Consider the following 56254-nt stretch of genomic DNA (forward strand, 5'->3'; position numbering starts at 1 on the left):
CGACGGCCACCTCAACCCCGGCCCGCCCGACCCGGCGGGTGTGGGGGCGACGGCGATCCTGCCGCAGTTCTACGGCGAGGCCGGGCGTCAGAGCGCGGCGATCGCGGCGATCCGCGGGTGGACCGCGGAGCTGTTCACCGACGTGGCCGCGCAGGAGATCCGGATCGCGGCGGGGGAGCCGGCCAAGCTCGACGTCCCGGTCGACGTGGTGTTCGGGGCGGGCGACCCGTACTTCGACGACGGCGTCGCCGGGCACCTGTGGTCGCTGTTCACCGGCGCGCGGCGGCACAAGGTCGAGGGCGCCGCGCACTGGCCGCAGTGGGACCGGCCGGGCGCGGTCGCCGCCGTACTGAAGGATCGGTCATGACCGCCCGGACCAGCCCTTATCTGAGTTTCGGCGGCAACGCGCGCGAGGCCATGGAGTTCTACCGGTCGGTCTTCGGCGGCAACCTGCGGATCGTGGCCAACGCCGACATGGGCACGTCGCCGGACGACCTGGTCGCCCACGCGACGCTGATCGGCCCGACCGGCGTGGTGCTGTTCGGCGCGGACACGGCGGTGCCCGCGCCGGGTGCTGAGGTCGCGCTCGGTGGTGACGCGACCGAGCTCGGCGAGTACTGGGAGCGGCTGGCCGCCGGGGGCACGGTGACCACGCCGTTCGGCCGGTCGCCGTGGGGCGCGCTGTTCGGCCGCTGCGTCGACCGCTACGGCGTCGCCTGGCTGGTCAACGCGACCGGCTGACGCCGCGGTCAGGCCGGGCAGTCGCCGGTGTGCGGGGCGACCGAGAACTCCCCGGACCTGATCGGCCGCCCGCAGGCCTGGCAGCGCACCTCGGCGACGAACACCTCACCGCAGACGTCGTGGATGAAGTCGACCGTCGGCACGTCGTCGTCGCGGTACAGGTCGCCCCAGCGTTTGAGCACCAGGATCACCTGCCCGAGATCCCGGCCCTTCCGGGTCAGCTCGTACCCCGTGGCCGCGCCGTCCTGCGCGGCCCGGGGCTGCAGGATCCCCGACTCAGTCAGCTTGCGCAGCCGCGCCGACAGCACGTCCTTGGGTGCGCCGACGGCCCGGTGGATCTCGGTGAACCGTGCCGCGCCGAAGGCCAGCGCCCGCACGATGTGAAGCGACCACCGGTCGTCGATCGCGGCGAGTGCGACGGACAGCGCATCCGGCAGCGGTTTGATTTTCAAACCATCCGCGCTACTGTTCTTCTGGTTGGACATTCAAACCACTCTAGTCGAGGAATCCGACATGTCATCACCTGCCACGAGTCCCATACCGTCCCGGGACACTGAGCACGCGGCCTGGCTGGCCCTGGTCGTCACCGGTCTGATCATCGGCATTGCGTTCATCGCCGTGTATGTCGGCCTGCAACGCGACCCGAAGCCCCGGCACCTGCCGATCGCGGTCGTCGGCGCCCAGCTGAGCACCGCCCTGCGGACCGGCCTGGGGGAGTCCGTCGAGATCACCCAGGTCGCCGACGCGTCGGCCGGCGTCGAGGCCACCCGCGCCGGTGACGCCATCGGCGTGCTCGACGCGACCTCGCCGGCCGCCGTGCGCTTCCAGTACGCCGGCGCCGCCGGCTTCAGCGAGAGCGGCGCCGCCCGAGCCCTGGTCGCCGGTGCGGCCGCGCACGCCGGACTGACCGTGCAGGAGAGCGACATCGTGCCGCTGGCCCGCTACGACAGCCGCGGCCTGTCCGCAATCTACGTCGTCTTCGGCGTCACGCTGTCCTCGTTCGTCCTGGCTCAGGGCCTGACCGGCGCGGCCGCCAAGGTTCGGCTGCGCCACCGGCTGTACGCCATGGGCGGCTTCGCCGTCGCGATCGGCTTCGGCGCCGCGATCGTGGCCGGCCCGATCTACGGCTCGCTGGCCGCCCCGTTCCCGCTGCTCGCCCTCTCGCTGACGCTGCTCTCGGCGGCCAGCGCGTTCGCCACCAAGGCGCTGGGTGCGTGGCTCGGCCCGGCCGGCATCGGTCTGGCCGTGCTGCTGCTGACCACCGTCGGCAACGCCACCAGCGGCGCCACCATCGGGTACGACCTGCTGCCCGGCTGGGCCCAGGCGGTCTCGGCGATCCTGCCGCCGGGCGCCGCGGTCCGCGCCGTGAACGAGTACGGGTACTTCGACGGCTCGCACGCCGTATCGTCGCTGGTGGTGCTGGCCGCCTGGTTCGTGCTCGGGCTCGGCCTGGTCCTGCTCAAGCAGTACCGCACCGACCGCCCGGCCACCGCCGCCCCGGCGATCGCCGAGCCGCAGCTGACCGCGCAGGGGGCGTGATGAGCACCGTCGAGAACCTGATCGCGCGCAACGCCGGCTTCGCCGTTCAGCAGTTCGTTCCCGGACTGAAGATCAACCCCTCCGGCCGTACGATGGTGATCGGTTGTGTCGATCCTCGGGTCGACCCGCTGCTGGTCCTCGGCCTCGAGCCCGGCGAAGCGGCGATCATCCGTAACGTCGGCGGGCGGGTCACCCCGGCGTTGTTCAAGACGATGAAGATGCTCGGCCAGGTCGGCAAGGCCAACGGCGGCGCGCCGGGCGGCGACTGGAACCTGATCGTGCTGCACCACACCGACTGCGGGATGACCGACCTGGCGGCGTTCCCGGACCTGCTCGCCGAGTACTTCGAGATCCCCGCCGACCGGCTGCCGGACAAATCGGTCAGCGATCCTTTCGGCTCGGCCCGCCTCGATGCCTCCCTGCTCGCGTCGCCGGACTCGCCGGCGCACGGCTGGCACGTCACCGGCTTGGTCTACGACGTCGAGACCGGCTTGGTCCGCCGCACCGATGCCGATGCGTGAGCCCGGCGACCCGGGGCCGGCGGTGCCACCGCCGGCCCCGGCCGGCTGACGCCGAATGGCTGACACGGTGCTCAGGGCCAGCGGTGAACATGGATGTTCCGCCAACGGCTCGCGCCCGTAGGGCCTTGTCGGGCGCCGCTGGGCCGGGGTTCGGACGTGCGGGCGCAGGGCGCCCGGGCGCGGTGCCCGGCCGTCAGCTGCGGGCGTTGCGAAAACGCTCGACTATCGCGGCCAGCACGTCCATTTCGGCGGTCAGTGCCGCCCGCCCGGCCGGGGAGATCGCCGCCCAGGTGCGCGGCCGTTTCCCCTCGTGTCCCTTCTCGATCGCGATCAGCGACTGCCCGGCGAGGGTCTCCAGGTGCCGGCCGAGGTTGCCGTCGGTGAGGCCGAGCAACCGCTTGAGATAGGAGAAGTCGGCGCGGCCCGCCTCGTCAAGCACGGTGAGAAGAGCGAGCCGGGACTTCTGGTGCACCAGCTCATCCAGCTCAAGCGCAGGATGCGACGCCGGCCCGGAACCGGGAAGCAAGTCAGGAACAGGAAGCGCTCCGGACTCGGGATGTCGCATCGGAGCGGCAGGCGGCCCCGGCTCGAGCCGCGACGGGGGGCTGCTGAGCGTGCCCAGTCATCCGATGGTCCTCTCGCGTCCGCGCCACACGAGACCCAGCACGATCAGCGCTACCCCGCCGGCGCCCATCACCACGGGGTGCAACCAGCCGCCGGGCACCGGGCCGCCGAAGGCACACCCGGCGATCATCACGGTGCCGATGATGCCGGACCGGACCGCGAGCGGCCGGTTGCCCTGCCGCACGGCCAGGACGGTCAGCACTGTCGCGGGCCAGAGCAGTAACTTCGTGAACGGGAAGAACCACACGATATTTCCGGCGAGGACGACGGCCGCCAGAAGGACGGCCGCTTTCCCGTACGAGAAAGGACCCGCACCTACCCCCGTGCACCTGCGGCGCACCCGGTCGATACCAGTAAGCGCCAGAAGTGCAACCAGTATGCACAGCGGCATGTTGCGGCAATGGCTGTCGCCGACCGCAAGCCGAAGATCCGAGTCGAGGCCGTCGAGGGCCGGCTCCATGGCGATTCCATGGTCGGGGACTGGCCCTTTCCGGTCGGTGGTCCCGGCACCCTGCTCGGCCTGCCCAGGACTGCCCTGCCCCGGCTGTGAACCAGGTGAAGGGCAGGGTGACCGCGTGGGAGGCGGGTCTGCCGGTCGGCCCGCGGCGAGTAGGCTGATCGTTCGTCATCGGACGGGGGAGGCCGGCGTGGACTATGGCGACAAGCTCTTCTGGCTCTCGGTGGTGATTCAACGCAAGTACGCGCAGATCTGCGCCGAGCTCGACCTGACCCCCTCGCAGGCCACGCTGCTCTGCGCCGTCCGGAACGAGCCGCGGCAGATGGCTGACCTCGCCGCCGCGTTGGGCATGACCAAGAACGCATTGAGCCAGCTGGTCGATCGCACCGCGCGGCGCGAGTTGGTCGGCCGGGCAAGCTCGGCCCAGGACCGACGGGTCGTCATGCTCAGTGTGACGCCCACGGGGAAGGTGCTCGCCGAGGCCGTCTACGCCGAGGTCGCCAAGCGCCTGCCCGAGATCGCGAGCAACCTCGGCGCCGACGATCAGCGTGATTTCGAGCGCGTGGCCACCGCCATCGTGGACACCTCGGACCTCTCTCCGCCCACATCGAGCCAACCCCTCGCACCGTGAGGTCCCGCTGCACCCGCACCTTGACGATGTTCATGCCGTGAACTAGTTTCGTTCACGCCATGAACTAGTGAAGGGTGGCAGCGGTGAGCACACAGACGATCGGCACGATCGCCGTCTTCGGAGCGACGGGGCAACAGGGCGGGGCGGTGGTCGATGCGCTGCTGGACCACCGGGCGCGGGTGCGGGCTCTGGTCCGCAACCCGCAGTCCGGCCCGGCTCAGGCGCTGGCCGCCCGCGGCATCGAGCTGGCGGCCATCCGGATCGACGACCCGGCGTCGCTGGCCGCCGCGCTGGCGACGGTCGAGGCGTTCTACTTCATGACCCCGGAGGCGAACAGCCTCGACGAGGTCGAGGCGGAGATCCGCGTCGGCACCGCGCTCGTCGACGCGGCGGCCGCGGCGCGCGTCCCGCACGTCGTGTTCAACTCGGTCTTCGGAGCGGACCGGGAGACGGGTGTGCCGCACCACGACTCGAAGCGCCGGATCGAGCAGCACCTGGGGAAGTCCGGCCTGAGGGTCACGATGGTTCGCCCGACCGCGTTCATGGAGGGCTTCGCGAGCGTGATGGCACCGGGCCTGGAGCATGGGGAGATCGTGCTGAGGCTGCCGCTGCCGGCGGACGTCGCCCTGAAGATGATCTCGATCAGGGACATCGGCCGGGTCGCCACCGCGCTCCTGCTCGACACCGCGGCGGCGCCCGGCGGAGCCGTCGAGCTCGTCGGCGACGAGCTGACCGGCCCCCGGATCGCCGCGGCGTTCGGCGCGCGCGCCGGGCTCCCGGGACGCTACGAGGCCCTCCCGTTGAGCGTGCTTTCCAACGACCTCGACAGGGCGATGTTCCGTCAGTTCGCGGAGGCGACGGACTACCCTTCGGACCTCGCGGTGGTGCGCTCGATCGAGCCGGCCACCCTGGACCTGGTGGGGTGGATCCGAGCTACCGGCTGGACCGCACCCGCGAGCGTGGCTGGCTCCTGAGCCTCCGGCCGCGATGAACGCCCCGCTGCCCCTGTTCTAGGGCCTGCCCACGCCGGCACCCGCGGTGACGGTGGCCTTCACCGTGGCCGGGGCGTCCAGGGTGTAGGAGTAGTAGGTCGAGGGCTCCTGCACGGTGCCGCTGCAGACCGGGGTTCCGGACTCGCCGGTGAAGACGTTGTTGCGGGCCACGCACCGGCCGGCCGGTCCGGCGTAGGTGTTGGTCACCGGCTCCTCGACGTCTTCGAAATAGTTGCCCTCGACCAGGCAACCCGCGGTGTTCTGGCAGGCCACGCCGGTGTCGGTGTTGTAGAAGTAGTAGTTGTTGTAGACGTGCACCGGCTCGCCGAAGCGGACCCGCGGGTTGCGTTGCGGCGTCGCGTCGAACCAGTTGTGGTGGTAGGTGACCTTGAGCCGGCCGGTGTCCTGCGCGCCGTTGGCGTCGTCGTGGCCCAGCAGCATGTTCTTGGTGTGGTGGTGGGTGTGGTTCCACGACACGGTCACGTAGGACGAGCCGCGCTTGATGTCGATCAGCCCGTCGTAGCCCTGCGCCAGGTCGTTGTGATCGATCCACACATGATGCGAGAACATCTGTACGTTGATCGAGTCGTCACTGGCGTTGCGGAACGTCAGGTTTTGGATGATCACGTTGCGGACCGCGTCGGCGGGCGGGGTGGTCACCGCCGAGACCGGCAGGCCGATGTTCAGCCCGCCCCCGGTGATGCCCGCCGTCGAACCCACCCCGACGATCGACTTGTTGCTGGTCACGTCGTACATCCCGGCGGGCAGGGTGATCGTGCCGGTGACACAGATGGTGAGCGGCCCGACCCGCGCGAGGGCGGCCAGCAACTCGGCGGCGGTACCGACGGCGACGACCGGTCCGCCGGCGCCACCGGTCGTGCCGTTCTGGCCCCACGCGTCCACGGTGGCGAAACCGGCCGGCGCGCCGGTGACCGCGCACGTCCCGGGTGTCGGGGGCGGGGTGCTCTTCGGCGGCGTCGAGGAGCTGGGGCTCGGCGTGGGTACGCCGGTGTCCACGGTGACGTCGTCGTAGGTGGCACTCGCGTATGCGGCGACCAGCCCGATGCGCCCCGACCCGAACGTGCTGTCGGTGGCCTGCAGCAGCGGCGCGCCGTCGACCGTGCCGCGCAGTGTGGTGCCCTGCACGCTCAGGGCCAGGGTGTGCCAGGTGCCGGTGGCGGCGCCGGCCGCGGCGGTCGCCAGCACGGTCGCCGTGCCACCGGAGACCTTCTGCAGCTGGGCGGCGCCGCTGCCGGTCAGGACCAGGGCGTAGTACGCGGTCGAGGACTGGACGCGGGCCGCGACTCCGATCGTACGATCACCGGTGGTGAAAGCGATCGGTTTGACGCGGACCTGGAGCGTGTAATCGGTCCAGGTTGCGGTGCCGGCCAGGATTCTGGCGTTGGCGCTGGTGCTCGACTGGCGCAGGGCGGGGGAGCCGTCGGTGACCACCGACCAGGAGCCGCCGGACCGGCTCCAGCCGTTGGCGTCGCCGTCGTCGAACGTGTCACCGAAGACGGTCTCGGCGTGGGCCGGAGCGGTGAGCACCGAGCCGAGCAGCGCGGCGGACGCGGCCACCGCGACCCCGGCGACGATCCCTCGCATGCGTGTCATGGCTGATCCACCCTCGGGTAGGAAGCGCTTTCCCGCTGCTTAGCAAGCCGACCATAAATTCAGCCATCGGTGGAGGTCAATGCTTTGGGTTTGCAGGAATGTTGCAGCCCGGCCCGATCAGTACTTGGTGTAGCGGGCCCAGTCGTAGCCGGCGGTCAGGGTGTGGCCGGGGTAGGTGAAGGGCTGCAGCCAGCTGTCGACGCCGATGCCGGGCCAGAGGTTCATCATGATGCGCTGCGGGTGGGTGGGCAGCGGCCCGCGTGAGCCGTTCTCCTGGTGCACGAGCCGCCCGTCGACGAACCAGTTGATGGTGCCGCCGTTCCACCACTCGAAGGCGTAGTCGTGGTAGCCGGCCGCGGCGTCGAAGCCCAGATTGATGACGGTCTCGTGGCCGCCGACCCCGTTGGTGAAGTAGTTGAGCTGCAGCTGGGTGGTGTTCTTGCCGAGGATCTCGACGTCGATCTCGTCCCAGGGCTGGCCGTCGCTGGGACCGGTGTAGGTGAAGAACGAGGTCACGGTGCCCGGGTTCTTGACCGCTTTCAGGCGGGCTTCGAAGCGACCGTACGAGTACAGGTCGGTGGTGCGGTACTCGCCCGCGGCGTACGGCTTGCCGGAGCAGCCGCTGGGGCAGGAGCGGGTGTCGAGGCTGAGGTTCAGCAGGCCGCCGCCGACGGTGGCGTGGTCGGCGCGCCAGCCGGCGTTGAACATCGACCCGTTGCTGTAGCCGTCGGCCTTGTACCAGCGGCCGGTGTCGAAGGTGTCGAAGTTGTCGACGAAGCTGGGGCCGATGGCGGCGTGGGCGGGGGTGGCGCCGGGGCCGGTCAGGGTGGCGACGAGGCCGAGGACGAGGCCGGCCAGTGTCGTGGTTCGAGCGTTTCTCATCGACGTCTTCCGTTCTGCCGGGGGATGGGGGAGTCACCTGAATGGAAGCGCTTCCAGTTAATTACCTCAATGTAAATTTTGTAACCGCGCGGTTAACGCTTGTCAAGGAGTAGCTGGCTGCCCTCCTGCAGCCCTGACATCGGGTGGCGTCCGGAAACCTGGTCTTTACATCAATGACCGTCAGTCGTACCTTGGCACCGGAAGCGCTTCCAGAGCGTTCTCGGCGATCTTGAGGAGGCGGCATGCGCAGACGGGCAATGCTGGGCGCGGCGGCGGCCGCGGTGGCGGTGGTGGTGACCGAGGCCGGCGGCGCAGACGCCGCCGTGGCGGCGGGCCGGGAGACGACGACCCGGTATACCGGCGTGTTCCGTGAGGGTGATCCCACGACGACCGCCGCCGACGTCACCGCCGCCTACGGGATCACTCCCGCCAGCGTGATGTGGTTCGACAGCTGGGCGAGCGGCCGGCCCTTCCCGGTGCAGCAGGCCCGGGAACTCTGGCGGCGCGGCATCATGCCGCACTACACCTGGGAACCCTGGGACACCACGCTCGGGGCGAACGACCCCGCGCAGATCCACCTGGCGGACATCATCGGCGGCGCCTGGGACGACTACATCAGGGCCCGGGCCCGGGAGTTCGCCGCGGTGCGCCAGCCGATCCTGGTCCGCTGGGGTCACGAGTTCAACGGCAACTGGTACCCGTGGGGGATCGCGAACAACGGCGCGGACCCGTCGGCGTACGTGCGGGCCTACCGGCACGTCCACGACCTGGTCGAGGCGGCCGGGGCCGGCAACGTGCAGTGGGTGTGGGCGTTCAACAACGGCTCGTCACCGGCCGAGGCCTACAACGACCCGGCCGGCGCCTACCCCGGTGACGCGTACGTCGACTGGGTGGGCATCGACGGATACAACTGGGGATTCGGCCCGTCGTGGGATCCGGCCACCGACCACTGGACGAGCTTCGACGCCACGTTCGCGGCCGCCTACGCCACCGCCCGCGCGGTCGCGCCGCGCAGGCCGGTGATGCTCGGCGAGTTCGCGTCCACCGAGGACGGCGGCGACAAGGCCCGGTGGCTGCGGGAGATGGACACGACGCTGCGCTCGGGCGCGTACCCGGACCTCAAGCTGCTCACCTACTTCGACGTGATCAAGGAGGAGCCCTGGGCGCCGACGTCGTCGCCGGCCGCGCTCGCCGCGTTCACGGCCTGGGTCCACCGCCGCTACATGAGCGGGCACGGCCACGACCTGGCCCGCGTCGCCGCGCGGTACGCCCGGTCGCGGCACCCCGCAGCGAGGTAGTCCGGGCCCGCGGGGTCAGGCCGAGTCCCTGATGACCATCCGGGTCGGCAGGATGAACGGGTCCGGTTGCTCGCCGTCCAGCAGGTCGACGAGCATCCGGGCCGCCTCGCGGCCCAGCGCCTGCACCGGCTGATGCACGGTGGTGAGCTTCGGGTCGGTGTGCACCGCGACGGTCAGATCGTCGAAACCCACGACGGCCACGTCGCCGGGCACCGCGCGCCCGGCGTCGCGCAGCACCCGCAACGCCCCCGCCGCCATGTTGTCGTTGGCCGCGACCACGCCGTCGAGGTCCGGATGCACGCTCAGCAGGGCGCGCATGGCCGCGGCGCCGCCGCTCTCCAGGAAATCACCGGATTCGACAGCGTACGGACCGAGCCCGGCCAGCAGCAGCGCCTCGGTGTAACCCCGCCGCCGATCCCGGCCGACAGCCGTGTCGTCCGGTCCGGTGATCATGGCGATCCGGCGGCGGCCGTTGCGCAGCAGGTGCTCGGTCGCCAGCCGCGAGCCGCCGGCGTTGTCGACGTCGACGTAGAACGGCGGCGTCCCGTGCAGCGGCAACCCGACGAAGACCGTCGGCAGCCCGGACTGCGCGGCGATCTCGATCAGCGGGTCGTCACCGCGCATCGCCACCAGCATCACCCCGTCGGCGCTGCGGGTCTGCAGGAAGGCCCGCAGCCGGTCCCGGCCGCGCACCGGTGTCGCCAGGCTGAGCATCAGGTGCAGGTCGGTCTTCTCCAAGGCGGCCGAGGCCCCGACGATGATCTGCGCGAAGAACGGGTCCGCGAACACCTCGGGCCCCTCGCCGGAGACCACCAGCATCACCACCCCGGTCTGGCGGGTGACCAGCGTCCGGGCGGCCCGGTTGGGCGTGTACCCGAGCTCGCGGATCGCCTTCTCCACCGCGGTGCGCTTGGCCGGGCTCACGTGCGGGCCGTTGTTGACCACGCGGGAGACCACGGTGCGCGACACCTGCGCCCGGGCGGCGACCTCGTCGAGGGTGGGCGGTCGGGATGAAGCCGGCGACGGCATCCGGGGCACCCTCCGCTCGACCTGGCCTTCGGGAGATCCTAGGGAGCCGCGCGCCGCTGTGTAAAGACGCCGCGCTTCGCGCGCCACGAGCTGCCCGGGGGTGCCCGTCCTGGTGGACCGGTCACCGGGTGACCGTCACTGACAGCGTGCGGTGATGGCCGCACCCGTCATCGGGGCCGCGGGGAGTCCTCGAGGACGGCGATGAAGTCGCACTGCACGAGCGTGTCGCCGTCGAAGGTGGCGGCGAGCGCGTGCCGCGCTGGCCGGCTGTCCGGGTCCGGGAACATCGCGGTCCACTGCTCGTTGAGCGCGTCGCGATCGCGGAGGTCGCGCAGCCAGACCGTCATCTTCACGATGTCGTCCGTGCTGCCGCCGGCCGCCTCGACGATCTCACGGACGTGGCCGAACATGTTCGCGCACTGGCCGGCGAGGTCGGCCGGCATCGCCCGGGTTCGCGGGTCGCGGCCGGTGATCGCGCCCGAGAAGACGAAACGGTCGATGCGGCTGGCCGCCGGCACCGGGTTGACGTGGGCGAACCCGCCGACGTGGACGCTGCGTCGCCGCGTGGTCATGACGCGCCGGCCGCGACGACGCGGTTCTCGATCGCGCCGAGACCGTCGATCTCGGCGCGCACCACGTCGCCGGGGCGTAGCCAGGTACGGGTGGGTGCGCCGATGCCGGACGGGGTGCCGGTGGCCAGGATGTCGCCCGGCATCAGGGTCATCACGGTGGTGAGTTCGGCGATCTGCGACCAGATGTCGTGGATCATGTCGCCGGTGGTCCAGTGCTGGCGTTCCTCGCCGTTGACGGTGAGCCGCATGGTCAGGCCGTGCGGGTCGTCGATCTCGTCGTCGGTGGTCAGCCAGGGACCGATCGGGCCGTGGGTGTCGAAGGATTTGCCGAGGGTGAAGGTGGGGGATCGGGCCATCAGCCAGTCGCGGACCGACACGTCGTTGGCCACCAGGTAGCCGGCGACCACGCTCCGGGCGTTCTCCGCGGTGACGTGCCGGCAGCGGGCGCCGATCACCACGGCCAACTCGATCTCGTAGTCGAGCTGGTCGGAGACGGCCGGTTTGACGATGTCGTCGTACGGGCCGACGAGGCAGGACACCTGTTTGTTGAACCAGAGCTGGTTGACCGGGACCGGGATGCCGGCGGCCCGGGCCTCCTCGGCGTGCGCCCGGTAGTTCATCCCGATCGCCAGGTACTTCTGCGGGTTGTCGATCGGGGCTTCCAGGACGACGTCGGCGAGCCGGTGGCCCGGCCCGTCGGCGGCCTCGAGGGCGGGGCGCAGCTGGGCCAGCCGGGGGAGCAGGTCGCGCAGGGAGTCGCCGGCGGCGGGCAACTCCACCACGCGGTCCCCGACGACCTTGCCGAGGCGGGCCGGTGTGCCCGGCGTACGAAAACGGGCGATCTTCATGAGGTCTTCTCCTCCGAGGCCAGCGCGGGCCAGGCCTGCTCGCCGTAGGGCGTCATCTGGAAGCTGACGAACCGCCAGCCGTGCTCGTGGCGGTGCAGCACCTGGGTGGCGACACCGGCCAGGGTCCGTTCGCCGCCGCCGGCCGTACGCAAGCGGTTGGTGATCGGGCCGGTGATCACCGCGACGTCGCCGAACAGCCGGACGGTCAGCTCGCCGCGGGTGATCGCGAGGTAGGCGCGGCGGGTGCCGGTGTGTTCCAGCAGCTGCGCCTTGTCGTGGACGACGCCGGGGGCGTGGATGTGCACCAGCGACTCGTCGAACAGGGTGTCGAGGGTGGCGAGGTCGCCGTCGATGAGGGCCTGCTGGCGGCGTCGTTCGACGGCGTGCAGCGCGGCGACGGTCGTGTCATCCACGGGCGGTCCCGGCGTGGTGGCCAGCCGACGCGTAGTGCTGCCGGATCAGGTCCTTGCCGTAGTCGTTGCCGTTCGGGGTGCGCACCAGGGTGTGCACGTGGAAGCGGGCCGGTGCGGTGTTGGTGAGCCAGACCCCGGTGTGGTTGTCGAACTCGACGAGCACGACCGGGCTCTGCACGCGGTAGTAGAACGGTGAGACGCCGTCGGCGGGGCCGATCCAGCTGAACCAGGTCTCGTCGAGCGCGGCGTCGACCTGACGCATGCGGGCCTCGAACGGCCGCGGTGGCAGCAGGTCGAGGAAGCTCGCCACCACGTCGCGCAGCAACCCTTGCTGGGCGCCGGTCAGCGATCGGGCGCTGATCCCCTCGTACGGAATGATGCGGTTGTCCTGATAGGCGCCGCCGAGCTGGCGTTCGTCGGCGAAGTGCCACCGCCCGTCCGGCATCGCCGGGTCACGCATCTCGCGGTAGGTCCGGGCCTGGTCCTGCAGCGAGGCGGGCAGCGAGCGCATGAGCTCGATGCCGGTGAGGGCTTCGCGGCGGAACAACTCGAACTGCTCGCCGTCGCCGCGGTCGATGACGGTCGGTTCGGCGCCCAGGAACGTGGGCGAGACGACGATCTGGCCGCCGACGACCAGGCAGTTGAGGGCCAGGTGGTGGCCGTAGAGGTTCCAGCCCCACGGCTCGGTCTCGCTGGGCTCGCCGAAGAGCAGGAAGTGGTAGCTCCACTCGTTCATGATCCGGCGCAGGTCGTACAGTTCGCCGAGGAACAGGTTCGCCGAGCGGACCTGCGCGGTCTTGACGTAGCCGTCGTCGCTGAAACAGGCGCGCATCAGCGCGGTCACCGCGTCGCGGACCCGGTCGTCGGTCTCGTCGAGCCGGATGCCGTGCGCGTTCATCGGCCATTCCGGGTTGTACCAGTCGCGCCACTCGGGTGCGTCGATCGGGTAGCGGGTGCTCGCGCGTTCGCCCTCGGTCAGCGTGCCGAGCACCGCGGTCGCGGCGGCGACGGCGGCGCGCACGTCGAAACCCTCGTCGGCGAGCGCGAACCGGCCCTCGAGCAGGGTGCCGTCGGTGGTCACACCGCGGAACGGCTGCCGGTAGAGGTCCTGCCACCGGGCGATCAGGCCTTGAGCGCGCTCGGAGTCCCGGATCGGCTGCGCGTAGGTCCACGGGTCCAGCCCGCGGCCCTCGGCCAGCCGCGGCGAGTCGGGCGGGATGAGGAAGTCCTGGTAGTTCATGCGGATCGGAATCCGGTGGCCTGCCCGGCCGCCCAGCCGGGGCGTTCCTGGCCGACGAGCTTGTGGTACTTGCTGAAGATCTCGTCGGCCTCGGCGAGCGGGAGCACCGTCTCGATGTCGTCGAAGCGTTGCCCGCCGGTGCGTTCGGCGACCATCCGGCGGATCACCTCGTAGCCCTCACCGCGGTGGGCCATCACGATCCGGTTGACGGCTTCGCGACGATCATTTTCGTACGCCTGCAGCGCGGCGGCCGGGTCCTCGATCGTGGCGAGTTTCTCCGCGACCACCCGGGCGTCGACCAGGGCCTGGCAGGCGCCGTTGCCGCCGCGCGGGTACATCGCGTGTGCCGCGTCGCCGAGCAGAGTGACCCGCCCGTCGCACCACGAGTCGAGCGGTTCGTGCCGGATCAGCGGGAACAGGTAGACCTCGCGGGCGGTGCGCAGCATCTCCTGCACGTCCAGGAACGGGATCTCGCAGTCGTCGTAGTACGGCAGGATCTCCTCGACCGAGCCGCGCTGGTTCCAGTCCTCGACGGACTCCTCCCGGGTCGCCTCGACCACCCAGTTGACCAGGGTCAGTCCGGTGCCGTCGACATCGTCGCGCAGCGGGTACACGATCATGCTGGACAGCCGGGGATCGCCGATGTGCAGGATCGTGCCGCCGGTCTTGAACGGTTTCATCAGCGTGGTGCCGCGCCACATCGTGATGCCGGAGTAGGTCGGCTCGGCGCTGGCCGGGTGCATCGCGCGGCGGACGACCGACTTGATCCCGTCGGCGGCGATCAGGACGTCGGCGCGTGCCTCGGTCCTCGTACCGCCGTCCCGCTGCAGGGTGAGCGTGACACCGGCCGGGTCCTGGCGGTAGTCGACGAGCCGGGTGCCCAGCACCACCGCGTCGGGGCCCAGGCGTTCGAGGACCTTGGCGTACAGGAACATCTGGAAGTGGCCGCGGTGCACGAAGCGCTGTTCGTACCGGTAACCCATGTGCACGCCGCACAGCTCGGCGTAGATCTCCTGGCCGTAGCGGTTGAAGAACAGCGACTCCTGCGCGTCGACGGAGATCTCGCGGAACTCCTCGAGCAGGCCGAGCTCGTCGAGTTCCTTGGTGGCGTAGACCTTGACGTCGATGCCGACGCCGAGTGGCTTCAGCTCGGCGACCGACTCGTAGACGCGCGGGCGCAGGCCCTGCTGGTGCAGCCGTAACGCGGTCATGAGACCGCCGGGGCCGGCTCCGATGATGGCGATGTCGAGCATCGATGCTCCTTGGTGCTCCGGGTGGTGCTCCGGTACCGCCGGCGACTGCTCCGCAACGGGGGCGCCGGCAGCGACTGTGTCCGGGATCGTATGTGAAATCGTGCACGGCATCAACGATCAGATGTCGGCCATGTCAAATTTCGTATACGAAGACGTTGCAGGATTTCGTTGTGTGTCGCAGACGACATCGTATACGCTTCCGCCTCATCCGCTGGTTGAGCTGCGGATCGGACCACCTCACGGCCGCTGACGACCCTTCAGGGGGCGCAATGAACAGCCGCAGCAATCCCACACTTCATCCCGGCGCTCGTGTCGCCGAACCCCGTACCGCACCACCGGAGACCGTCCGCCGGTCTTACGGCCACCTCGGTTCCCGCTTCGCCGCGATCGGTTTCTGGCTGGCCCTGACGGTGCTCTACGCCGTCCTGACGCCGGACACCTTCCTGACCGCGGGCACCTTCCAGACCATCTTCGGCTCGCAGCAGGCGCTGGTCTTCCTCACCGCCGCTCTGCTGTGCACGATCATCGTCGGCGAGTTCGTCGACATGTCGGTGGCGTCCAACTTCGGCTTCGCCGCGGTGCTGGTCGCCGTCCTCAACGTCAACCACCACTGGAACGTCGGGCTCGCCACCGCGGCGGCGATCGCCGTGTCCACACTGGTGGGCCTGGTCAACGGCTGGCTCACGGTGCGCCTCGGCGTCAACACCATCGTGGTCACCCTGGGCATGGGCACGTTCCTGCTCGGCCTGGGCCTGTGGATCACCGACCTGACCCCGGTCTCCGGGCTGCCGGCCGGCTTCGCGCAGATCGCCCTGTTCACCGTCGGCGGGCTGCCGATCGGGTTCTACGAGGGCCTGGTCCTGATGCTCGCGTTCGCCTACGTCATGACGTTCACCCCGCTCGGGCGCAACATGCGCTTCGTCGGGGCCAACCGGGAAGTGAGCCGGCTCGCCGGGGTGCGGGTCAACCGGCTGCGGCTCGGCGCCTTCACCGTCGCCGGGCTGATCGCCGGGACCGGCGGCGTGATCTCGGCCGCGGCGACCGGCGGGTTCGACGCGACCGTCTCCCAGTCGTACCTGCTGCCGATCTTCGCGGCCACGTTCCTGGGCACGGCGATCCTCGAGCCGGGCCGGTTCAACCCGCTCGGCACGCTGATCGCGGTCTACTTCCTGGCCACCGGCATCCTCGGGCTGCAACTGCTCGGCGCGTCCGGCTGGGTCTCCTCCGTGTTCTACGGCGGCGTGCTGGTGATCGCCGTGACGATCTCGACGTTGCTGCACCGCAAGGTCCGCTGACGCCGTCCCGCTCCGTCCTCCCGTTGTCTCCCGACGCCAGGAAGGGTTCCCATGTCCATCCTCCGCCCCCGCCTCGCCCTCGCCGGTGCCACCGCTCTGCTGCTCGCCGCCTGTTCCAGCGGTTCCGGCGGCGACTCCGCCGGCACCGGCTCGTCCGCCGGATCGTCGCCACTGGCCGCCAAGGTCGCCGAACTGGAGCAGGCCGGCACCACCTACCCCGTACCGACTGGATCGATCTCCGGCGTCGACGCCGTCAAGGGCACGACGGTCTACTACATACCGATCACCCAGCAGGCCCCGCAGTTCGCGGTGACCCAGGCGGCGCTGACCGCCGCGTTCGGCAAGGCCGGCGTGCACCTGCAGGTCTGCAACGGCGACGCCAAGCCGACCGCCATCGCGGCCTGCCTGAGCCAGGCGACCACGGCCGGCGCCGGCGCGATCATCACCGACGCGATCCCGTACGTGCTGGCCGCCAACGCGTTCGACGCCGCGATCCAGGCCGGCATCCCGGTGCTCAACACCAACCAGATCGCCGACAGCACCCATCCGGCGGCGGCGAAGCTCGGCTACATCCACGCCGCGGGATCGGCCCAGATGGTCGCGGTCGCGGACTGGATCATCAACGACTCCGGCGGCACGGCGAACGTCGTCATCAACCAGAGCACCGACGGGCCCTCACCCGTCGCGTTCGTCGCCGCGGCCAAGGCCGAGTTCGCCGCGCAGTGCCCCGGCTGCACGGTCGCGATCAACGAGATCTCCTCGGCGAACTTCGCGCTGATCCCGTCGTCGACCAGCTCGGCGCTGCTGAAGAACCCGAACGCCACGTACGTCGTGTCCGAGTTCGATCAGTACCTGCAACCCACCCTGGGCGGGGTGCAGCAGGCCGGCAAGATCGCCTCGGTCAAGGGCCTCTCCGGCGCCGCCCAACTGTCCGGGCTCAAGATGATGGCGTCGAAGAATTTCCTGTACGCCTCGGTGGGGCAGGCCTCGGCGTACCAGGGCTGGGCCGACGCCGACGCGGTGCTGCGGATGATGACCGGTACCGCCGGTGACAAGCTGCCCGAGTACACCGTCCCGATCCGGCTGTTCACCCGCGACAACATCGGCAGCGTGGCGCTGACCGCGGAGGCGGAGGCCTCGGGCGAGTGGTTCGGCCCGAGCGACTACACCGGCACGTTCCTCGCACTCTGGGGTCTGCGGTGAGTTCCCGGCTGCGCATCGCCGGGGTGTCGGTCACGTTCGGGCGTCACCGGATCCTGCGCGACGTCGGGTTCGAGGTGGGCGCGGGGGAGATCCACGCGTTGATCGGGCAGAACGGCTCCGGCAAGTCGACACTCGTCAAGGTGCTGACCGGCCTCTACACCGCGGAGCCGGGTGCGCGGATCGAGGTCGACGGGGCCGGCCTGCGGCTGCCGGTCCGGCCGCTCGACGCCCGCCGGCACGGTGTGGCGGTCGTGCACCAGTCCCTGGGCCTGGTGCCCGAGATGAGCGTGCTGGAGAACATGCGGGTCGGCCGGCTCACGGCACGGCGGTTCACCCGGCGGATCCGGTGGGACGACGAGGCCGCGGCCGCCGCGCGGATGTTCGACCGGCTCGGCCGGCGCGTGCCGCTCGACGCGCCGGTGCACCGGCTCGGTGAGGAGGATCGAGCCACCGTCGCCATCGCCCGGGCGCTGCAGGACACCCCGGACGGCGGCGGGCTGATCATCTTCGACGAGTCCACCCGGGCCCTGAGCCGCCGGTCGCTCGAGCACTTCTACGACGTGCTGGACGGCGTGGTCGGCGCGGGCACCTCGGTCCTGTTGATCTCGCACAGCCTGGAGGAGGTCGCCGACGTCGCCGACCGGGTCTCGGTGCTGCGCGACGGCGCGCTCGTCTCGTCCGGCCGCCCCGCCGGTGCTGCCGGCTTGGCGAAGGTGATGCTCGGCCGGGTGCTCGACGAGATCAGCTCCGGCGGCGGGCACACCCGCCCGGACGGTGAACCGGCGGTGGAGCTCACCGATGTGGTCGGCGCCGGACTCGACGGTCTCGCCGTCCGGGTCTCGCCCGGCGAGATCGTCGGCCTGACCGGTCTGGCGGACTCCGGCTACGACCGGGTGCCCTACCTGCTCGCCGGCGTCGCACCCGTCACCGCCGGCCGGTTGTCGGTGGCCGGGGACCGGGTCGACCTGGACCGGCTCACCCCGGCGGCGGCGATCGGCGCGGGCATCGCGCTGGTGCCCGGCGACCGGGAGCGGGCCGGGCTGGCCATGGACCAGACCGTCGGGGAGAACGCCGCCCTGCCCCGCACCGGTGGCCGCGGCGCGGGGCTGATGCCGATCCGGCGCCGGTCCGAACTCGCCGGGCTGGTGCCGTGGCTCGACCGGCTGGATCTTCGCCCCCGCGATCCGCACGCGGTGGTGGGCACCTTGTCCGGTGGCAACCAGCAGAAGGTGGTGCTGGCCAAGTGGCTCTCGCGCGACCCGAAGCTGCTGGCGCTGCACGAGCCGACGCAGGCCGTCGACGTCGGCGCGCGAGAGATCATCGTCGCCGCGGTCAAGGACGCCGCCGCCACCGGCTGCGGGGTCCTGGTGGCCAGCGGCGACGAGAACGAGCTGTCCATGCTCTGCGACCGGATCCTCGTCTTCCGAGACGGCCGGGTCGAGCAGGAACTCCCCGGGCCGTGCCGGCCCGACGACATCGTCGCCGCGATCTTCGCCGCGACCGACCGCCGCCCACTCCGGGGCGGCCGTAGAGAAGGAGCACGCGCATGACCGTCGTCGACATCAACATCCACCACCTGCCCGAGGACCTGTTCACCAACCCGAAGATCCTCAACGGGTTCCTCGACTCGGCGCCGCGCGGCTTCGGCGAGATCGCCCGCGTCGCCACCATGGACAACGGCAAGAAGCAGCTCATCCTGGAGAAGCCCCAGGGCTACCCGAACCTCAACTACGTCGAGGGCGACTACTCCGCCGAGTCCAAGCTCGCCGCGATGGACGACGCGGGTGTCGACTACGGCATCATGCGGGTGCCGGTCTGGCAGGAGTGGCTGGACCTGGAGACCTGCAAGGCGGTCAACGACAACGCCTTCGACATCGCCAAGCGCTCCGACGGGCGGCTGTTCGCGACCGCCTGCGTCCCGCCGTGGGGCGGCAAGGAGAACATCTACGAGGTCGAGCGGTGTGTGAAGGAGTACGGCGCCGTCGGCGTGCAACTCGCCTGCCACTACGGCCAGCTCTACCTCGACGACGAGGTGTTCGAGCCGTACCTGAAGGTGCTCAACGAGCTGAACGTGCCGGTGATCGTGCACCACACGCCGCTGCCGGTCGAGTGGAAGTCGATCATCGACTACACCAACTTCCGGCGCGAGTACGGCCGGATCATGGATCAGGGCATCGCGGTGGGCCGGGAGCTGTTCAGCGGCATGTTCGAGAAGTTCCCGAACCTGCGCTTCGTCCATACCATGCTCGGTGGCAACTTCTTCGCCAACACCGCCCTGCTGACCCCGCACAAGTCGAACAAGTCCGAGGCGATGGCCCGGCTCGACCAGAGCGGCGGCGACAAGATCAAGGGCTACCTGGAGAACAACATCTTCTTCGACCTCACCCACCCGCACTCGTGGGGCAAGGACCAGATCGAGTGCGCGCTCAAGGTCAACGGGGCGGACCACTACCTGTTCGGCTCGTCGTTCCCGGTCTTCTACGGCTGGATGAGCCAGGGCGTCGAGTTCGTCCGCGACACCATCGAGATCAGCGACGCCGACCGTGAGCTGGTGCTGGCCGGCAACGCGATCCGGCTGTTCAACCTGCCGATCCCGGCCTGAGAAGGAGACGACGTGCTCGACCCGGCCGTACACCGACAGATCGCGGACGACCTCGCCCGTGCCGAGCACGAGCGCGGCGTGCTGCCGCTGCTGACCGCCCGCTACGCGGACATGACGGTCGACGACTCCTACGCGGTGCAGCGGATCTGGCACGAGAGCGGCCTGGCCGCCGGGCGCCGGCACGCCGGCCGCAAGATCGGCCTCACGTCGAAGGTGATGCAGGCCGCCACCGGGATCACCGAGCCCGACTACGGCGTGGTGTTCGCCGACCAGATCTACGAGTCCGGCGCGACCATCGACTTCGACAAATTCTCCAGCGTACGGGTGGAAGTCGAACTCGCGTTCGTCCTCGGCGAGAAGTTGAGCGGCCCGGGTGTCACGGTGTTCGACGTGCTGGACGCGACGAAGTACGTCGTACCGGCGCTGGAGATCCTGTCGTCGCGCATCGAGCTGGCCGGCCGGACCATCGTCGACACCATCAGCGACAACGCGGCGCTCGGCGGGGTGGTGCTCGGCGGTTCACCCGTCGCACCCTCGGCGGTGGACCTGCGGTGGGTGAGCGCCGTGCTCTTCCGCAACGAGACCATCGAGGAGTCGGGGGTCGCCGCCGCGGTCCTCGGCCACCCCGCGCTGGGTGTCGCCTGGCTCGCGAACAAACTCGCCCAGCACGGCGACAGTCTCGAGCGCGGCGAGATCGTGCTCGCCGGCAGCTTCACTCGGCCGATCGGGGTGGGCCGCGGCGACATCGTGCTCGGCGACTACCGCGACCTCGGGACGGTGTCATGCCGGTTCGTCTGAACCTGCCGCCGTCGTTCGCCGCGGTCCTGGCCGGCACGGATCGGGCCGCCGTCGGGATGTGGGTCTGCTCGGGCAGCGCCCTGGTCGCCGAGATCTGTGCCGGCAGCGGCCTCGACTGGCTGCTCATCGACATGGAACACGCCCCGAACGGCCTCGAGTCGGTCCTCGCGCAACTGCAGGCGGTCGCCGCGTACCCGGTCACCCCGCTGGTCCGGGTGCCGGTGAACGACCCGGTGGTGATCAAACAGGTGCTCGACCTGGGCGCGCAGAACCTGCTGGTGCCGATGGTCTCGTCGGCGGCCGAGGCGCTGGCCGCCGTCCGCGCGGTGACCTATCCGCCGCACGGGGTGCGCGGCGTCGGCAGCGCGCTGGGGCGTGCGGCGCGCTGGAACCGGGTGGACGGCTACCTCACCGGCGCCGCCGCGACGGTCTCGGTGATCGTGCAGATCGAGACGGCCGGCGCGGTCGAGCAGGCCGACGCCGTCGTGGCCAGCGGCGTGCACGGCATCCTGGTCGGCCCGAGCGACCTCGCCGCGTCCATGGACCTGATCGGGCAGCAGACGCATCCCGACGTGGTCGCCGCGGTCGAGTACTGCATCGCGGTCGGGCGCCGGGCCGGCGTACCGGTCGGGGTGAACGCGTTCGACCCGGTGACCGCGCAGCGGTACCTGGCCGCCGGGGCCTCGTTCATCCTGGTCGGGGCGGACGTCACGCTGCTCGCCCGCGGTTCCGAGGCCTTCGCGGACCACTTCATCGACGACAGGGGACGACCATGATCGAACGGCTGCGCGCGGTCGGCACCGCCGGGCTGTCCACCGCACTGCGCCGGCGTGGCTACCACGACGTGTTCCTCGACGGCGTGCGCCCGCTCGCGCCGGGCATGCGGCTCGCCGGCCCCGCCCGTACCCTCAGATTTGTTCCTTTCCGCCCGGACCTGTTCGCCGAGCGTGGCGGCGGTCTGAACCCGCAGAAGCGGGCCTTCGACACCGTCGGCGCCGGTGAGGTCCTGGTGATCGAGGCCCGCGGGCGGGCCGACGCCGGCACGCTCGGCGACATCCTCGCCCTGCGTGCCCGGTACGCCGGAGCGGCCGGCGTGGTCAGCGACGGCGGGGTCCGGGACACCGCAGCGGTCGTGGCCACCGGTCTGCCGGTGTTCGCGAGCGGGTCGCACCCGTCGGTGCTCGGCCGGCGGCACGTGCCCTGGGAGACCGACGTGGTGATCACGTGCGGCGGGGCCGCGGTGGTGCCGGGCGACATCGTGGTCGGTGACGCCGACGGGGTGCTCGTGGTGCCCGCCGCGCTCGCCGGCCAGGTGCTCGCCGACGCGGAGGGCGACGAGGCCCGGGACGCCTGGATTGCGGCCCGGGTCGCCGAGGGGGAATCGATCGACGGGCTGTTCCCGATGAACGAGGCCTGGCTGGCGCGCTACCAGGCCTCGCGGTGAGGTCAGGCACGATTCGCCGGCCGGCCCGCCGGATCGCATACGATAACCTGTGTCATTTGTGGTGAAGCTAGGGGACGGTGAAGGCGTGGCAACGCGTACCGAAGTCTGTTACGACCTGCTCAAGGGACGCATCCTGGACGGCACGTACGGCCCGGGGCACCGGCTCGTCATCGACCAGCTCGGGCGCGAGACCAACATCAGCACCATCCCGTGGCGCGAGTCGATGCGCCGCCTCGAAGCCGAGGGCTGGATCGAGATCATCCCGAACGTCGGCGCCCGCGTCGCCACCTTCGACGCGGGGGAGTGGACCCGGACCATGCGACTGCTCGCCCGGCTCGAAGGGCTCGCCACCGCCCTGGCCGCCGAGGAACTCACGGCGCAGGACCTGGCCGACGCCCGGCGGATCAACGGTGAGATGTCCGAGGCCCTGGCCGATTTTGATCCGCTGCGGTTCTCCCAGCTCAACCGCCAGTTCCACACCATGATCTTCCATCGGGCGCCGGACAAGCACCTCGTCGCGCTGCTCGACAACGAATGGGCCCGGCTCGACTTCATCCGCCGCTCCGCCTTCACCCACGCGCCCGGGCGCGCGGTCCAATCGGTCGCCGAGCACGCCGCGCTGCTGGACCTGCTCGAGGCCCGTGCCGACGCGGACACCATCGAGACCGCCGCGCGCCGGCACAAACTGAACACCCTCGACGCGGTCACCCGGCACGCGGTGGCCCTCGGCAACGCGCTCGCCTGAGGCTGATGATGGTGAATACTCCGCAGGACATGACCTACCGGGCGCCGGGCGCCATCCGTGACATGCTGTTCACGACGTGGTCGCTGCTCAACGGCTTCACCGCCGACCAGCGCGCCCGGGCCCACTTCGCGTTCGACGACCCGCGGCGCGTCGACTGGGACTTCATCCCGAAACCCGACCGCACCGGCGTCGCGCTCGCCGAACTCGACAGGCACCAGAAGACCCTCGCGCACACCCTGCTGCGCTCCGCGCTGAGCCTGCGCGGTTACAGCCAGGCGCTGGCGATCATGGCGACCGAGAACATCCTGCGCGAACTCGAAGTCGTGCAGCGCGGATTCGGTGCCTACGCCGCCGACTTCCGCGACCCCGAGGCGTACCTGTTCAGCTGGTTCGGCCGGCCGGGCTTCGAGGACACCTGGGGCTGGCGGATCATCGGCCACCACCTCGGGTTCTCCTGCACGGTCGTCGGCCAGGAGCAGCTGACCGTGACGCCGTTCGCGATGGGTGCGCAGCCGTTCCCGGCCGGGGTGCTCAACCCGCTCGGCGAGAGCCAGAGCCGGGGGTTCGCGCTGCTGCACCGGCTGAGCCCGCAGCAGCGCGAGGCCGCGCACATCCACCCGGTGGCGCCGGCCGACTTCACCACCCGCCAGGTCCCGTACGTGGGGGAGGTCGAACTGCCCGACCACGTGGACCTGGGGATCGAGTCGTACGCGATCACCGACGACGACCGCTGGGCCCTGCGCTTCGAGCGGGACGCACCGAGCGGGCTCAACGGCGCGCAGCTGAGCGCGGACGAGCTCGGACTCGCCCGCGAACTCCTGCTGCACTTCGTGGAGACCGGCCCCGACGAACTCGCCGCGCAGTACCGCGCGGTCGTCGAAGCGGAGCCGGCCGAGCTGCTCACCTTCGCGTGGGCCGGCGGGCTACGTCCGGACACCGCGTACTACTTCCGGGTCTCGACGCGGAGCCTGCTCGTCGAGTCGGACAACGCGGTCGCGGCCGGGCAGCACATCCACGCCGTCTGGCGCGACCTCGACAACGACCTGGGCCACGATCTGCTGCTCGACCACTACGCGAGCAACGACCACCGCCGGGGCAGCGCCCACCTGCACCGGCGCATCACGTCCAGCACCGAATCCGACGCCGACTTCATCGCGGCCCGGCGGCTGCGGTAGCCACCGGGCCGGCTGCCCGGCAGCTCAGCGATGCGACCGGAGCCACGCCCGGATGTCGGTGACGACCTGGTGGTCGGGGTTGCCGAACTCCGGGGTGAACTTCGGCGTGACGTTCATGGTGTGTGCCATGCCCGGGTAGATGACGATCCGGTGGTCGGGGTTGCCGGCCGCGGCGACGGCGGCGTCGGCGGCCAGGGCCGCCCGGGCCGGGGTCTGCAGGTCGTTCTCACCGTTGAGCAGCAGCGTCGGGCCGGCGAACCGGGGCAGGGCCGCGGTCACCGTGGGGAAGCGGGCGATGTCGGCGACGTAGTCCTGCAGCGTCTCCAGGCCCGGGACGTCCGGGTACGCGTCGATGCCGGTGGCGGCGCGCAGGACCCGCCCGGCCTCGGCGTCGATCGCGATCTGCCCGTCGTGGTCGGTGTCGGAGCTCGCCAGGACCTTGTCACCGTCGAGCAGGACCGAGCGGAACTGGTCGGCGGCCGCCTTCGGCTGGCCGATCAGCCCGTCGATCGCCTCGGCGGCCGTCAACCGGCCGTCGGCGTCCACGTCGAACTCGTCGTGCAGCTGCAGCAGGAGCCGGCCGTAGATCTGCAGGGTCAGCAGCTTCTTGATGTCCTGGCCGACGACACCCATCGCGATCACCCCGGCCGGAGTGGGGATGCCGAACGCCTTCGGGTCGGCGGCCAGGTTGGCGGCGACGTTCGTACCCTCGCTGTGGCCCAGCAGGACGATCCGGGACGGATCCAGCTTCGGTGACGCGGCAGCGAACCGGATCACCGACGCCGCGTCACGCTGGATCTGCGCGTACGGGTGCTTCGGGTTCAGCTGCGCGGGGTCGGTGCTCTCCACCGGCCCGATCCCGGTCACGCCGCGCTTGTTGAACCGCAGCGCCGCGTACCCTTCCCGGGCGGCGGCCTGCGCGAGCGGCACGAACGTCGCGCCCTTGCCCTCCGGCAGGGTCTGGTCCATGTCGTTGTGGCCGCTGCCGTGCAGCATGACGACCACCGGGAGCCGGCCCTTGGCCCGGCTCGGGTAGGTCAGCTCGGCCTGGGTGACCCAGCCCGTGCCGAGGTCGATGCGGACCTGCTCGCGGGTGATGCCCGTCCAGCCCGTCTGCATGGTCAGGGCGGTGGTCGGTGTGCTCGCCGCATGGGCGATGCCCACACCGCCGGCCAGCACGGTGACGGCGGTCAGGGCGACGGTCAGACTCCGATACTTCGTTGCCGTTGTCATGAGAACGACGCTATGGATCACGGACATCGGCATCGATCCCGCTGGCCACCCGATCCGGGTACAGCAGGCTGTACCCGGTGGGGGCAAGTTCGTTGGCGGCCACTCCGCGGCGCGCACCCGCTCCAGCGGCCGGTCCAGCCAGGTTTGGTGTCGCCGTCGGCCTGCTCGGGTGCGGTCAGCTTCGCAGGTAGGTCAGCACAGCGAGAACCCGGCGGTGGCCGTCGGCGTCGGGAAGCTCGAGTTTGGTGAAGATGTTGCCGATGTGTTTGGCCACCGCGGCGTCGCTGATGCCGAGCGCACGGGCGATGGACGGGTTGTTGTGGCCCTCGGCCATCTGCTCGAGCACCTCCCGTTCCCGCGTGGTCAACCGGTCGAGCGGGTTCGTCGTGCGCCGCCGGTTCAGCAGCTGCCGCACCACGTCGGGGTCGATGACGGTCTCACCGGCCGCGACCCGAGACACCGCGTCGGAGAAGTCGGCGATCTCGCCGACGCGGTCCTTGAGCAGGTAGCCGACTCCGGCCTGCCCGGACGGGCCGAGCAGTTCAGCGGCGTACGCGGTGGCCGCGTACTGCGACAGCACGAGAACCGCCGCGCCCGGGTCGCCGGCACGCAGTGCCACCGCGGCACGCAGCCCCTCGTCGGTGAAGCTGGGCGGCATGCGGACATCGGTGATGACCAGGTCGGGTCGGTGCGCACGGGCGGCCGCCGTCATCGCGTCGCCGTCGCCGACCGCTGCCACCACGGTGTGGCCCAGCCCTTCGAGCAAGCTGACCAGGCCGGCCCGCATGAGCGCGGCGTCTTCGGCGAGCACGATTCTCAGCGACACGGCAGGTCGATCCGCACGGTGGTGGGTCCTCCTTGTGGACTGGTGATCTCCAGGGTGCCGGCCACGACGGCCACGCGGTCGGCCAGCCCCCGCAGGCCCGAGCCCCGTGACGGTTCGGCGCCACCCGTGCCGTCATCGACGATGGCCAGCGTCAGTCGCTGCTCAACGCGTCCGCCGCTGATCCGGATGCGCGTGGCGGCAGCGTGTCGCACCGCGTTGGTCAGGGCCTCGGAAACCACGAAGTAGGCGGTGGACTCGATCTCGGGCGGCAGCCGGCCGGGCAGGTCGAGATCGACCTCGACCGGAATCGGACACCGTTCGGCGAGTTCGCGTATCGCCTCGGTCAGCCCGAGGTCGGTGAGGATCTGGGGATGGATGCCGCGGATCTGGTCGCGCAGGGTGATCAGTGCCAGCCGGGCCTGGTCGTGGGCCTCGCCGACGAGGTGCCTGGCGCGTGCGTCCGCGCTGGTCATCTGCCGCTCGGCCAGACCCAGCTTCATCGTCAGGAGTACCAGGTGTTGCTGTGCGCCATCGTGCAGATCTCGCTCGATCCGGCGGCGTTCGGCCTCGAAGGCGTTGACCAACCGGCTGCGGGACAGGGCCAGCTCCTCGACCTGACGGCTCGTCTCGATGCCGGTGGGCGCGAGCAACCACCTGGCGAAGGCGGCCTGGGCGCCGCCGAGCACGCTGATGCCGTACAGGGTGACGACCGTCGCTGGCACCCCGGCCACCGCGGCGACGGCGCAGGCCTGCCCGACGGTCTCGACCGTCCAGGTGCCCAGCGTGATGTGGATGTTCGCGCCCAACCCGAGCGACAGCGGCAGCGTCAGCAGCAGCAGGCAGACGAGTAGGACGATCACTGCGGCGAGGTCGAGGAGCGCCAGCACCGACAGCAGGCATGCGCCGTAGCCGAGTTCGCGCCAGGTCGCCGCCGCGGTCACCCGCTGGCGCACCCATGCCCAGCCGCCCGGGGGCGCGGGCGGGTGCGGGTCGGGGATCGCCACCGGATCCATCAAGGCGAGCCGGTGGCGCTCCAGCGCCCCGATCGGTGGGCCGGCGAGCAGCAGCAGCGGCGGGAACAGCAGCAGCGGCAGAACGGCCAGCCAGCCGATCGCGATCACCGGCAGGCTACTGACGACGTAGGCCAGGCTGCGCCAGGGCCATCGCGACCGAACGAAGCGGACGGGGTGGCCCGCCATCGCCTGCCACACGCTCGCCGCCACGGTCAGCCTGCTCCGAGGGCGTCGAGCAGCGCGGTGGCGGGTTGCAGCGCCGAGACGACACTGGCCGCTGTCATGAGGAGCAGCAGACATGCGGTCAGGATCATGATCACACCGAGTGTACGGCGCATGACTCCGACGCGGGTGGCGCCCGGGCCGCCGGTCGTCCGCCGCTTCCAGAACTGGGCGCCGGCCAGGCCGAGCGCCACCAGCAGCGTGGCGGACACCGCTGCCAGGACCCAGTGGTATCGCGCGACCTCGCTAAGCAGCACCGCCAGCGCGCCGGAACCGGCCTGCGGATCGGCTGAGGTCGTCAGCCTTTCGCGGATCTCACTCACCACCTGCGCGAGCCGGCCGTCGGCGGTGGTGCCGGACAGCAGCGGCAGCAGGGCGACCAACGGTACGGCCGTCGCCTGGATGTTCGCCATCAGCACTCCCACGGCGAGAACCGTCACCACCGTCGCGGCCGTGGCGGCCGTCGCGGACCCCCGGGCTCGCAGGTATCGGTGCCACAGCGCGGTGGCGAGCAGGGCGAGGACGATGACCGACGACGCGCTGATCGCCACCTTGATCGCATGCCAGGCGAACCAGTAGTCGACGAGCGTCGTCAGGCCGGCGGGCAACTCCGAGGTTCCGCTTCGCCAGTACTCGACGAGGGCACGTCCCACGGCGCCCTGCAGTTTCGCCTCGCTGTCGTAAGCCCCGAAGGCCGGCCGTAGCAGTGCGGCGGGAGCGAGCACGAATGTCGCCACCAACGCTGCGCCGGCGGCCAGCAGCCATCCGATCGCGGACCTCGAATGCAGTCGCCCAGTTCTGCGGTCGGAACCCGGTGTCGGTGCGGCGGCACCCGTCGTCGTGATCGCTCGAAATCGCATAGGACGACGCTAAAGTTCGGCCTCGCCGAGCGCGATGGCGCCTGTAATAGCACCGCCGGGTGGGGCTGCACTACCCCTGAGGTATACCTAGGTCTACCTCAGGGCGAGTAGCCGAGGGCGTCTCGCCTACCTCAAATTTGCGCTGGCGTGTGAACCTGGCCATGCGACCGGCGCGGCTGGCCTGATCGTCTCCGGCCCGGCCTGCGCGAGGGAGCAGGATGCCGGTTCGGCAGTCAATATGACCGTGGTCTTCGCATCGACGCTGGCCAGGTGGAACCTGTGCGAGATCAGCTGAGCGGCGGCACTCTCGGTGCCGGCTACGGACGACGAGAAACTCAAATTCGGCATGACGTTTCCTTGCCTCAAGTGTGGTTGTGGTTGCTTTTCTATCGGTCGAGAAAGTTGTCCGGTGGAGCATTTCGTGCTTTCCGCACGGACTCACGTCTCTGTGGATAACGGAGCCGCGCATTCTTGGATGACTATGGTCGGGGGCGGCTCGGCAGAATGGTGCGTACACGTTCTGTCAGGTCCGGCATGTGAATGGGTTTGTCCAGGAATCCGACGACTCCCAGGTGCTGCGCCAGGCAGAGGTCTATCTTCGCGACCTGATCGGTCAGGATGATGATCGGAGCGGCACAGACGGCGTGACTGCCACGCATACGTGCACAGACGGACAAGCAGTTGAGATCATCGAGGTCCTGGTCGAGCAAAATGAGGTCGGGGCGCTTGGCGCCGGCCGCATCCACCGCGCCGGCGGCGTTGGCGGCCTGCTCGGTGTCGAAGTCGAACGTGTGCAGGACGAAAGTGACCAAGTCCCGCGTCCAGTTGTCGCGCGCGGCCACCAGAATGCTGTTCTTCCGTATGCTGCCTGCCGGTTTTCCGCGCTCGTGGGCCAGGAGCGGATCGTCGGCTAAACATTCACTGCTCATGACTGCATCCCCGTTCGTCAATCGCGTTCTGGCGGAAGTGAAGAATCGGACAGGCGTGACCGGATGTCTGATGGTCAAGGATTTCTCCTCACGGCGGGTCCAGCCAAGTACATGTGCGCCCCGTCAAGTGGGGTGTCACCACCGGCTACGGCGTCGAATGTCCAGCGTTCAGCGACCTGCGAGGCGGCTGCGTCAGTGCGATCACCGCCTGGATCCGCGCAGTGGGTGCGCGTTGCCGTCATCTTCGGCGGAATATTTCTGCGCTGAAGCTTTCGGCGCTGATGTTGTCGGCAGCGGGTGGCGACGTTCTTCACAGGCAGCCGGGCGAGGGGGTGGTGCGCAGTGACCGTGTTCAGCCTCGCGGACCGAGTTGCTGCATTCCATCAGCGAGCAGCCGGGACAGCAGGCCATGCAGGGTGCAGCGGTCGTCTTCGTCGAAGATTTCGTAAAGTTCGGCGACGGATCGCTCGAGGTCCGCTCGGGCGTTGTCGACCAGCTCGACACCGGTGTCGGTGATGGCCACGAAGCTGGTGCGCCGGTTGTCCTTCGGCCGCCAGCGTCGCACCAGCCGGCGCTTCGCGAGTTGTTCGGTGGCGATCGTGGCCGACGAGGCGGCCAGCCCGCTGCGCCGGGCATGCTCGCCGATGGTCGCCAGGTCCCCATCGCGCGTGCGATACAACTCGGTCAGCAGCCACCAGGCGTTGCGGGTGATGCCGTAGCGGTCGATCACCTGAGTGAAGGGTCCGTCCAGCACTCGGCCGGCTTGGACGATGACCCTGCCCAGGACGGCGGCAGTGACCTCGATATCCGACATACGGCCATTATCGGGCGAAGGGCGGCGTCTGGTGGTGTTGAAGCCGAAGATTTCGCCGCTGAACAGTGTCCGGAAGGGCCCCTGCTCGGGTCGGCAGCGCGTCCGCGCCAGGACTGCCCGGTGCATCGGTTTGCTGTCCGGGCAGGATCACCTGCTGGCGTCGCCGACCCCGTATCGCCCGCACGCCGACGACGTCGCCGTGGTGGTGCGGTGCAGGCCTCAGGAGGCGACGGCGGTCAGGGTCTGCCGCAGCGCGGCGAGCAACTCATCGCGGGTGAAGGGTTTGTTCAGGACGACGGCGTCGGTCTCGATGAGTCCCTGCTCGTTCATGAGGGGTTCGGCGTATCCGGACATGAACAGGATCGGGACGTCGGGCCGCAGGGAGGACAATGCGACAGCGAGTTCGCGTCCGTTCATCACCGGCATGACGACGTCGGACAACACCGCGTGGATCGGGCCGTCGTACTGTTGCGCGAGGGCGGCGGCCTCCTGACCGTCGGCGGCCATCAGGACGTGGAAGCCGTCCTTGCGCAGGATCCGGAAGATGACCTCGCGAAGGCCGGCTTCGTCCTCCGCCACCAGAACGGTGCGATCAGTCGTGCCCGGTGCGCCCGCCGCCGGTGCGGGCGGGGACGCCGCCAGGCGCGGGGCCGGCAGGTACAGGTGCGCGGTCGTGCCCCGGCCGGGCTCGGATTCCAGCACGAGGCGCCCGCCGGACTGGCGGACGATGCCGTACGAGGTGGCCAGCCCCAGTCCCGGTCCGGTGCCCTTGGGTTTGGTCGTGAAGAACGGTTCCATCGCCTGATCGAGGGTCGCCGGTGACATGCCGGTCCCGTTGTCGGTGACCCGCAGGTGGACCAGCCGTTCGGTGCCGGCGACGTTTGTGGTTGCGATCTCGAGGGTGCCGCCGGTGGCCATGGCTTCGACGGCGTTGATGACCAGATTGCTCAGCGCCTGACGCAACTGGGCGACGTCACCCTTGACCGCTTGCAGGTCGGTGGCGAGGTCGACGGTGACCGTCACGGTCCCCGCGACCGGGGTGGGCACCAGGTCGACGATCTCGCGCACGATGGCATTGAGGTCGACGAGAACCGGTTTGATCACCTCCTTGCCGCCGAAGGTGAGCAGTTGGTGGGTGAACTCGGCCGCCCGTCGTCCGGCGTGACGGATGCGGTCGACGTCGTGGCGCATCGCGTCGGAGCAGTCCTGGGTGAGCACCGCACCGGTGGCATCGTCGAGGGATTCGTCGATGAAGTCCGTGAACGACAAGATGATGTTGAGAAGGTTGTTGAAGTCGTGGGCGACGCCGCCGGCCAGCCGGGCGAGGCTGTCGAAGCGGGCGGTCGCCTGCCGCCGCGCCTCACCGGCACGGTCGAGTTCGTCGATCCGGCGTCGCTCCTCGGCTTCGATCACGGCCGTGACGTCGTCGACGGTGATGACGGAGCCGGTCACCGTACCGTCGCCGCCGAGGATCGGCCGGCCGAGCACGGTCAATCGCCGGTAACGCCCGTCCGGGTGGGCGAGGTGGCAATCACGGCGCTGTTCGCCGGCGGTGGCCGGATCGCTGTCCCCGGTCACCAGGGTGCGCAGTCCGGTGCCCAGGCAGGTCAGCCAGCCCTGTCCGAGCAGCCGGTCGCCCGGCCAGCCGGTGATCTCGCGCGCACCGGGGTTGACATACGTCGCGTGTCCGGCAGGGTCGGTGATGATGATGCCGACCGGCGAGGCGTCGGCCATGGCGGCGAAGCGGGCCTCGCTCTCGTCGAGGGCGTCGGTCTTCTCCAAGAGCTTGGCGTTGAGCACGTCGATGTGCTGGGCCGTCTGTGGCGCATGCAGTCGTGGTCCGGTCGCGTGGAAGTCGCGCAGCGTCGCGGCGATGGCGTCCAGCAGCTCATCGGGTGTCGCGGCCTTCTCGACGACGCGGGCGACGCCGAGCGTCTCGGCGAGCGGGCGGACCTCGTCCTGGCTGTAGTTCGCGGTGTAGAAGATCAGCGGTATGTCGGACGTCTCCGGGATGGCGCGCATCTCTTGAGCGAACTGAAATCCGTCGATGCCTGGCATGAGCATGTCGGTCAGTACGACGTCGGGGTGCAGTGACCGGGCCAGTTCCAGTGCCTGCCGGCCGTCGGAGGCCTCGACGACGTCGTAACCACCCTCGCTGAGGACCTCCCGGGCGACCTCGCGGTTGGTGGCACGGTCGTCCACGACCAGCACGGTGGTCATCTGTCACGTCCCGCCCGCGCCGGTTCGCGCGGTGGCCGTGGGCTCAGGGTCGCTTCCGGCCGGGAGCGTCAAGGTGAAGGTGCTCCCATGGCCGGGGCTGCTGGACATGGTCACCTCGGCGCCGATCAGTTGGGCGCGCCGCCGCGCCAGGTAGAGCCCGAGGCCGGCTGCGGTGTCGGGCGCCGATTGACCGCGTACGAAAGCTTCGAAGATCGTCGGTTGGTCCTCGACCGCTATGCCGCGACCGTCGTCGGTCACTTCGATGGATGTGGTGTCGGTCAGCGCGTGCGCACGGACACTCACCCGGGTGGCGGATCCCGCGACCAGCGCATTGGTGATCAGCTCGACCAGGATCGGCCTGACCAGGCCCGGATCGGTGCGAACGACGACGGCGCCCACGGTCGTGTCGCGTACCTCGGCCGTGGCGCCGACCGCCGCGGCACACATGCCGATGGCGGCGGCAATGACCTGCTGAAGGTCGGCGGCCGCTTTGGTGCAGTGGATGCGCCCGGATTCGATCCGGGATATCTCCACCACGTTGTCGACGACGGCGATGCCCGCGCGGGCAGCTTGTTCGATCATCCCCAGCCGGCGCAGCTCGTCACCGGTCCCGCTCGCGCCGGCGGCCCGCCGCGCCAGGATCGCCGCGAGTCCCGCGATCCCGGTCATCGTGCCACGTAGTTCGTGGCCGATCCGGGGCGCCAGATCCGGGGGGAGCCAGCCGGCGGCCGGCAATGCGGCATTGCGCGGGGGCGGGGGGCCACAGATCACCGTCAGGCTGCCCTCGCCCGCGGCCCCGCCGAGGTCGCGGACCGCCGTGGCGGTCACCACGAATGGCCGTCCCGGGCCGCGGAAGCAGGCGAGGGTTCCCGTCCACGCCGGAGGCTGCTCGGAGGCTGCGGCAAGACCGTCGAGCAGCGAACGGCGGCCTTCTGCCGTGACCAGCGGCGGACCGAACAGGTCGGCAGCCTGGATCCGCTCCGCTCCCGCAGGGATGTCAAACAGCAGCCGCGCCCCTTCGTTGTAGGAGTTCACGGTGCCGTCGGCAGTGATGCTCACGACCGCGTGGCCGGCCACCGGAAAGTTCAACCACACATGGTCCGGCGTCGCGAGCCGTTCGGCGGCAGTCGAAGACCTTGTCACCGGAGCTCCCCTGGCCTGGACGGAAACGACCTAATTTTGCCAGCTTAAACACCTTTGCTGATGAAAAAATACATAGTTGGAAATATGCCGGAGTACCCGATCGACGTCCGTGGCCGTGTGCCACGACTGCTCGCCACCCAAGCCGCGGCGGCCGCCATGGTGGTGGGCTTCGTGGTGCTCAGCGGCTACGCGACGGGGGTGCGGGCCCTTGTCCAGGGGTTCGACGGCTGGCCACCGACGCCACCGTTGACGGCCGCCCAATTGGTAGCGGCGGGCCTCGGCGTGGTGCTGGTCCTGCCGGGCAGGTGCCGCCGGCTCCGCCATGGCCTGGGCCGTGCTGCCGGGGCACTGGTGACGACGATCGCCGCCACCGTGGTGATCGAGTACATCGTGCGGGTCAGGCTCGTTGACGCCGTGTTGTTCCCGCACCGGGTCCGGCAGTGGGCTGTCAGCGACGTGCCGGGCCGTCCGTCGCTGCACATGGCGGCCGGGCTGCTCCTGGTGGGGCTCTGCATCTTTCTGTCCGACACTCATCTGATCAGGAACCGGCTGGCCGGTCGCCTGTTGGCCCCGGCAACTCTGCTGGTCGGTATCTCGGCGGTCCTCGGTCATGTGTACGGCGCCGAGTGCATCCGGTGGGGAAGCGCGCAGTTCCCCGGGACGTCGCTGCTGGCCGGAGTCGGCTTGTTCATCCTCGACCTGGGCGTCGTGCTCAGTCGCCCGGACCGGCCACCCGGCGACGTGTTCACCGGGCGCGGCCCGGGCGGCCGGACGATGCGCAGGCTGGCGCCGTCGGTTGTCGCGGTCCTGGCAGTCGCGGTGCTGGTGACCGCCGTGGGCCGTACCACCGTCCCGATCGACGCGGGTCTCGCGGTGACCGCGGCGACGGGCATGGTCATCGCCGCCCTCTACCTGTTGTTCGTCAGAGCCGGGACCGCCATGGACGCCGCGGACGAGAAACTGCGCGCCGAGCGGGACTACGTGCAGACGGTGCTCGACTCGCTGCGGGAAGGTGTCATCACCATCGGCGCTGACGGCGAGGTCCTTCAGGTGACCACGCGGTGGAGTGAGATCACCGGTTACCCGGCGGACCAAGCGCTCGGTATGCGCTCGCCGTTTCCGTGGTGGCCGCCCGAGCGGGCGGCGACGATGGCCGAGCTGATGGACCGGCAGCCGCCTGCCGGCCAGGCGTGGGAGATCGACACGGAGATCCTGCGGCCGGACCGCACCCGGGTCAGTGTGCTGCTCACCGTCTGTCCCGTTCGGGCCCACGACGGTGTTTCCCTACGAACGATCACCTGCCGTGATCTCACCGAACGCAAGGCGACCGAGGCGCAGCATCGGCGCGTGGCCGACCAGGTCGACCGCTTCTTCGAGATGTCCGGCGACCTGCTGTGCATCGCCGGCCGCGACGGCTTCTTCCAGCGGCTCAACCCGGCGTGGGAACGCGCTCTCGGCTTCAGCGCCGAGGAGCTCATGAGTCGTCCGTACCTGGACTTCGTGCATCCGGACGACGTTCACCGCACCGCCGCGGACGCCCGCCAAATGATCACCGGAAGCCCCGGCGCTACCGGCTTCGAGAGCCGCTTCCGGTGCCGCGACGGCACGTATCGGTGGCTCAGCTGGAGCGTGACCCTCGCGGACGGCGACACCATGATCTACGGCGTCGCCCGGGACATGACGGCGCAGCGGGCAGCGGAACACAACCAGGCGTTCCTCGCCTCGATCATCAGCGGCACCGACGACGCGGTGATCGGCAAGACGCTGGACGGAACGATCGTCAGCTGGAACGACGCCGCCGAACGGATGTACGGCTACCCGGCCACCGAGACCATCGGCCGATCCATCCGGATGCTGGCGATGCCCGGACACTTCGACGAGATCGACGAAATCCTCAGGTCACTGCGTGACGGCGGGCCGGTGGTGCACCGGGAAGGTGTGCGACGCCGCGCCGACGGCAGCCGGCTTCGGGTCAGTCTGACCATCTCGCCGATCCGTGACCAGGACGGCACTCTCGTCGGCGCAGCCTCGATCGCCCGCGACGTCACTGCCCAGGTCGCCGCCGAACAACGATTCCGAACCCTGGTCCAGACCGCCCCGGACGCCATGATCATCGTTGACGGATCCGGGATGATCACGTTGGCCAACGACCAGACCGGGCGGCTCTTCGGATACCCCAGCGAGGACCTGATCGGTCTCTCGGTCGAGCAGCTGATGCCGCAGGGTGCTCGCAACCGGCACGTCCGGCACCGGAAGGGATATGTCGCCGCGCCGCGCAATCTGCTCATGGGCTCGGGAATGGAGCTGTACGGCTTGCGCCGCGACGGTACCGAATTCCCCATCGAGATCAGCCTCGCCCCGCTGCACACCGATGAAGGGATCATGATCTCCGGTGCGATCCGGGACATCAGCCAGCGCCGTGAGGTCGAGCAGGCGCTGGCCAGCGCGCGCGACGACGCGCTGGCGGCGGCGAAGGTGAAGTCACAGTTCGTGGCGATGGTCAGCCATGAGATCCGGACCCCGATGAACGGGGTCATCGGTCTCACCGAGCTGCTGCTGAGAACCGCCATGAGTGCCGACCAGCTGCGCTACGCCGAGGCGATCCGCACCTCCGGCCGGGCCCTGCTGACCGTCATCAACGACATTCTCGACTTCTCCAAGATCGAATCGGGGAAGATGCAGCTCGTCGCGGCCGATTTCGATCTTCCTGAACTGCTGGACGCGGTGATCGAAGTCGCCGCCGAAGCCGTACGGGACAAAGACATTGACGTTCTCTGCTACCACCCGCCGGAACTTCCCGCGACGGTCCACGGCGATGGCGGGCGGCTACGCCAGACACTGCTGAACCTGGTCGGCAACGCGGTGAAATTCACCCAGCACGGACACGTGATCCTGTCCGCCGTACCCGCCCGCCCCGCCGGGGACGACACGGCGCGCATCGTCTTCGCGGTCACCGACACCGGTCTCGGCATCGCTGCCGAGAACCTGCCGAGGTTGTTCGAACCCTTCACCCAGGCCGAAGCCTCCACCAGCCGGCAGTTCGGCGGCACCGGGCTCGGCCTGACGATCAGCCGGCAGTTCGTCGAACTGATGGGCGGCGAACTCACCGCCCAGAGCACCCTCGGGCGAGGCAGCACGTTCACCTTCACCGTTCCGCTCCCGGCGGCATCGCAGCCGGACCGGGACACTCCGGCACCGTTCGCCGCCCGCAGACTCCTGGTGATCGATTCGCAACCGACCCGCCGTCAACTCGTCGCCGAACACGCCCGGCACTGGGGCATGACCGTCACCGAGGCTGCGAGCACGCCGCAGGCGCTCACCGAGCTGCGCCACGGGTCAGCTGATTTCGTGCTGGTCGACGATCGCGCGCTGGTGGGAGCGGACCACCTCGTCCAGAAATTGAGATCGGCCATGGCCGCCGGCGATTGCCACCTTGTCGTGCTCGCCTCGCCGAGTCATCAGTCCGACGCTCCGGCGCTGCCTGACCTCGGTGCCCACCTTCTTACCAAGCCTTTCGGCACGCAGCGGTTGCGCACCGTCCTGCACGAGGCGGACACACCGGATGTGCGGATCGCGGGCGACGTCCAGACTGTCACCACCCGTGCCGCAGTCCCCGGTGAACGCGTTCGCATCCTGCTGGCCGAGGACAACAAGATCAACCAAATGGTCGCCGAGGACCTGCTCGACCTGCTCGGCTTCGACTGTGATCTCGCCCAGAACGGTGCGGAGGTCTTGGCGCTCACGACGACACACACCTATCGGGCCATCCTGATGGACTGTCACATGCCGAGAATGGACGGTTACCAAGCCACCGCCGCACTGCGTGAACGCGAAGTCCCCGGCGAGCACATTCCGATCATCGCCATGACCGCCGGTGCGCTGGCAGAGGACCGGGAACAGTGCTTCGCCGCGGGCATGGACGACTACCTCAGCAAACCCATCGACTCCGAGGCGCTGCGGGCGGCACTGGAGCGGTGGACGGCGGGAACGCTGCCAAGCGTCTGACGGCCGAGACCTGACGGTTCAACCCCGCCGCGGCGGTGCGGCGTGCGAGCGGTGCCGTTGCGCCCACTCACTCACCGGTACGGTGATCAGCCCGGCCGTCGCGATCAGGCCGCCGAGCACGAGCCACCCCACCATGCCGTGCCCGAGGATCAGTCCGGTCAGCGCGACCGGGCCGAGGATGCGGGCCAGCGGGATGCCGCTGTTGTACATGCTCTGGTAGAGCCCGTGCCGCCCCTCCGGCGTGAGAGCGAAGCTGATCTCCCAGCTCCCGGCGGACTGCAGCATCTCGGCGAGCACCTGCAGCAGGGTGCCCGCCACCAGGGCCACACAGATCAGCCACGCGGCGCCGCCGCCCGCGGTGGTGGCGAAGACCGCGCAGGCGGCGAACATCACCAGTCCGGCGGCCCGTACGGTCCGCGCGGCTGTCGGCACGTCGGTGACCCGGCGTGCGACCCGGACCTGGAACACCATCACGCTGGCCGTGTTGATCGCCAGTACCGCCGCGGCCATCCAGGTGGGCGCGCCGGTGGCCTGGGCGATCCACAACGGCAGGACCAGGCTCAACAGCGGCATGTAGAGCAGCATCACGGCGTTCAACAAGGCCAACATCGCGTACGGGCGGTCCCGCAGCACCACCCTGGCGGGCTCCACGCCCGGTTGCGGTGCCGTCCCGGCCGGGAGCCGGCTCAACAGCAGCGCGGCAGTCGCGAACGCCACCGCGTCCATGGTCAGCACCACTGTGTAGCCGGCCCGGGTGTCCACCGCCAGGGCCAGCGCGCCGACGAGCGCGCCCAGGGCCAGGCCGCCGTTGCTCCACGACTGCAGCCGGGCGCGGACCCGGGTGCGTTCGGCCGGTGCGATCAGCCCGCTCAGCAGCGCCTGCCGGGCGGCGGTGAGCCCGGACTGACAGATCCCGTACGCGCAGATCGCCACCAGGAAAGCGGCGTAGCCACGGGTGTACGGCAGCACCGCCACGGCCGAAGCCGTACCCGCGGCCAGGACGACCGCCGCCCGGTGCGCCCCGATCCGGTCGACGAACTCACCCAGCGGCATGCTGCACAGAAAGCCCGCCGCCCAGGCCAGCGACATGCCCAGTCCGAAGCTGGCCGGGGACAGCCCGGCATGGCGGGTGAAGAACAGCGCGAACGTGACCAGGAAGGCGCCGTCGCCGACGGCGCTGACCAGGTACACACGGATGAGCGTGGTGGCGATCAATCTGCCTGCCTTCGGCCGGGGACGACATGTCGGCCTCCACGCTCGGCCCGCCACGGTCCCGTCACAAGGTCCAATACGCGCCGATCCGATCAAGCCATTCTCGACAGGCCGGAGGTTCGCCGGCGACACGGCCGGTCGCCGCACGTCGCGGGCGCGCGGCGCAGGAGGTCGGCGGCGAACTGCTCGGTGTCCGAGCGTGCGGGCAGACCGGCCTCGGCGAGCGCCCCGCGCAGCCGTTCGAGCCGGTCGTGGATCGCGTCGACGTCCTCGAGCCGGTCGGTGGCGCGTTGCAGGGTGATGTCGCGCCAGAGTGCTTCCATGATGTCGCCGAGGGCGGCGCCGTCGCGGTTGAGCACCAGATAGACGAACGGTTCGAGCGCCTTGGTGCGCAGGCCGCGCACCGGGGCGCCGTCCGGGCCGAGGATGGCGGGCCGGCCGAGCACGCGGGCGCTCCGCGATCGCTCGGCACCCACCTGCCGCTCCGGCCAGCGGGTACCGCGGTTATCGTGGCGGCCGTGGTGCTGTGCCACCGAGTCCGCGAACCCAGGGGAGGCGATCGATGACGAGTCCGAGCCCTCTGCCCGGCGCGGGACGGGGCCCAGTCGGCGGTCTGTACGCCTGGCTGCTGGACGGATCATTGGACGCCACCGGAGCGCGGGAGCTGCTTCCGGAGGACTACACCGTGCTCGACGTCGCCACCGCGGTCGTCCGGGTCGCGGTGCGCACCGGTGACGGCAGCAGCGCCGGACCGGAGGGCGTACTCACCGTGCTGCGTGCCGTGCGCGACGCGGACCGGGCGGAGCGGGCTGCCCGGGCACTGGCGAACGACTGGCACCTGGAGGACTACCGGTTCGCCGGGTGGGACCACCTGCCGTGGTCGCGTTCGCGTACCGCCCGCTACCGGCTCACCCAGGTCCGGCGCGTCGTACCGCAGCAGCAGGGACGCCGCTGGGCGCTGACCGCCGGGCCGGTCGTCCCGGACCTGCCGGGGGCGAGCGCACGGACCAGGGTCCTGCGCGCACGGTGGGCCGGGGAGAACGAGGAGATCCAACAGGCCGGCGGCGTGTTCGATCGGCTCGTCGCGCGGTTCGCCGGCCGGGCACTGGATCCGGTCCTCGACGACCATCGGGCCGTGGTCGCCGGCGCCCGGCACCGGGCTCACGACCTGGCGCAGCTGGGCCGGGACCTGTCCCTGCCCGCTGTCGGCGCCCGCCAGGACGACCTCGTGGAGATCTTCGCGCGGCTCGGCGAGTGCCGCCGGATCGTGGTGAAGGCGATCAGCCAGGTTTCTCAGTTGTACCTGCAGGTGGTCGGCGACCCGGGGCCGGCCGCGCTGGAGGCCGCCGAGCGGTTGCACCAGGTCGGTTCGGCGCTCGCCGAACTCACCGTCCCGCCACCGCCGGGAACCTGACCGCCGGCCGTGGTCAGACCGTCCTTCGCGCGGACTTGATAGCCGCCGCGCGGGCCAGGGCTGAGCATCGCCCGGGCAATCACACCGGACGGCGGCGGTCGCGTGGTGCTCCGGTGGTGCTCGGATGTGCCGGGCCGGACGAGCGCGGGGGAACTGGATCAGCACAGCAGGCTTCGGCGTTCGCCGATTCCCCGCTACCCGTACGGATCAGATGATTTGTATCGCGGTAGCTGTCAGCAACCGAGACCGGGCATCTTCTGCGTTTCGCCGACGCGACCGATCGGGTCATACGTCCTCTGGTCGGTCGTCCCAGATGACGTCGCGGAGCTGGCCGCGCTGGGTGATGCCCAGTTTGGGGAAGCTGCGGTAGAGGTGGGAGCTCACGGTCCGCGGGGACAGGTAAAGCTGTTCGGCGATTTGCGGGTTGGTCATGCCTTGGGCGGCCAGCCGCAGGACCTGCTGGGTGCGGGGCGAGAATCCGCCGAGGGTGTCACGTCGGGGTGCCGGTGCTGTGACACCGGTGGCCCGCAGTTCTTCGCGGCCACGATCAGCCCACACGGCTGCCCCGAGGCGGTCGAAGATCTGGATCGCGGGGGTCAGCTGGGTTCGGCTGTCGGTGACGCGGCGCCGGCGCCGGAGCCATTCGCCGTACTCGAGCCGGACCACGGCGTGTTCGAACGCCCACCGATCGGCGTCCGGCTGGCCGAGCGCGGCGTGAAAGTGCTGCTCGGCGTCGGCGGGCGATCCGAGGTGGGCGTCCGCACGGTGCCACAGCTGCCGCAGCCGCGGGGAGGCGCCCTGGCCGGCGAGCCGTCGGATTCGCTGCGTGACGGTGCGTCCGATATCGCGCCGGTCGGTGCGGGCCGCCGCGACGGCGAAGTCACCCACGTAGTACGAGCATAGATGCGGGTGAACGGGGTTGCCGATGTCGTCGAAGAGCGGCCGCAAGGCTGTGTACGCGGATTCGTGGTCGCGCCGGGCGAGTGCGGTCAAGCCGGTCGCCCAGCGGGCGCGGACGGTGAACGCCTGGATCCGGGCGGCCACGCTGTGGTTGAGGATCGGCTGCAGCAGCCGGTCGGCCTCGGCGGTGTCGCCCGAGGCTGCGGCCAGCGAGCCGAGCACGATTTGGGCGTTGGTGACCGAGATCTGCGCGGGCGCCTGCCGGGAGTCCTCGACGAGGGCGGCGGCGCCGGTCCGGGCCTCCGGCCATCGTCCGGCGTCGAACAGTGCCCAGGCCCGGTCGGCCGCGGCGGTGCCGGCCATGACCCGGGCGGCGTCGGCGCGGTCCGGGTGGGCGACGGCGTCGAGCAGGTTGATGGCGATCTCGGTGGCATCGACGCGCATCGCGAGGGTCGCGGTCAGGTTCTGCTCGGCCGGGTCGCCGCGCAGCGCGGCGATCACCGACGGCAGCAGTGCGCGGGCGCTGTCGGCCTGACCGAAGGGATCCAGCACCCAGCGGATCCACTGCTGATAGACGGTCAGCGGCGCTGAGGCCGGTGGGCAGACAGCCGCGAGCCGGCGGTGGTGGTCCGGACGGTTGGTGTAATAGGCGATGTGGGCTGCCACAGTCAGCAGGTAGAAGGCCTGATCGCCGGCGGGCAGCTGATCCGGCGACGCCGGCAGGACCTGCTCGAACGCCTGCTCCATGCGCAGCGTCATCGAGGCCGCTGTCCCGGCGAGCTGGTCGAGCCAGGCCTGCCCCACCGGGTCGTCGGTGAGGGTGGCGGCCCGGGCCGCCACGTCCTGAGCGCGGACGACGTCACCGGCGACGAACGCGACCACGGCGGCGACGCTGAGCCGCCGGCCCTGCTCGTGAAGATCCGGGCTGAGCTGGGCGGCGCGTTCGAGACCCGCGACGGCTTCGGTGAGAGCGCCGCGGAGTCGCGCGCGCTCGGACGCGGCTTCGAGCAATGCCGCGGTCTGTTCGTCGGGGCCGACGGCCGCTGCGGAGAGGTGACTGACGCGCCGGTCGCTGTCCTGTTCGACGCGGGCGAGGGCCAGGTGGACGGCGCGGCGCTCGGCGAACGGGGCTGCCCCGTAGACAGCGGATGCGACGAGCGGATGCCGGAACTCCAGCCGCCCGTCGTGCAGCCGGATCAGGGCGGCCTGTTCGGCGGGCGCCCAGACCGCGTACGGCTCGGCGAGCGCGGCCGTCATCGTGGACAGATCCGCGGTGCCCGCCGCGGCGGCCGTCAGCAGCGCACGTCGCGTGGGTTCGGGCAGGCCGGCCAGCTGGGCGGCGAAGGCGTCCTCGACCCGGCGGCTGACAGGCGGCCCGTCGCCGGTCACCACCCGAGGCAGTTCGACGAGTGCCAGGGGGTTGCCGGCTGCCTGCTCCAGCACCCGCGCCCGCAGCGATTCGGGCAGTACTACTGGCTGGCGGGACAACAGTTCCGCGCTGTCGGCCGGGCCGAGCGGTTCGATCCGGAAGCTGGGCAGTGCCCGTTGCAGGCCGGCCGGTACCCGATCGCCGCGTACGGCGGCGAGCAGTGCGATCGGTTCCCCTTCCAGCCGGCGTGCCAGGAACGCGAGGACGTCACAGCTGGCCGGGTCCATCCACTGCAGGTCATCAGCGAGCAGCAGGATGGGGCCGTCGTCGGCCAGCCGGGAGACCAGGCTCAGAAAGCCCAGCCGCAGCATCATCGCGTCCGGTGGCTGGGCTTCGCCGCCGCCGGTGGCGGGCTCCGCCTCGCCGAAGGCGGCGCGGACAGCTGCCCGCTGAGCGTCGGCGAGCCCGTCGGCGAGTCGTAGCGCCGGCCCCAGCAGTTGGTGCAAGGCGGCGAACGGCAGACCGATCTCGCCCCGGTCGCCGCGACTGCGTAGCACCCGGCGCCCTTGGGCTCTGGCCTGGTCGGCGATGGCCTGCAGCAGCAGCGTTTTGCCGACTCCGGCGTCTCCGAGCAGGACGAGTGCCTGGCCCTCCGGTGATTCGGGAGCGAGTGCAGCGGTGATCAGGTCCAGCTCGCGTCGTCGGCCGATGGGCTCGCCGGCGACGTGCATAAGTCCGTCCATGGTTGCTGACGCTCCCGGTGCCGCCTTGATCATCTGAGCCCCAGCGTAGTGCCGAGACTCAGAGCATCGGCCGGTCGCCTTCGGCACTGTCCGGCTGCGCGACGTTCCAGTGCTCGGCGATCCGGTTGCCCTCGAACCGGAAGAGGTCCACCACGATGATCGACGGTGCGCCGTCCGCGGTGAGTCGTCCGTGGGCCACGACCATGTCCCCTTCGGCGATCATCCGGACCGGCTCCCATCGACGGCCCACAGCGCTCATCGCGAATGCGCGTAGCCCCTCATGGCCGTCGGCGGGCAGGGCGTGGTCCCGGTGGCCCGGTGTCCAGTAGCGGTCCAGATCCGCGATCCGGCCGGCCAGCAGTTCTCGCATCGCCTGCCGGGCGATCTGCTTGCGCACCGTGGTGCCGGCACCGGGCGACGGCTCGGTGTCGTCCGTACGCCGCAGCGAGCCCGTCATGACCAGGCACCTCCCGTCCGGTAACGCCAGCGTGGCGCGCACCATCGCGTTCACGAAGTCCTGCATCTGCGTGACCGTCGCACCTGCCCGGTTCTGCCAGGTGGTGAAGTACAGACCCGGCCGCACCTCGGCCATCGTGACGTCGACTCGTTCCCGTTGCCCGGCGACCGCGATGCCGCCGCCCTCCAGAACGGTGACGGTAAGCGCTGAGGCCGACTCGAAGTCGAGCAGCAGGACCAGTTCCCCCAGATCGCTAACGTACTGATGGCCGAAAACGGCGTCGGGCACGGCAGCTCCGTTCAAGAGTGGGGAGCCTCAGCCTCGCCGAGACGCGACCGCCGCGCACCCGACGACTGACTGCATTCCGCGCCGCGACAGGTGCAGTCAGTCGTCGGGTTCCAAGAAGCCGTCACCTTTCTAGCGTTGATCTATGCAAAACACGTCAGACCTTGCTCAGATCGAACAGGCCAACTCTTCCGGTCTCCAGCCGGTCGTCTTCGTTCATGGACTCTGGCTGCTGCAGAGCAGCTGGGACCGGTGGGCCCAGTTGTTCGCCGAGGCCGGCTACGCCCCGGTGGCCCTGTCCTGGCCGGACGACCCGGACACCGTCGCCGAGGCCAACGCCCACCCGGAGATCATGGCCAACAAGACCATCGGGCAGATCGCCGACCACCTGGCCGGCCTGATCGGCAAACTCGACTGCAAGCCCGCGATTGTCGGCCACTCCTTCGGCGGGCTGCTCACCCAGATCCTCGCCGGCCGGGGCCTGGGCGTGGCCGCGGTGGCGATCAGCCCGGCGCCGTTCCGCGGCGTGCTGCCGCTGCCGCTGTCCGCACTGCGCTCCTCGGCCCCGGTACTGACCAACCCGGCCAACGTCCACCGAGCGGTCCCGTTGACCTACGAGCAGTTCCGCTACGCATTCGGCAACGCGGTCAGCGAGGACGAGGCCAAGGAGCTGTATACGACGTATGCCGTGCCCGCGCCCGGCGCACCGCTGTTCCAGGCTGCCACCGCGAACTTCAACCCCTGGACCGAGGCCAAGGTCGACACCGCCAACCCCGACCGTGGGCCGCTGCTGGTCGTCTCCGGCGAGTTCGACCACACCGTGCCGTGGGCGATCGCCAACGCCTCCTACAAGCAGCAGGCGCACAACCCGGGCCTGACCGAGATCGTCCGCATCCCGGACCGTGGCCACGCGCTGACCATCGACGCCGGCTGGCGGGAAGTTGCCGGTACCGCCCTGCAGTTCATTCAGCGCTTCGTCTGACCATCCTCCCTGCCCGGACAAGGAACCCGCATGCCCTCGATAACCCTCAAAGACGGCGCTACCAAGTTCTACAAGGACTGGGGCGCCGGACAGCCCGTCGTGTTCAGCCACGGCTGGCCGCTCAACGCCGACGCCTGGGAGAACCAGGTCAACCTGGTCGCCGAACACGGCTACCGGGCGATTTCGCACGACCGCCGCAGCCACGGCCGCTCCAGCCAGGAGTGGAACGGCAACCACATGGACCAGTACGCCGACGACCTCGCCGAACTGCTCGACCACCTCGACGTTCGAGACGCCGTCCTGATCGGGCACTCCACCGGGGGCGGCGAAGTCGCCCGCTACCTCGGGCGGCACGGCACCGGCCGGGTCGTCAAGGCGGTACTGCTCGGCGCCGTGCCCCCGCAGATGCTCAAAACCGAGGCGAACCCGCTCGGCCTGCCGATCGACGCTTTCGACGCGATCCGCGCCGGCGTAACCGCCGACCGGTCCCAGTTCTACCGCGACCTCAGCCTCGCCTTCTACGGCTTCAACCGCGCCGGCGCGAAGGTCTCCGAAGGCAAACGCGAGGAGTTCTGGCTGCAGAGCATGCAGGTGGGCCTCAAAGGCGCCCTCGACTGCATTGCAGCGTTCGCCGAGACCGACTTCACCGAGGACCTCAAGAAGATCGACATCCCCGTCCTGGTCGCCCATGGCGACGACGACCAGATCGTCCCGATCCAGGCCTCCGCCCTCGAATCGATCAAACTACTCCCGAACGGCACCCTCAAGATCTACCCCGACGCACCCCACGGCCTGGTCGGCGACTTCGAACAGGCCTTCAACACCGACCTGCTCGATTTTCTCAAGAACTGATCTACCCGGTCGATGCCCGCGTCCGGCTATCGGACGCGGGCATCGACACGTTTGTCGCAAACCGACTGGGGAGTCGGCCGAAGGATGTCATCGACAATGAGGCTGACGTATTGGCGAACGTCTGTTTGTATGTCCTCCATGCAGATCGGAGTGCCGCGGCTGGCGATCGATTACGGCACCGCCTGCACCCGCACGGTCGTGGTCACGCCCGGGCAGTCCTGGCAGCCGTTTCTGATCGACGGGAATGCGGAGCCGTCCAGTGCCGCCCACGTCGACGCGCACGGGCGGATCACCGTGGGCAGTGCCGCCTGGCGGCTGGCGGCCGTCGATCCGGACGGGTTCGTCGGGGCGCCGCTGGCCGAGGGGACCGGGACCGTCAGTTGGCACGGGCGTGACGTCGAGGTCGGTGACCTGGTCGCCGCGACCCTGCTCATGGTCAGCGAGGAAGTGATCCGGCTGCTCGGCGCGGTGCCCGCGACGTACGGATGACCGTGCCCGCCGGGTGAGGGCCGCGCCGACGCACCTGGCTGCGCCGGGCCGCTCACCAGGCCGGGCTCGGGCTGCCGCAGATGGTCGAGGCGCCGGTCGCGGCGACCGGGCAGCGGCTGCTCGACGGGGAACAGCTGCCGGTCGGGGCGTTCGTACTGGTCTGTGATACGGGTGCGACGACGGAGGCGAGCGAGCTGCGGCGCGGCCCGCGCGGGTTCGAAGTGCTCTCCACGGTGCACGCCGCGGACGTAGGTGAGCTGATCCGGCATGAGCACAGCCGGTACCGGCTGACCGAGGCGGTGGACGTCGACGTATGTCAGCTGCAGGCCGCGATCGCCGGGGTGCAGCGCGCGATCACGACGGCGGAGCGGCTGCGAGCGCAGCAGGTGGTCGTGGACGGGTATGCGGGGGAGTTGGCCGCCGGCTACGACTGGCCGTGGATCGTGCCGGCGCGCGAGACGATTCGGCGCGAGGCCCTGACCGGGTACGTTGATCTCGCTGACGGCGCGGAGCCCGGCGCGGCGGTCGACCTGTTGCGGGCGGCGATGGCCGTCGATCCGCAGAACACGATGGTGCGCGCGCGGACGATCCCGGTCCTGTCGGAGCTCGGCGACGAGTCAGCGGTGCGCGCGTTGCAGCAGTAAGTCGTGTTGCCCCTGCACGTTCACGTCGTGCTGCTGGAACTCCATCAGTGGACTCGCGCGACGCCGTACGCGATCGGGGACCCCACCCCGTGGTATGCCAGCTCCCTGTCCGGAACCGGCCCGGCTCAGGTTGCAGCCGCGGTAGCCGATCGTGACAGCGTGCGGACCGTCGCGAGCAGGGTCTGGGCCGGGGTGAGGTCGGCGGCGGCGCTGGCAATCCTGGTGGCTCTCGGCTGTGCCGGCTTGTCGGTAGGGGTGGGGGCAGTGGTCGCACGAAGCCAGCACGACGCGGCCGAACAGCAACTCGCTCGCCGGACCAGCCTCGTCGTGGAGGCGGTGTCGGGCGAAACGCGCCGTTACGTGGACACGCTCCGCACCGTCGCGGCGGCGGCCGGGGCATTCACTACGCTCACCGCGTCGAAGTTCGCCCAGGCAACACAGCCGCTGGAGCAGATGCGCCTGGCGGGGGCCACGTCCATCGTGTTCCTCGTACCGGTCACGGACGCGGAGCTGACCTCGGTGCAGGCGCTGTGGCGATCCCGGGGTGTGCCGGGACTGACGCTCCTGCCTTCGGGCGCTGCCCGTCAGCACATCTTCTCGGTGCTCAACAATCCGTTGGATGCGATGACCACGCCCCGTTCCGGTGTGGACATCACACAGGCGCCGGCGCCGACCCAGGCGTTGGCCGAGGCCCGGCGCACCGGGCAGGTCACCATCTCGACGCCTTATCAGTTGATCATCGATCAGGGTCTGCCGCCTGAGCGGCGCCAGCCGTCGTTCTCGCTGACCGCCCCGGTTCACGGACCACCCGACGCCCAGGGAGACCGCCCGTTTCTCGGCTGGGTGCTGATGGGCGTGCGGGGGCGTGACTTCGTCGGCGCCACCTTGGACCGGGAATCGCAGAACCTGCTCGACGTGACGCTGCGCGCGCAGAACGCCGCCGGCGTCGATGTTCTCGTCGCCACCCAGCGTGCCAGCATGTCCGGACCCCGCGACCTTGCGAACAACGTTGACGTGCGGGTGGCCGACCGCAGCTGGCAACTGCGCGTTCAAGCGTCAGCCGGTGGGCTACCCGGTGGGACCACCAACCTGCCCCGCCTCGTGGAAGGCGTCGGTATCGTGGTCGGCCTGCTGCTGGCCGGTCTGGTGTGGGTCCTGGCCACCGGTCGCGCCCGCGCCCGGGGACTGGTCGCTCGCGCCACCCGAGACCTGACCGCGGCGGAAACCGCCGCCCGCCGCCAGGCAAACCTGCTCGCCACGATTCTGGACAGCATCAGCGACGGAGTCGTGGTCGCCGACGCCGACGGGGCATATCTGCTGCGCAACCCCGCCGCGCGGGTCATTGTCGGCGTCGGTACCGAACTCGGCAACACGCAGCGTCCGGCGGCGCATTTCGGTGCATACCGGTTGGACGGTCAGGAAGCCTTTTCGAACGCCGAACTACCGCTGGTGCGGGCCCGGGCCGGCGAATCCACCGAGCAGATCGAGATGGTTCTCCGCAACCCTGCGCACCCTGACGGCATCGTGGTCACCGTCTCCGCCCGTCCCATGCCAACCGACGACGGTCGCACCGGTGCGGTGGCAGTGTTCCACGACATCACCGACCGCAAAGCCGCTGAGATCGCACTGTGCGCCGCCCGCGACGATCTCGCCGGCCAGAAGGCATACCTGACCCAGATCCTCGACGCCATCGACGTCGCCGTCCTCGCCTGCGACACCACCGGCACGATCGTGCAGTCCAACCGCATCGCCCGCCAGAACCTGATGTCCGGCGACGGGCCGAGCACCATCGCCGACGCTGTCGCCCGGGCCGGAATACGCGGTAGTGACGGCGCGCTGATCGCCGTTGAGGACATCCCCCTGATGCGTGCCCTGGCCGGAGAACAGGTCGACGGCGCCGAATTGACGCTGCCGCTGCCCGGCGGCGTCCGGCGGATCCTGCTGGTGGATGCCCGGCCGCTGCACGACGCGTGTGGGCACATCATCGGCGCGGTCGCATCCTCCTACGAGGTCACCGCCCAACGGGAACGCGAAGCCGACTTGCAGGCGTTCGCCGGCGTGGTCGCCCACGACCTGAACGCGCCCCTGGCCGCCATCGCCGGGTTCGTCGACATCCTCACCGAGGACCTCACCGACGGCGTTGATCCGGTGTCGCTGGCAGCCACCCTGTCCCGGGTCGCCAGCGCGGTGCAACGCATGCGCCGGCTCATCGAGGACCTGCTGTCCTATGCCACCGCCCGTGACCGGCGTCTGAACCGCGAACCGGTCGACCTGGACGCCCTCGTCGCCGAGGTCATCACCGAACGCACCGCGCATCTGCGCGTCGCGCCCGGCGCCCGGCGCGATCAGTTTCCCCACATCGTCGCGGCGCCGCTGCCGATCGTCGACGTGGACAAGGCGATGACCCGCCAGTTGCTGGACAACCTCATCGGCAACGCCATCAAGTACACGCCGGCCGGAGAACCGGCGCGCATCAACGTCTCTGCCGAACCCGATGGTGAGGGCTGGACCCGGGTGCAGATCGCCGACCGTGGTATCGGCATTCCCATCAACGACCAACCCCACGTGTTCACCTCTTTCCACCGTGCCGCCGCCCACACCAACTACACCGGCACCGGCCTCGGACTGGCGATCTGCCACCGCGTCGTCAACCGGCACGGCGGCACTATCACCGCCACCGACAACCCCGGCGGCGGGACCCGCATCCAGTTCACCCTGCCCACCACTTCGTGACGGGCCGGCTCCGAGGCGCCGTCCGGGCAGAGGCCGTCCGCAAAGGCCGACGGTCCGCGACTCATCTACCGGGGCCGACAACAGGTGGCCGACCTGGCCGGCAAGGACGGCAGATCTGGGCTCCCGGGGACTACAACCTACTGAAGGTGATTTCTCCCAGGGTGCCGTGTCCGGGGCTGACGGGGCCATCAAGTCTGTTCCGCCCCGGGTTTGATGGAGACATCAAACTCGGGGCTTGACAATTCACCGGGTCGTACGGTTGCGGCGGATCAGCAGCCTGAGATGCACAGCGCGCTGGTCAGCCGCGCCCGGGTGGCCCTGGCCGGCTGATCGACATGTTCGGACTTACCCGCGCAAGGGGACGTATGGGACCGGATATGGCGGGAATGGCAATACGTATTCCTTGATTAGTGGTGGCGGCGGGAAGGGTAGGCCTGACCAGGCATTGATTAACTAGGTCAATGCCAGGCTTAGGTTGCGGGGTAGGCTGGCTGGTACTTCGAACTCTAGTACGGCAGTGGACGTAGAGCAGAAGTTTACCGCAATCATGAATAGGGACAAGATTAAAGATGCAGACCTAGTAATCAATCATCCGACTGGCCCCCGCCCTCAGAATCTTGGCTGTGACGATGTGCTGGAAGAACTACTTGATTCCGATCAAACCCTCAGAGTTCATTGGCGTGTAGCGAATGAATGGCGATCACGAATCTACAAAGGAAAACCATGACAAATTTTAAGGCAGAAGCGAGATATCGGACTGAGCATGCTGAGCGGCCGATACTGCTGGAAACTGCCGAGAGCATTGATTTATTGGTGGATGCTCTGCTGAATGGTCCGGATGACCACAATCTAGCGCAGCTCCACTCGTTGAATCGGCCACTTTTGCCGGCCTATGGGGATCCCGACCACGAGCTTCTCGTCGGAGTTGATTCGGTCCTGGGGTTTGGTGCATTGGCGTGGATGGATGCTGATGGGAACCAGGTAACACTGGGATCCGGGGAGGGTTTGGCGCAAGCTGAAATGTATTTTATAATGGGGCATAGGCGGGAATTCCCAGAAAAATCGAGCGTTCCTCTCGATTTGATTAGGCAAGCGGTCAAGGAGTTTCTGCTTTCCGGTGGAAAGCGTCCAACCTGCGTGGAGTGGCAGAAACTGGAATACTGGTGATCTATTAAGACCCGTCAATCGTGACGGTGAAGGGTCGCGACCCAAAGGCATTGCCTAGTTTGGCAACTACTGGTCACAGCGCCGATTGGATCGTGCGATCGGCAGTTGGCTTGCCGAGTCGCGCGGGCGATGTGGTGGCGCCGGTGGACCGGTGCCACCACATCGCGGTGTTATGAGCTCACCCACGTCACCCGCGACGAGCAAACAGTCCTGCGCGGAGCCCGGTTGCAGGCGCTCGGCGATCTCGCGATTCTCCCGGTAGGAGATGTGCCGGTCACTGACCGCCAGCACAGATGCCGTCGCGCTGATCAATATATGCCAGTCGACCGGGGAGCCCGTCGCGAGATCGATGCGATCGGCTGGGTGCTGAACACCCTCCCGTGTCTGGTGCCTCCCAACTGCGGGGGCGGTGCCGGCGTCACGGTGCTCAGGTCGTACAAAATCGGGGGTTGTCGCCACCAGCGACCTCTGCGTCGCGTCGATCGTCGGTCCCGGGAGAAATCGCCCCGCAGGCCAGGCACCTCACCGAGGCGCATAGGCACCAGTGGCCGTGCCGTGTCCCCGCCATGATCCGGGAGGGCTAGTCTCGCGGCATGACCACCGCGATCGAGTCCTCCCACGCGTGCTGGTCGTATGGCGATCACCAGGCCCTCGACGAGTACGCCAAGGAGTTCCTGCGCGCCGGGCTCGCCGCCGGTGAACGGATCTGGTACGTGCCGCGCCCCCGGTCGCAAGGCATCACCGACTGGCTGCGAAGCGTCAGCCCGAGGTCGTCGCGTCCCGACCCGGTGCGGATCATCCCGTGGCAGGACGCCTACACCGCCGGGCAGGTGGTCGATCCGGCCGCGCAGATCGCGGCGTACGCGGCCGTGACGGACGCCGCGCTCGCCGACGGGTTCAGCGGCTTCCGGGTGGTCGCCGACGTCACGGCCATGGTGCGCACCCCCGAGCAGCGCGACGCCTTCGCCCGCTACGAGTACGCCATCGGCCGATACATGCACACCGCTCCGATGCGTGCGCTGTGCACCTACGACCGGACCGAACTCGGCGACCGGGTGGTCGCCGAACTGGCGTGTCTGCACGAGACGAGTCACGCCAGCGGTGTGACATTTCAGCTGCACGCCGGCCCGACCGAGGACGAGGCGATACTGGACGGCGAGCTGGACATGGCCAGTGAGGACCTCCTCAGCGGCGCCCTGTGGCGTACCGGGCTGGCACCGTCCGGCGGCGAGGTGACGGTGGACGCCGGCCGGCTGCGCTTCATCGACCACAGATCGCTGCTGCTGGTGCAGCGGTACGCACAGGAACGCCGGATGACCGTCGTGCTCCGCACCGGCCTGAGCTCAGCGCTTCACCTCGCCGAGCTGCTCGAACTACCTGACGTACGTGTGGAGATGGCGCGATGAGGACGGGCGCCGCAGCCGGGCACGCCGGCTACTTCCACACGGCCGGGTGCTTCGGCTCGGATGACGAACTGCTCGGGCTCGCCGTGCCCTTCCTGACCGGCGGCGCCGCGAGCGGTGAAACCAGCGTGGTGGTCCTGAACGACCGCAACGCGCAGTTGGTGCGGGACGCGTTACCGGCGGGCGCCGCAGTCATCTTCCTGCCGGGTGGCGCGGTGTACGAGCGGCCCGCCGCGGCCATCCGGTCGTATCGGAAGCTGCTGGCCGGCCACGTGGCCGCCGGCGCGTCCCAGATCCGCATCTTCGGTGACCTGACCGCGGTCACGCACGGCGCGACCTGGGACTGGTGGGCCCGCTACGAGTCCGCCATCAACCGGGCCTACGACGATTTCCCGCTGTGGAGCATCTGCGCCTACGACACCCGCACGACACCGCCGGCCGCACTGGCCGATGTCATGCGCACGCATCCCTGGACGGCCCTGCCGGACGGACGGAACGTACCCAACGCCGGCTTCACCGACCCGCACCTCTACCTGGGCGAACGTCACCCGCCGACCCCGGATCCCGTGCTGGACGGCGAGCCGGCCGCCGAGCTGATCGACCCGACTCTTTCCGAGGCCCGCCAGGCGGTCCGCGGCGCCGACCGGGGCCACCTGGCGTCCACCGAGGTGGACGACCTGGTCGTGGCGGTCAGCGAGGCGGTGGCCAACGCCCAGCGGCACGGCTCCGGCCCGGTCCGGCTCCGGGTGTGGAGCAGCATCGATCGTCTCGTCGTGACGGTCACCGACGCCGGCACCGGCCCCGAAGACCCGTTCGCCGGGCTGGTGCCCGCCGGCGACGGCACGAACGGCGGCCTCGGGCTGTGGATCGCCCACCAGTCCTGCAACCACGTAGCCCTCTACCGCCACGACGACGGCTTCACGGTACGACTGACCGCCGGCGACCCCCACCACTGACCGCGCCCGCGACTGGGGCCCTCAATCGATCAGCGTCGGACCCCGTACGTCACTATCGGCTGAGCCGGGCCGGCCTGATCGCTTGCGGATCGCGGCAGCCGGGTTCACCAGTGCACGGTCGCCGCGAGCACGCCTCCGGTGATCGTGACAGCCGCGCCGGCGATCAGCAAGCCCGTGCACAGCCTGTCGACGTGTCGTCCGGTCGGCGCGGCGGGCTGGTCGAGGAAGGCCACCAGGACACCCCACGCCAGGGCGACTGCGCCGATCCCGAGCCCGAACATCAGCGCACGATCCGGCCAGTGGGCAGCAAACCAGGCTGCGTCATCGTGCCGCTCCGTTCGGTCGGTTCGGATCAGCCTGCGGCACGGGTGTGGCCGACGGCTGACCAGCCGGCGACGAGAACATGACAGGCGTCGATGCAGCTCCTGGCCGGCCACCGAACGCCGCGGCCAGCGCAACGTCCTCGTACGATGGAGAGCATGAATGGTTGGGTGTCGGTGTATTCCTCGGATGGTGGCGGTCGTTTCTCCCTGGCCGGTTGACTGGCCGACCGCGGCATCGACTGGAACCCTTTCACCGAGGGCGAGGTCCGCGGCGGCTTCATGTGCGGCCGCAACGACGAGACCGGCCGGTGGTGGTGCCGGCACTACCTGGACATCGACGCGGGCGCCCTGCGGCGGCTCGGCCTCCATCCCGATCAGCCGCTGTCCCGGATCGTCAGCCGCCCGCTACCGCCCTCACACGTGAAGAAGATCCTGGCGGAACGGCTGGCCCTCGAGGCATGGCAGTGACCTCCCCGGCCCGGCCCGGCGCGGCTCCGGGCCGGCGGTGTGAACGAGCCGGAATCCAGGACGAGCACGCCGGCGTGACATCCGAGGTCAGGCGCAGGGGGCTTCGACCTCAGGACGGGCTCCGGGCTTCCGGAGGCCTGGTCCGGCGGGGCCGGCCGGCGCGGAACGGTGAGCACCAGCAGCACGGTGAGCAGGCAGATGACGGCGGATCCGGACCAGACGCCGGTGTAACCGCCGAACAGGTCGCGCAGGTAGCCGCCGCCGACCGCGCCGACCGCGCCGCCGAACTGGTGGGCCGTCCACATCCACCCGAAGACGATGCCGGCACCCCGCCCGCGGGGCCTGAGCAGCCGGGTCGGCCTGCCGCCGCCGGCCCGGCCGGAGCGACGGATTCAGTCGTCGTCGTCCGCGGGGTCCGGGTCGTCGGCCTTGTCGCGGGCCCTGTCGCGCAGCTCTTGGAAGCGTTCGACGGAGCGCCACGGGGTGGTCCGGAACTCGTCGTCGCCGATCAGGTCGTAGACGGCGCAGGCTTCCCGGAAGTACCGGCCCATCGTCAGGCCGTAGGCGAACTCGTTCCACACCCGCGGGGTCATGATCGACCTGTGGTAGTCGTCGTGCCAGAACGAGTTGTGGGCGGCCGCGTAGATCTCGCCGGCCACCTCGTTGCGCCGGAAGTGTTTGTTGTCGCCCGAGGACCACCGGTGCTCCCGGTGCGCTTCCGCGATGAGGACCGGGATGTCGGTGCCGGGACAGGCGGCAGCCCGGGTCCGGGCGAAGTCGAACATCGCCTCGGTGCTGCCGCTCCACTTCGGTTTCAGGTTCTCCAGCATCTGCTGGTGGCCGAACAGGTGAGTCGGGTCGATCGCGATGAGCTTGTCGAACCGGCGCCAGCGCTCCTGCTCCGGCAGCTGCCGTGCCCGGCCCAGGATGACCAGGTAGTGCCACGCCTCGGCGCATCCCGGATCGCGGTCGGTCACCTCGTCCAGGCAGTTCTCGGCCAGTTTGAGCCGGGAGAACCAGATCTTCCACTGCTCCGGGCTGACCGTGTCAGCGGTGCCGCCACCGCGGGCGTCCCAGGCCCAGTAGACGGCGCGGGCGCCGCGGACCAGCAGCGGAAGGGTGGAGTCAGGCTCGGCGCGGACCACGTCGGGGATCCACTCCTCCACGCCTGCCGCGCTTGCTACGTGCAGCATGTACGACATCAAGTGCACGGGGTCGGCGGCGGTGAGAATGTCGCGTACCGCCGGCCAGTCCCTGGCCTTCAGGCCCAGGTTGAGCTGCTGGAGGTCCGGAGCTTTCGCGAGCCCGACGGTCGTGGGGGCGGCGTCCTGCTGCTTCGTGAAAGGCCACATGACTGATCAGAGATTCTTCTCGGTGTAGGTGCGGGAGCGGCGGAAGAACTTGATCGTTTCCCATGGTTCCCGGGTGATCCAGTCCTCGCCGATCGACTCGAACAGGCTCCAGGCCGGCTTGTGGAAATCGCCCCAGGTGAACGCGTAGGCGAAGGTGTTCCACACGATCGGCGTCAGCACCGAGATCGGATAGTCGTCGTGCCAGTACGAGGCCTGCGCCGCCTCCCAGACCTCGTCCATCACCTCGGCCGGCTCCCAGTCGGACAGCGGCGGCTCACGGTCCGGATCGTCCGGCTCGGCGAGCTGGTTCAGGTGGACGAACTGCTCCTGGTGCGCCAGCACGATCAGCGTCGGGATGTGGGTGCTGGGACAGGCGGCAGATTGCGTACGGGCGAACGCGAACATCGACTCCGAGCTACCGCCCCAGCGCGGGCTCAGCGCGAGAAGCATCTGCTCGTGGCCGAACCAGTGGTGCGGCTCGATCTCCACCAACCGTTGGAACCGCCGCCGGCGCTCCGGCTCGGGCAGGTTCCGCGCGCGGCTCAGGGCGATCGACCAGGTCCACGCGTCGGCACTTCCCGGATCGCGCCGGAGCACCTCCTCGACGCATTCCTCGGCCTGCCCTACGAGCCGGATCCAGAGCTGCGCTGCGGCGTCACTCATCGTGCTGGTGAGCCCGTCCCGGCGCAGTTCCCAGGCCGAGGTCAGCAGGCCCGCACCGCGCAGCAGCAGCGGCAGGGTCGCGTCCGGCTCGCCGCGGATGACGTCGGTGATCCACCGTTCCACCCCGACGGTGGTCGCGGCGACGGAGAAGTAGTACGCGCGAAGCTCGGGATCCTCCGCCTCGAGGATCCCGCGGGCGGTCGGCCAGTCGCGCCGGCGAAGCGCCCGGCGCAGGAGTTCGGCCTCCTCGTCGAGGAATCGGCAGAACTCCAGAGTCCCGTCGTCATCATCGGCTTCGTTCTTCTTGATCGACCACACGGCCGCCGATCCTATGTGCAACCGCCCCCGGTCCGGAAGATCAACTCCGCTCCGGGCCCGGCAGGGGGTCCTCACTTGCGGCCCTCGGTGCGGCGGATCGGTGCCCGGGCCCTGGCCGCACCGGCGACAGCGGGATTGCTGCGCGCCGGTCGGCTGCGGTGGGGAGCATTCGCGGCGAGAGCCGACTTCATGCGGGCTTCACGGCCGGAACCGGGCTGTCCCATCGTACGAAATGGAATTTGTCTCAATCTCTCTCGGCGTCCGGCGGGATCAGATGCGGCCGAAGTCCTGGGTCCAGTAGATCGTGCCGATGGACGTGGTGGCGATGCCCACGCCGACCGCG

The 56254-nt window shown here is 69.9% G+C and carries 56 protein-coding genes (2 of these 56 running past the window's edge); 28 read left to right on the top strand and 28 right to left on the bottom strand.

The window, feature by feature from the left end:
- Nucleotides 1–367, top strand: partial view of an alpha/beta fold hydrolase gene (locus tag Apa02nite_RS27820; protein ID WP_203827613.1) — the 3' portion only. 476 nt of this gene lie to the left of the window's left edge; the window shows 367 of its 843 coding nt (coding positions 477–843); its start codon lies off the left edge, out of view; it ends in the stop codon at nucleotides 365–367.
- The gene (locus Apa02nite_RS27825; protein WP_203827614.1) at nucleotides 364–741 is read left to right on the top strand and encodes a VOC family protein; all 378 of its coding nucleotides are present in this window, start codon (nucleotides 364–366) and stop codon (nucleotides 739–741) included. Before Apa02nite_RS27820 ends, Apa02nite_RS27825 begins: the two co-directional genes overlap by 4 nt.
- Nucleotides 742–749: 8 nt before the next feature.
- Here Apa02nite_RS27825 and Apa02nite_RS27830 read toward each other — a convergent pair whose 3' ends face one another.
- Nucleotides 750–1226, bottom strand: a complete 477-nt coding sequence (locus Apa02nite_RS27830) for a winged helix-turn-helix transcriptional regulator (RefSeq protein WP_203827615.1) — start codon at nucleotides 1224–1226, stop codon at nucleotides 750–752.
- A 28-nt stretch (nucleotides 1227–1254) separates the two neighbouring features.
- On the opposite strand from Apa02nite_RS27830, the gene Apa02nite_RS27835 reads away from it, so the two are divergent.
- Together Apa02nite_RS27835 and Apa02nite_RS27840 are read left to right on the top strand one after the other, a co-directional pair.
- Nucleotides 1255–2280 (top strand): hypothetical protein, encoded by a 1026-nt coding sequence (locus Apa02nite_RS27835; protein WP_203827616.1) that lies wholly within the window; start codon nucleotides 1255–1257, stop codon nucleotides 2278–2280.
- Nucleotides 2280–2801, top strand: coding sequence for a carbonic anhydrase (locus Apa02nite_RS27840; RefSeq protein ID WP_203827617.1), 522 nt, complete (start codon nucleotides 2280–2282; stop codon nucleotides 2799–2801). Before Apa02nite_RS27835 ends, Apa02nite_RS27840 begins: the two co-directional genes overlap by 1 nt.
- 193 nt (nucleotides 2802–2994) lie before the next feature.
- On the opposite strand, the gene Apa02nite_RS27845 is transcribed toward Apa02nite_RS27840, so the two are convergent.
- On the bottom strand, nucleotides 2995–3273 hold the full coding sequence (locus tag Apa02nite_RS27845; RefSeq protein WP_239164619.1) for a transcriptional regulator: 279 nt from the start codon (nucleotides 3271–3273) through the stop codon (nucleotides 2995–2997).
- 150 nt (nucleotides 3274–3423) lie between these two features.
- Nucleotides 3424–3885 carry a hypothetical protein gene (locus Apa02nite_RS27850; protein WP_203827619.1) on the bottom strand — a complete coding sequence of 154 codons (462 nt, stop codon included), beginning with the start codon at nucleotides 3883–3885 and terminating at the stop codon, nucleotides 3424–3426.
- A 187-nt stretch (nucleotides 3886–4072) separates the two neighbouring features.
- On the opposite strand from Apa02nite_RS27850, the gene Apa02nite_RS27855 reads away from it, so the two are divergent.
- Both Apa02nite_RS27855 and Apa02nite_RS27860 read left to right on the top strand, forming a co-directional pair.
- Nucleotides 4073–4513 (top strand): MarR family winged helix-turn-helix transcriptional regulator, encoded by a 441-nt coding sequence (locus Apa02nite_RS27855; RefSeq protein ID WP_203827620.1) that lies wholly within the window; start codon nucleotides 4073–4075, stop codon nucleotides 4511–4513.
- Between the two features lie 83 nt (nucleotides 4514–4596).
- Nucleotides 4597–5487, top strand: a complete 891-nt coding sequence (locus tag Apa02nite_RS27860) for an NmrA/HSCARG family protein (protein WP_239164620.1) — start codon at nucleotides 4597–4599, stop codon at nucleotides 5485–5487.
- Nucleotides 5488–5523: 36 nt separating this feature from the next.
- Here Apa02nite_RS27860 and Apa02nite_RS27865 read toward each other — a convergent pair whose 3' ends face one another.
- Together Apa02nite_RS27865 and bglS are read right to left on the bottom strand one after the other, a co-directional pair.
- Nucleotides 5524–7119 (bottom strand): pectate lyase family protein, encoded by a 1596-nt coding sequence (locus tag Apa02nite_RS27865; RefSeq protein WP_203827621.1) that lies wholly within the window; start codon nucleotides 7117–7119, stop codon nucleotides 5524–5526.
- 117 nt (nucleotides 7120–7236) lie between these two features.
- Nucleotides 7237–8001, bottom strand: a complete 765-nt coding sequence (bglS, locus tag Apa02nite_RS27870) for a beta-glucanase (protein WP_203827622.1) — start codon at nucleotides 7999–8001, stop codon at nucleotides 7237–7239.
- A gap of 242 nt (nucleotides 8002–8243) precedes the next feature.
- Here bglS and Apa02nite_RS27875 point away from each other — a divergent pair, with 242 nt between their 5' ends.
- Nucleotides 8244–9299: a glycoside hydrolase family 26 protein gene (locus Apa02nite_RS27875; RefSeq protein WP_203827623.1), complete on the top strand. Its 1056-nt coding sequence runs from the start codon at nucleotides 8244–8246 to the stop codon at nucleotides 9297–9299.
- Between the two features lie 15 nt (nucleotides 9300–9314).
- Here the strand turns inward: Apa02nite_RS27875 and Apa02nite_RS27880 are convergent, their stop codons facing one another.
- The 6 genes from Apa02nite_RS27880 to Apa02nite_RS27905 form a co-directional block, all read right to left on the bottom strand.
- Nucleotides 9315–10328, bottom strand: a complete 1014-nt coding sequence (locus Apa02nite_RS27880) for a LacI family DNA-binding transcriptional regulator (RefSeq protein WP_203827624.1) — start codon at nucleotides 10326–10328, stop codon at nucleotides 9315–9317.
- Between the two features lie 167 nt (nucleotides 10329–10495).
- Nucleotides 10496–10900, bottom strand: a complete 405-nt coding sequence (locus Apa02nite_RS27885; protein ID WP_203827625.1) for a RidA family protein — start codon at nucleotides 10898–10900, stop codon at nucleotides 10496–10498.
- Complete coding sequence (locus Apa02nite_RS27890; protein WP_203827626.1) at nucleotides 10897–11748, bottom strand: fumarylacetoacetate hydrolase family protein; 852 nt, start codon at nucleotides 11746–11748, stop codon at nucleotides 10897–10899. The genes Apa02nite_RS27885 and Apa02nite_RS27890 overlap by 4 nt, the downstream gene beginning before the upstream one ends.
- Nucleotides 11745–12161, bottom strand: coding sequence for a nuclear transport factor 2 family protein (locus tag Apa02nite_RS27895; RefSeq protein WP_203827627.1), 417 nt, complete (start codon nucleotides 12159–12161; stop codon nucleotides 11745–11747). The genes Apa02nite_RS27890 and Apa02nite_RS27895 overlap by 4 nt, the downstream gene beginning before the upstream one ends.
- On the bottom strand, nucleotides 12154–13401 hold the full coding sequence (locus Apa02nite_RS27900; RefSeq protein ID WP_203827628.1) for a DUF3500 domain-containing protein: 1248 nt from the start codon (nucleotides 13399–13401) through the stop codon (nucleotides 12154–12156). The genes Apa02nite_RS27895 and Apa02nite_RS27900 overlap by 8 nt, the downstream gene beginning before the upstream one ends.
- Nucleotides 13398–14654, bottom strand: coding sequence for an FAD-dependent monooxygenase (locus tag Apa02nite_RS27905; RefSeq protein ID WP_203827629.1), 1257 nt, complete (start codon nucleotides 14652–14654; stop codon nucleotides 13398–13400). Before Apa02nite_RS27905 ends, Apa02nite_RS27900 begins: the two co-directional genes overlap by 4 nt.
- A gap of 269 nt (nucleotides 14655–14923) precedes the next feature.
- Here Apa02nite_RS27905 and Apa02nite_RS27910 point away from each other — a divergent pair, with 269 nt between their 5' ends.
- The 9 genes from Apa02nite_RS27910 to Apa02nite_RS27950 all read left to right on the top strand — a co-directional run bounded on the left by Apa02nite_RS27910 (nucleotide 14924) and on the right by Apa02nite_RS27950 (nucleotide 23916).
- The gene (locus Apa02nite_RS27910; protein ID WP_203827630.1) at nucleotides 14924–15949 is read left to right on the top strand and encodes an ABC transporter permease; all 1026 of its coding nucleotides are present in this window, start codon (nucleotides 14924–14926) and stop codon (nucleotides 15947–15949) included.
- Between the two features lie 51 nt (nucleotides 15950–16000).
- Nucleotides 16001–17152: a sugar ABC transporter substrate-binding protein gene (locus Apa02nite_RS27915; RefSeq protein WP_203827631.1), complete on the top strand. Its 1152-nt coding sequence runs from the start codon at nucleotides 16001–16003 to the stop codon at nucleotides 17150–17152.
- Nucleotides 17149–18702: an ATP-binding cassette domain-containing protein gene (locus tag Apa02nite_RS27920; protein ID WP_203827632.1), complete on the top strand. Its 1554-nt coding sequence runs from the start codon at nucleotides 17149–17151 to the stop codon at nucleotides 18700–18702. Before Apa02nite_RS27915 ends, Apa02nite_RS27920 begins: the two co-directional genes overlap by 4 nt.
- Complete coding sequence (locus tag Apa02nite_RS27925; protein ID WP_203827633.1) at nucleotides 18699–19754, top strand: amidohydrolase family protein; 1056 nt, start codon at nucleotides 18699–18701, stop codon at nucleotides 19752–19754. The genes Apa02nite_RS27920 and Apa02nite_RS27925 overlap by 4 nt, the downstream gene beginning before the upstream one ends.
- 12 nt (nucleotides 19755–19766) lie before the next feature.
- The gene (locus Apa02nite_RS27930; protein ID WP_203827634.1) at nucleotides 19767–20552 is read left to right on the top strand and encodes a fumarylacetoacetate hydrolase family protein; all 786 of its coding nucleotides are present in this window, start codon (nucleotides 19767–19769) and stop codon (nucleotides 20550–20552) included.
- Complete coding sequence (locus Apa02nite_RS27935) at nucleotides 20537–21328, top strand: HpcH/HpaI aldolase family protein (RefSeq protein WP_203827635.1); 792 nt, start codon at nucleotides 20537–20539, stop codon at nucleotides 21326–21328. Before Apa02nite_RS27930 ends, Apa02nite_RS27935 begins: the two co-directional genes overlap by 16 nt.
- Nucleotides 21325–21996 carry an RraA family protein gene (locus tag Apa02nite_RS27940; protein WP_203827636.1) on the top strand — a complete coding sequence of 224 codons (672 nt, stop codon included), beginning with the start codon at nucleotides 21325–21327 and terminating at the stop codon, nucleotides 21994–21996. Before Apa02nite_RS27935 ends, Apa02nite_RS27940 begins: the two co-directional genes overlap by 4 nt.
- Nucleotides 21997–22081: 85 nt before the next feature.
- Nucleotides 22082–22741 carry a GntR family transcriptional regulator gene (locus tag Apa02nite_RS27945; protein WP_203827637.1) on the top strand — a complete coding sequence of 220 codons (660 nt, stop codon included), beginning with the start codon at nucleotides 22082–22084 and terminating at the stop codon, nucleotides 22739–22741.
- Between the two features lie 5 nt (nucleotides 22742–22746).
- A complete protein-coding gene (locus tag Apa02nite_RS27950) occupies nucleotides 22747–23916 on the top strand; it encodes a DUF3500 domain-containing protein (protein ID WP_203827638.1) in 1170 nt (389 codons plus the stop codon).
- 24 nt (nucleotides 23917–23940) lie between these two features.
- On the opposite strand, the gene Apa02nite_RS27955 is transcribed toward Apa02nite_RS27950, so the two are convergent.
- From Apa02nite_RS27955 to Apa02nite_RS27995, 9 genes are all read right to left on the bottom strand, one after another.
- Entirely contained in the window at nucleotides 23941–25149 is a 1209-nt protein-coding gene (locus Apa02nite_RS27955) for an alpha/beta hydrolase (protein WP_203827639.1), read from the bottom strand.
- A gap of 175 nt (nucleotides 25150–25324) precedes the next feature.
- Nucleotides 25325–25969, bottom strand: coding sequence for a response regulator transcription factor (locus Apa02nite_RS27960; protein ID WP_203827705.1), 645 nt, complete (start codon nucleotides 25967–25969; stop codon nucleotides 25325–25327).
- A complete protein-coding gene (locus tag Apa02nite_RS27965; RefSeq protein ID WP_203827640.1) occupies nucleotides 25966–27198 on the bottom strand; it encodes a sensor histidine kinase in 1233 nt (410 codons plus the stop codon). Before Apa02nite_RS27965 ends, Apa02nite_RS27960 begins: the two co-directional genes overlap by 4 nt.
- Nucleotides 27199–27200: 2 nt before the next feature.
- Nucleotides 27201–27947 carry a hypothetical protein gene (locus Apa02nite_RS27970; RefSeq protein ID WP_239164621.1) on the bottom strand — a complete coding sequence of 249 codons (747 nt, stop codon included), beginning with the start codon at nucleotides 27945–27947 and terminating at the stop codon, nucleotides 27201–27203.
- A gap of 602 nt (nucleotides 27948–28549) precedes the next feature.
- On the bottom strand, nucleotides 28550–28999 hold the full coding sequence (locus Apa02nite_RS27975) for a response regulator (RefSeq protein ID WP_203827641.1): 450 nt from the start codon (nucleotides 28997–28999) through the stop codon (nucleotides 28550–28552).
- Nucleotides 29000–29351: 352 nt separating this feature from the next.
- Nucleotides 29352–29813: a MarR family winged helix-turn-helix transcriptional regulator gene (locus Apa02nite_RS27980; protein ID WP_203827642.1), complete on the bottom strand. Its 462-nt coding sequence runs from the start codon at nucleotides 29811–29813 to the stop codon at nucleotides 29352–29354.
- Between the two features lie 219 nt (nucleotides 29814–30032).
- Nucleotides 30033–32033 carry an ATP-binding response regulator gene (locus Apa02nite_RS27985; protein ID WP_203827643.1) on the bottom strand — a complete coding sequence of 667 codons (2001 nt, stop codon included), beginning with the start codon at nucleotides 32031–32033 and terminating at the stop codon, nucleotides 30033–30035.
- Nucleotides 32034–32036: 3 nt separating this feature from the next.
- Entirely contained in the window at nucleotides 32037–33176 is a 1140-nt protein-coding gene (locus Apa02nite_RS27990; RefSeq protein ID WP_203827644.1) for a sensor histidine kinase, read from the bottom strand.
- A gap of 608 nt (nucleotides 33177–33784) precedes the next feature.
- Complete coding sequence (locus Apa02nite_RS27995; RefSeq protein WP_203827645.1) at nucleotides 33785–34075, bottom strand: hypothetical protein; 291 nt, start codon at nucleotides 34073–34075, stop codon at nucleotides 33785–33787.
- An 82-nt stretch (nucleotides 34076–34157) separates the two neighbouring features.
- Between Apa02nite_RS27995 and Apa02nite_RS28000 the strand changes: the two genes are divergently transcribed.
- On the top strand, nucleotides 34158–37181 hold the full coding sequence (locus tag Apa02nite_RS28000; RefSeq protein ID WP_203827646.1) for a PAS domain-containing hybrid sensor histidine kinase/response regulator: 3024 nt from the start codon (nucleotides 34158–34160) through the stop codon (nucleotides 37179–37181).
- 18 nt (nucleotides 37182–37199) lie between these two features.
- On the opposite strand, the gene Apa02nite_RS28005 is transcribed toward Apa02nite_RS28000, so the two are convergent.
- Nucleotides 37200–38396 (bottom strand): MFS transporter, encoded by a 1197-nt coding sequence (locus tag Apa02nite_RS28005; RefSeq protein WP_203827647.1) that lies wholly within the window; start codon nucleotides 38394–38396, stop codon nucleotides 37200–37202.
- Nucleotides 38397–38485: 89 nt separating this feature from the next.
- The gene (locus tag Apa02nite_RS28010) at nucleotides 38486–38839 is read right to left on the bottom strand and encodes a hypothetical protein (RefSeq protein ID WP_203827648.1); all 354 of its coding nucleotides are present in this window, start codon (nucleotides 38837–38839) and stop codon (nucleotides 38486–38488) included.
- 116 nt (nucleotides 38840–38955) lie between these two features.
- Here Apa02nite_RS28010 and Apa02nite_RS28015 point away from each other — a divergent pair, with 116 nt between their 5' ends.
- A complete protein-coding gene (locus Apa02nite_RS28015) occupies nucleotides 38956–39807 on the top strand; it encodes a hypothetical protein (RefSeq protein ID WP_203827649.1) in 852 nt (283 codons plus the stop codon).
- A 285-nt stretch (nucleotides 39808–40092) separates the two neighbouring features.
- On the opposite strand, the gene Apa02nite_RS28020 is transcribed toward Apa02nite_RS28015, so the two are convergent.
- Together Apa02nite_RS28020 and Apa02nite_RS28025 are read right to left on the bottom strand one after the other, a co-directional pair.
- Nucleotides 40093–42819: a helix-turn-helix transcriptional regulator gene (locus Apa02nite_RS28020; protein WP_203827650.1), complete on the bottom strand. Its 2727-nt coding sequence runs from the start codon at nucleotides 42817–42819 to the stop codon at nucleotides 40093–40095.
- Nucleotides 42820–42877: 58 nt separating this feature from the next.
- Nucleotides 42878–43564: a nuclear transport factor 2 family protein gene (locus tag Apa02nite_RS28025; RefSeq protein ID WP_203827651.1), complete on the bottom strand. Its 687-nt coding sequence runs from the start codon at nucleotides 43562–43564 to the stop codon at nucleotides 42878–42880.
- 142 nt (nucleotides 43565–43706) lie between these two features.
- Here Apa02nite_RS28025 and Apa02nite_RS28030 point away from each other — a divergent pair, with 142 nt between their 5' ends.
- From Apa02nite_RS28030 to Apa02nite_RS28070, 9 genes are all read left to right on the top strand, one after another.
- Entirely contained in the window at nucleotides 43707–44543 is an 837-nt protein-coding gene (locus Apa02nite_RS28030; protein WP_203827652.1) for an alpha/beta hydrolase, read from the top strand.
- A gap of 30 nt (nucleotides 44544–44573) precedes the next feature.
- The gene (locus tag Apa02nite_RS28035; protein ID WP_203827653.1) at nucleotides 44574–45395 is read left to right on the top strand and encodes an alpha/beta fold hydrolase; all 822 of its coding nucleotides are present in this window, start codon (nucleotides 44574–44576) and stop codon (nucleotides 45393–45395) included.
- 138 nt (nucleotides 45396–45533) lie between these two features.
- Nucleotides 45534–45884, top strand: a complete 351-nt coding sequence (locus tag Apa02nite_RS28040; RefSeq protein WP_203827654.1) for a hypothetical protein — start codon at nucleotides 45534–45536, stop codon at nucleotides 45882–45884.
- Between the two features lie 80 nt (nucleotides 45885–45964).
- Nucleotides 45965–46528 (top strand): hypothetical protein, encoded by a 564-nt coding sequence (locus Apa02nite_RS28045; RefSeq protein WP_203827655.1) that lies wholly within the window; start codon nucleotides 45965–45967, stop codon nucleotides 46526–46528.
- 27 nt (nucleotides 46529–46555) lie between these two features.
- Nucleotides 46556–49261 (top strand): ATP-binding protein, encoded by a 2706-nt coding sequence (locus Apa02nite_RS28050; RefSeq protein WP_203827656.1) that lies wholly within the window; start codon nucleotides 46556–46558, stop codon nucleotides 49259–49261.
- 475 nt (nucleotides 49262–49736) lie between these two features.
- Nucleotides 49737–49988 carry a DddA-like double-stranded DNA deaminase toxin gene (locus tag Apa02nite_RS52410; RefSeq protein ID WP_373873064.1) on the top strand — a complete coding sequence of 84 codons (252 nt, stop codon included), beginning with the start codon at nucleotides 49737–49739 and terminating at the stop codon, nucleotides 49986–49988.
- Nucleotides 49985–50428, top strand: a complete 444-nt coding sequence (locus tag Apa02nite_RS28060) for an Imm1 family immunity protein (protein ID WP_203827658.1) — start codon at nucleotides 49985–49987, stop codon at nucleotides 50426–50428. The genes Apa02nite_RS52410 and Apa02nite_RS28060 overlap by 4 nt, the downstream gene beginning before the upstream one ends.
- Nucleotides 50429–51021: 593 nt before the next feature.
- Complete coding sequence (locus Apa02nite_RS28065) at nucleotides 51022–51834, top strand: MEDS domain-containing protein (protein WP_203827659.1); 813 nt, start codon at nucleotides 51022–51024, stop codon at nucleotides 51832–51834.
- A complete protein-coding gene (locus Apa02nite_RS28070; protein ID WP_203827660.1) occupies nucleotides 51831–52787 on the top strand; it encodes an anti-sigma factor RsbA family regulatory protein in 957 nt (318 codons plus the stop codon). Before Apa02nite_RS28065 ends, Apa02nite_RS28070 begins: the two co-directional genes overlap by 4 nt.
- A gap of 104 nt (nucleotides 52788–52891) precedes the next feature.
- Here Apa02nite_RS28070 and Apa02nite_RS28075 read toward each other — a convergent pair whose 3' ends face one another.
- Complete coding sequence (locus tag Apa02nite_RS28075; protein WP_203827661.1) at nucleotides 52892–53068, bottom strand: hypothetical protein; 177 nt, start codon at nucleotides 53066–53068, stop codon at nucleotides 52892–52894.
- 321 nt (nucleotides 53069–53389) lie between these two features.
- Here Apa02nite_RS28075 and Apa02nite_RS28080 point away from each other — a divergent pair, with 321 nt between their 5' ends.
- Nucleotides 53390–53578, top strand: a complete 189-nt coding sequence (locus Apa02nite_RS28080) for a hypothetical protein (RefSeq protein WP_203827662.1) — start codon at nucleotides 53390–53392, stop codon at nucleotides 53576–53578.
- Between the two features lie 392 nt (nucleotides 53579–53970).
- Here Apa02nite_RS28080 and Apa02nite_RS28085 read toward each other — a convergent pair whose 3' ends face one another.
- The 3 genes from Apa02nite_RS28085 to Apa02nite_RS51265 all read right to left on the bottom strand — a co-directional run.
- Nucleotides 53971–54930 carry a hypothetical protein gene (locus tag Apa02nite_RS28085; protein WP_203827663.1) on the bottom strand — a complete coding sequence of 320 codons (960 nt, stop codon included), beginning with the start codon at nucleotides 54928–54930 and terminating at the stop codon, nucleotides 53971–53973.
- 6 nt (nucleotides 54931–54936) lie between these two features.
- Complete coding sequence (locus Apa02nite_RS28090; protein WP_203827664.1) at nucleotides 54937–55911, bottom strand: hypothetical protein; 975 nt, start codon at nucleotides 55909–55911, stop codon at nucleotides 54937–54939.
- Nucleotides 55912–56181: 270 nt separating this feature from the next.
- A protein-coding gene (locus Apa02nite_RS51265; protein WP_239164622.1) for a CAP domain-containing protein crosses the window boundary here: on the bottom strand, nucleotides 56182–56254 show its end. The gene runs 677 nt beyond the window's last position; 73 of the gene's 750 nt are visible here — the last part of the coding sequence; its start codon lies beyond the right edge, outside the window; the stop codon is at nucleotides 56182–56184.

Origin of the sequence: Actinoplanes palleronii, assembly GCF_016862315.1 — a bacterium.
Lineage (GTDB): Bacteria > Actinomycetota > Actinomycetes > Mycobacteriales > Micromonosporaceae > Actinoplanes > Actinoplanes palleronii.

Coding starts and splice junctions, on each gene's coding strand:
- Apa02nite_RS27825 (WP_203827614.1), top strand. CDS start 364: ATGACCGCCCGGACCAGCCCTTATCTGAGTTTCGGCGGCAACGCGCGC.
- Apa02nite_RS27830 (WP_203827615.1), bottom strand. CDS start 1,226: ATGTCCAACCAGAAGAACAGTAGCGCGGATGGTTTGAAAATCAAACCG.
- Apa02nite_RS27835 (WP_203827616.1), top strand. CDS start 1,255: ATGTCATCACCTGCCACGAGTCCCATACCGTCCCGGGACACTGAGCAC.
- Apa02nite_RS27840 (WP_203827617.1), top strand. CDS start 2,280: ATGAGCACCGTCGAGAACCTGATCGCGCGCAACGCCGGCTTCGCCGTT.
- Apa02nite_RS27850 (WP_203827619.1), bottom strand. CDS start 3,885: ATGGAGCCGGCCCTCGACGGCCTCGACTCGGATCTTCGGCTTGCGGTC.
- Apa02nite_RS27865 (WP_203827621.1), bottom strand. CDS start 7,119: ATGACACGCATGCGAGGGATCGTCGCCGGGGTCGCGGTGGCCGCGTCC.
- bglS (WP_203827622.1), bottom strand. CDS start 8,001: ATGAGAAACGCTCGAACCACGACACTGGCCGGCCTCGTCCTCGGCCTC.
- Apa02nite_RS27875 (WP_203827623.1), top strand. CDS start 8,244: ATGCGCAGACGGGCAATGCTGGGCGCGGCGGCGGCCGCGGTGGCGGTG.
- Apa02nite_RS27880 (WP_203827624.1), bottom strand. CDS start 10,328: ATGCCGTCGCCGGCTTCATCCCGACCGCCCACCCTCGACGAGGTCGCC.
- Apa02nite_RS27885 (WP_203827625.1), bottom strand. CDS start 10,900: ATGACCACGCGGCGACGCAGCGTCCACGTCGGCGGGTTCGCCCACGTC.
- Apa02nite_RS27890 (WP_203827626.1), bottom strand. CDS start 11,748: ATGAAGATCGCCCGTTTTCGTACGCCGGGCACACCGGCCCGCCTCGGC.
- Apa02nite_RS27900 (WP_203827628.1), bottom strand. CDS start 13,401: ATGAACTACCAGGACTTCCTCATCCCGCCCGACTCGCCGCGGCTGGCC.
- Apa02nite_RS27905 (WP_203827629.1), bottom strand. CDS start 14,654: ATGCTCGACATCGCCATCATCGGAGCCGGCCCCGGCGGTCTCATGACC.
- Apa02nite_RS27910 (WP_203827630.1), top strand. CDS start 14,924: ATGAACAGCCGCAGCAATCCCACACTTCATCCCGGCGCTCGTGTCGCC.
- Apa02nite_RS27915 (WP_203827631.1), top strand. CDS start 16,001: ATGTCCATCCTCCGCCCCCGCCTCGCCCTCGCCGGTGCCACCGCTCTG.
- Apa02nite_RS27925 (WP_203827633.1), top strand. CDS start 18,699: ATGACCGTCGTCGACATCAACATCCACCACCTGCCCGAGGACCTGTTC.
- Apa02nite_RS27935 (WP_203827635.1), top strand. CDS start 20,537: ATGCCGGTTCGTCTGAACCTGCCGCCGTCGTTCGCCGCGGTCCTGGCC.
- Apa02nite_RS27940 (WP_203827636.1), top strand. CDS start 21,325: ATGATCGAACGGCTGCGCGCGGTCGGCACCGCCGGGCTGTCCACCGCA.
- Apa02nite_RS27950 (WP_203827638.1), top strand. CDS start 22,747: ATGATGGTGAATACTCCGCAGGACATGACCTACCGGGCGCCGGGCGCC.
- Apa02nite_RS27955 (WP_203827639.1), bottom strand. CDS start 25,149: ATGACAACGGCAACGAAGTATCGGAGTCTGACCGTCGCCCTGACCGCC.
- Apa02nite_RS27975 (WP_203827641.1), bottom strand. CDS start 28,999: ATGAGCAGTGAATGTTTAGCCGACGATCCGCTCCTGGCCCACGAGCGC.
- Apa02nite_RS27980 (WP_203827642.1), bottom strand. CDS start 29,813: ATGTCGGATATCGAGGTCACTGCCGCCGTCCTGGGCAGGGTCATCGTC.
- Apa02nite_RS27985 (WP_203827643.1), bottom strand. CDS start 32,033: ATGACCACCGTGCTGGTCGTGGACGACCGTGCCACCAACCGCGAGGTC.
- Apa02nite_RS27995 (WP_203827645.1), bottom strand. CDS start 34,075: ATGACCATGCCCGTCGCCGCGGTCACCGCGAGACCCGCGTCGATCGGG.
- Apa02nite_RS28015 (WP_203827649.1), top strand. CDS start 38,956: ATGACGAGTCCGAGCCCTCTGCCCGGCGCGGGACGGGGCCCAGTCGGC.
- Apa02nite_RS28020 (WP_203827650.1), bottom strand. CDS start 42,819: ATGGACGGACTTATGCACGTCGCCGGCGAGCCCATCGGCCGACGACGC.
- Apa02nite_RS28030 (WP_203827652.1), top strand. CDS start 43,707: ATGCAAAACACGTCAGACCTTGCTCAGATCGAACAGGCCAACTCTTCC.
- Apa02nite_RS28035 (WP_203827653.1), top strand. CDS start 44,574: ATGCCCTCGATAACCCTCAAAGACGGCGCTACCAAGTTCTACAAGGAC.
- Apa02nite_RS28040 (WP_203827654.1), top strand. CDS start 45,534: ATGCAGATCGGAGTGCCGCGGCTGGCGATCGATTACGGCACCGCCTGC.
- Apa02nite_RS28045 (WP_203827655.1), top strand. CDS start 45,965: ATGGTCGAGGCGCCGGTCGCGGCGACCGGGCAGCGGCTGCTCGACGGG.
- Apa02nite_RS28060 (WP_203827658.1), top strand. CDS start 49,985: ATGACAAATTTTAAGGCAGAAGCGAGATATCGGACTGAGCATGCTGAG.
- Apa02nite_RS28065 (WP_203827659.1), top strand. CDS start 51,022: ATGACCACCGCGATCGAGTCCTCCCACGCGTGCTGGTCGTATGGCGAT.
- Apa02nite_RS28070 (WP_203827660.1), top strand. CDS start 51,831: ATGAGGACGGGCGCCGCAGCCGGGCACGCCGGCTACTTCCACACGGCC.
- Apa02nite_RS28075 (WP_203827661.1), bottom strand. CDS start 53,068: ATGTTCGGGCTCGGGATCGGCGCAGTCGCCCTGGCGTGGGGTGTCCTG.
- Apa02nite_RS28080 (WP_203827662.1), top strand. CDS start 53,390: ATGTGCGGCCGCAACGACGAGACCGGCCGGTGGTGGTGCCGGCACTAC.
- Apa02nite_RS28085 (WP_203827663.1), bottom strand. CDS start 54,930: ATGTGGCCTTTCACGAAGCAGCAGGACGCCGCCCCCACGACCGTCGGG.